At 34.8% G+C, this 57,671-nt stretch carries 56 protein-coding genes (2 of these 56 cut by a window edge); 30 read left to right on the top strand and 26 right to left on the bottom strand.

What is annotated here, in order from left to right:
- The 6 genes from radA to panC form a co-directional block, all read right to left on the bottom strand.
- Positions 1–571: the 5' end (the start) of a DNA repair protein RadA gene (gene radA, locus ACTB0X_RS04470; protein ID WP_463023793.1), read on the bottom strand. It extends 800 nt beyond the left edge of the window; 571 of the gene's 1,371 nt are visible here — the first part of the coding sequence; the start codon lies at positions 569–571; its stop codon lies beyond the left edge, outside the window.
- A 12-nt stretch (positions 572–583) separates the two neighbouring features.
- Positions 584–1,441: a tetratricopeptide repeat protein gene (locus tag ACTB0X_RS04465; RefSeq protein WP_463023792.1), complete on the bottom strand. Its 858-nt coding sequence runs from the start codon at positions 1,439–1,441 to the stop codon at positions 584–586.
- Between the two features lie 64 nt (positions 1,442–1,505).
- Entirely contained in the window at positions 1,506–2,009 is a 504-nt protein-coding gene (rfaE2, locus tag ACTB0X_RS04460; RefSeq protein ID WP_463023791.1) for a D-glycero-beta-D-manno-heptose 1-phosphate adenylyltransferase, read from the bottom strand.
- A complete protein-coding gene (locus ACTB0X_RS04455; protein ID WP_463023790.1) occupies positions 1,993–2,994 on the bottom strand; it encodes a lysylphosphatidylglycerol synthase transmembrane domain-containing protein in 1,002 nt (333 codons plus the stop codon). The genes rfaE2 and ACTB0X_RS04455 overlap by 17 nt, the downstream gene beginning before the upstream one ends.
- Positions 2,995–2,999: 5 nt before the next feature.
- Positions 3,000–3,350, bottom strand: a complete 351-nt coding sequence (panD, locus tag ACTB0X_RS04450; RefSeq protein WP_463023789.1) for an aspartate 1-decarboxylase — start codon at positions 3,348–3,350, stop codon at positions 3,000–3,002.
- Positions 3,351–3,362: 12 nt separating this feature from the next.
- Positions 3,363–4,211 (bottom strand): pantoate--beta-alanine ligase, encoded by an 849-nt coding sequence (gene panC / locus ACTB0X_RS04445; protein WP_463023788.1) that lies wholly within the window; start codon positions 4,209–4,211, stop codon positions 3,363–3,365.
- 136 nt (positions 4,212–4,347) lie between these two features.
- Here panC and ACTB0X_RS04440 point away from each other — a divergent pair, with 136 nt between their 5' ends.
- From ACTB0X_RS04440 to ACTB0X_RS04420, 5 genes are all read left to right on the top strand, one after another.
- The gene (locus ACTB0X_RS04440) at positions 4,348–5,175 is read left to right on the top strand and encodes a glycogen/starch synthase (protein ID WP_463023787.1); all 828 of its coding nucleotides are present in this window, start codon (positions 4,348–4,350) and stop codon (positions 5,173–5,175) included.
- A complete protein-coding gene (locus ACTB0X_RS04435; protein ID WP_463023786.1) occupies positions 5,175–6,509 on the top strand; it encodes a DUF4270 domain-containing protein in 1,335 nt (444 codons plus the stop codon). The genes ACTB0X_RS04440 and ACTB0X_RS04435 overlap by 1 nt, the downstream gene beginning before the upstream one ends.
- A gap of 10 nt (positions 6,510–6,519) precedes the next feature.
- Positions 6,520–8,358, top strand: a complete 1,839-nt coding sequence (gene glmS / locus ACTB0X_RS04430; protein WP_463023785.1) for a glutamine--fructose-6-phosphate transaminase (isomerizing) — start codon at positions 6,520–6,522, stop codon at positions 8,356–8,358.
- Positions 8,359–8,623: 265 nt separating this feature from the next.
- Entirely contained in the window at positions 8,624–9,103 is a 480-nt protein-coding gene (locus tag ACTB0X_RS04425) for a hypothetical protein (RefSeq protein ID WP_463023784.1), read from the top strand.
- Between the two features lie 434 nt (positions 9,104–9,537).
- A complete protein-coding gene (locus ACTB0X_RS04420) occupies positions 9,538–10,209 on the top strand; it encodes a hypothetical protein (RefSeq protein ID WP_463023783.1) in 672 nt (223 codons plus the stop codon).
- Between the two features lie 107 nt (positions 10,210–10,316).
- Here ACTB0X_RS04420 and ACTB0X_RS04415 read toward each other — a convergent pair whose 3' ends face one another.
- Entirely contained in the window at positions 10,317–10,748 is a 432-nt protein-coding gene (locus ACTB0X_RS04415; RefSeq protein ID WP_463023782.1) for a TM2 domain-containing protein, read from the bottom strand.
- Positions 10,749–11,354: a superoxide dismutase gene (locus ACTB0X_RS04410; RefSeq protein ID WP_463023781.1), complete on the bottom strand. Its 606-nt coding sequence runs from the start codon at positions 11,352–11,354 to the stop codon at positions 10,749–10,751. It abuts the gene before it with no gap.
- Positions 11,355–11,717: 363 nt separating this feature from the next.
- Between ACTB0X_RS04410 and ACTB0X_RS04405 the strand changes: the two genes are divergently transcribed.
- On the top strand, positions 11,718–11,951 hold the full coding sequence (locus ACTB0X_RS04405) for a hypothetical protein (RefSeq protein ID WP_463023780.1): 234 nt from the start codon (positions 11,718–11,720) through the stop codon (positions 11,949–11,951).
- Between the two features lie 106 nt (positions 11,952–12,057).
- Here the strand turns inward: ACTB0X_RS04405 and ACTB0X_RS04400 are convergent, their stop codons facing one another.
- The 3 genes from ACTB0X_RS04400 to purN all read right to left on the bottom strand — a co-directional run bounded on the left by ACTB0X_RS04400 (position 12,058) and on the right by purN (position 14,748).
- A complete protein-coding gene (locus tag ACTB0X_RS04400; RefSeq protein ID WP_463023779.1) occupies positions 12,058–13,668 on the bottom strand; it encodes a S41 family peptidase in 1,611 nt (536 codons plus the stop codon).
- A gap of 2 nt (positions 13,669–13,670) precedes the next feature.
- On the bottom strand, positions 13,671–14,114 hold the full coding sequence (locus ACTB0X_RS04395; RefSeq protein WP_463023778.1) for a deoxycytidylate deaminase: 444 nt from the start codon (positions 14,112–14,114) through the stop codon (positions 13,671–13,673).
- A 61-nt stretch (positions 14,115–14,175) separates the two neighbouring features.
- On the bottom strand, positions 14,176–14,748 hold the full coding sequence (gene purN / locus ACTB0X_RS04390; RefSeq protein ID WP_463023777.1) for a phosphoribosylglycinamide formyltransferase: 573 nt from the start codon (positions 14,746–14,748) through the stop codon (positions 14,176–14,178).
- 78 nt (positions 14,749–14,826) lie between these two features.
- Here purN and ACTB0X_RS04385 point away from each other — a divergent pair, with 78 nt between their 5' ends.
- The 8 genes from ACTB0X_RS04385 (at position 14,827) to ACTB0X_RS04350 (ending at position 22,994) form a co-directional block, all read left to right on the top strand.
- A complete protein-coding gene (locus ACTB0X_RS04385) occupies positions 14,827–15,495 on the top strand; it encodes a nitroreductase family protein (RefSeq protein WP_463023776.1) in 669 nt (222 codons plus the stop codon).
- 79 nt (positions 15,496–15,574) lie between these two features.
- A complete protein-coding gene (locus ACTB0X_RS04380) occupies positions 15,575–15,811 on the top strand; it encodes an acyl carrier protein (protein WP_463023775.1) in 237 nt (78 codons plus the stop codon).
- A 14-nt stretch (positions 15,812–15,825) separates the two neighbouring features.
- Positions 15,826–17,079 carry a beta-ketoacyl-ACP synthase II gene (gene fabF / locus ACTB0X_RS04375; RefSeq protein ID WP_463023774.1) on the top strand — a complete coding sequence of 418 codons (1,254 nt, stop codon included), beginning with the start codon at positions 15,826–15,828 and terminating at the stop codon, positions 17,077–17,079.
- Positions 17,080–17,796 carry a ribonuclease III gene (rnc, locus tag ACTB0X_RS04370; RefSeq protein WP_463023773.1) on the top strand — a complete coding sequence of 239 codons (717 nt, stop codon included), beginning with the start codon at positions 17,080–17,082 and terminating at the stop codon, positions 17,794–17,796. It begins immediately after the preceding gene.
- 72 nt (positions 17,797–17,868) lie between these two features.
- Entirely contained in the window at positions 17,869–18,276 is a 408-nt protein-coding gene (locus ACTB0X_RS04365) for an IPExxxVDY family protein (protein ID WP_463023772.1), read from the top strand.
- A gap of 15 nt (positions 18,277–18,291) precedes the next feature.
- Positions 18,292–19,722: a pyruvate kinase gene (gene pyk / locus ACTB0X_RS04360; protein ID WP_463023771.1), complete on the top strand. Its 1,431-nt coding sequence runs from the start codon at positions 18,292–18,294 to the stop codon at positions 19,720–19,722.
- 223 nt (positions 19,723–19,945) lie between these two features.
- The gene (locus ACTB0X_RS04355) at positions 19,946–21,901 is read left to right on the top strand and encodes a PP2C family protein-serine/threonine phosphatase (protein ID WP_463023770.1); all 1,956 of its coding nucleotides are present in this window, start codon (positions 19,946–19,948) and stop codon (positions 21,899–21,901) included.
- Between the two features lie 43 nt (positions 21,902–21,944).
- Entirely contained in the window at positions 21,945–22,994 is a 1,050-nt protein-coding gene (locus ACTB0X_RS04350; RefSeq protein ID WP_463023769.1) for a M42 family metallopeptidase, read from the top strand.
- A 71-nt stretch (positions 22,995–23,065) separates the two neighbouring features.
- On the opposite strand, the gene ACTB0X_RS04345 is transcribed toward ACTB0X_RS04350, so the two are convergent.
- From ACTB0X_RS04345 to ACTB0X_RS04330, 4 genes are read right to left on the bottom strand one after another with little or no spacing between them, the layout of a single operon-like run.
- The gene (locus ACTB0X_RS04345; RefSeq protein WP_463023768.1) at positions 23,066–23,902 is read right to left on the bottom strand and encodes an anti-sigma factor; all 837 of its coding nucleotides are present in this window, start codon (positions 23,900–23,902) and stop codon (positions 23,066–23,068) included.
- A 2-nt stretch (positions 23,903–23,904) separates the two neighbouring features.
- Complete coding sequence (locus tag ACTB0X_RS04340) at positions 23,905–24,456, bottom strand: RNA polymerase sigma factor (protein ID WP_463023767.1); 552 nt, start codon at positions 24,454–24,456, stop codon at positions 23,905–23,907.
- A 13-nt stretch (positions 24,457–24,469) separates the two neighbouring features.
- A complete protein-coding gene (pheS, locus tag ACTB0X_RS04335) occupies positions 24,470–25,483 on the bottom strand; it encodes a phenylalanine--tRNA ligase subunit alpha (RefSeq protein WP_463023766.1) in 1,014 nt (337 codons plus the stop codon).
- A 4-nt stretch (positions 25,484–25,487) separates the two neighbouring features.
- Positions 25,488–26,141, bottom strand: a complete 654-nt coding sequence (locus ACTB0X_RS04330) for a peptidylprolyl isomerase (protein WP_463023765.1) — start codon at positions 26,139–26,141, stop codon at positions 25,488–25,490.
- Between the two features lie 44 nt (positions 26,142–26,185).
- On the opposite strand from ACTB0X_RS04330, the gene ACTB0X_RS04325 reads away from it, so the two are divergent.
- Positions 26,186–26,569: a hypothetical protein gene (locus ACTB0X_RS04325; RefSeq protein WP_463023764.1), complete on the top strand. Its 384-nt coding sequence runs from the start codon at positions 26,186–26,188 to the stop codon at positions 26,567–26,569.
- Here the strand turns inward: ACTB0X_RS04325 and ACTB0X_RS04320 are convergent.
- Positions 26,558–26,896, bottom strand: a complete 339-nt coding sequence (locus ACTB0X_RS04320; protein WP_463023763.1) for a hypothetical protein — start codon at positions 26,894–26,896, stop codon at positions 26,558–26,560. The genes ACTB0X_RS04325 and ACTB0X_RS04320 overlap by 12 nt on opposite strands.
- 42 nt (positions 26,897–26,938) lie before the next feature.
- Between ACTB0X_RS04320 and ACTB0X_RS04315 the strand changes: the two genes are divergently transcribed.
- Positions 26,939–27,475, top strand: coding sequence for a CvpA family protein (locus ACTB0X_RS04315; RefSeq protein WP_463023762.1), 537 nt, complete (start codon positions 26,939–26,941; stop codon positions 27,473–27,475).
- Here the strand turns inward: ACTB0X_RS04315 and ACTB0X_RS04310 are convergent.
- Positions 27,456–28,646: a phosphoglycerate kinase gene (locus ACTB0X_RS04310; RefSeq protein WP_463023761.1), complete on the bottom strand. Its 1,191-nt coding sequence runs from the start codon at positions 28,644–28,646 to the stop codon at positions 27,456–27,458. The two genes, ACTB0X_RS04315 and ACTB0X_RS04310, sit on opposite strands and share 20 nt — an antisense overlap.
- A 135-nt stretch (positions 28,647–28,781) precedes the next feature.
- On the opposite strand from ACTB0X_RS04310, the gene ACTB0X_RS04305 reads away from it, so the two are divergent.
- From ACTB0X_RS04305 to ACTB0X_RS04270, 8 genes are all read left to right on the top strand, one after another.
- Positions 28,782–29,930, top strand: a complete 1,149-nt coding sequence (locus ACTB0X_RS04305; RefSeq protein ID WP_463023760.1) for a DNA polymerase III subunit — start codon at positions 28,782–28,784, stop codon at positions 29,928–29,930.
- Positions 29,931–29,988: 58 nt separating this feature from the next.
- Positions 29,989–31,335 carry a PSP1 domain-containing protein gene (locus ACTB0X_RS04300; protein ID WP_463023759.1) on the top strand — a complete coding sequence of 449 codons (1,347 nt, stop codon included), beginning with the start codon at positions 29,989–29,991 and terminating at the stop codon, positions 31,333–31,335.
- The gene (locus tag ACTB0X_RS04295) at positions 31,336–31,809 is read left to right on the top strand and encodes a gliding motility lipoprotein GldH (RefSeq protein WP_463023758.1); all 474 of its coding nucleotides are present in this window, start codon (positions 31,336–31,338) and stop codon (positions 31,807–31,809) included.
- 13 nt (positions 31,810–31,822) lie between these two features.
- Positions 31,823–34,270: a transglycosylase domain-containing protein gene (locus ACTB0X_RS04290; protein WP_463023757.1), complete on the top strand. Its 2,448-nt coding sequence runs from the start codon at positions 31,823–31,825 to the stop codon at positions 34,268–34,270.
- Positions 34,270–34,962, top strand: a complete 693-nt coding sequence (locus tag ACTB0X_RS04285) for a CoA transferase subunit A (protein ID WP_463023756.1) — start codon at positions 34,270–34,272, stop codon at positions 34,960–34,962. The genes ACTB0X_RS04290 and ACTB0X_RS04285 overlap by 1 nt, the downstream gene beginning before the upstream one ends.
- Before the next feature lie 120 nt (positions 34,963–35,082).
- On the top strand, positions 35,083–35,436 hold the full coding sequence (locus ACTB0X_RS04280; protein ID WP_463023755.1) for a four helix bundle protein: 354 nt from the start codon (positions 35,083–35,085) through the stop codon (positions 35,434–35,436).
- A 53-nt stretch (positions 35,437–35,489) separates the two neighbouring features.
- Positions 35,490–36,143, top strand: a complete 654-nt coding sequence (locus ACTB0X_RS04275; protein ID WP_463023754.1) for a 3-oxoacid CoA-transferase subunit B — start codon at positions 35,490–35,492, stop codon at positions 36,141–36,143.
- Between the two features lie 30 nt (positions 36,144–36,173).
- A complete protein-coding gene (locus ACTB0X_RS04270; RefSeq protein WP_463023753.1) occupies positions 36,174–38,048 on the top strand; it encodes a hypothetical protein in 1,875 nt (624 codons plus the stop codon).
- On the opposite strand, the gene ACTB0X_RS04265 is transcribed toward ACTB0X_RS04270, so the two are convergent.
- Entirely contained in the window at positions 38,049–39,560 is a 1,512-nt protein-coding gene (locus ACTB0X_RS04265; protein WP_463023752.1) for an ArnT family glycosyltransferase, read from the bottom strand.
- A gap of 273 nt (positions 39,561–39,833) precedes the next feature.
- On the opposite strand from ACTB0X_RS04265, the gene ACTB0X_RS04260 reads away from it, so the two are divergent.
- The 6 genes from ACTB0X_RS04260 to ACTB0X_RS04235 all read left to right on the top strand — a co-directional run bounded on the left by ACTB0X_RS04260 (position 39,834) and on the right by ACTB0X_RS04235 (position 47,748).
- Complete coding sequence (locus ACTB0X_RS04260) at positions 39,834–41,252, top strand: MBOAT family O-acyltransferase (RefSeq protein WP_463023751.1); 1,419 nt, start codon at positions 39,834–39,836, stop codon at positions 41,250–41,252.
- Positions 41,252–42,706 (top strand): alginate O-acetyltransferase AlgX-related protein, encoded by a 1,455-nt coding sequence (locus ACTB0X_RS04255; RefSeq protein ID WP_463023750.1) that lies wholly within the window; start codon positions 41,252–41,254, stop codon positions 42,704–42,706. The genes ACTB0X_RS04260 and ACTB0X_RS04255 overlap by 1 nt, the downstream gene beginning before the upstream one ends.
- A 54-nt stretch (positions 42,707–42,760) precedes the next feature.
- Positions 42,761–43,477, top strand: a complete 717-nt coding sequence (locus ACTB0X_RS04250) for a glycosyltransferase family 2 protein (RefSeq protein WP_463023749.1) — start codon at positions 42,761–42,763, stop codon at positions 43,475–43,477.
- Between the two features lie 74 nt (positions 43,478–43,551).
- Entirely contained in the window at positions 43,552–45,288 is a 1,737-nt protein-coding gene (locus ACTB0X_RS04245) for a hypothetical protein (protein ID WP_463023748.1), read from the top strand.
- A gap of 102 nt (positions 45,289–45,390) precedes the next feature.
- Positions 45,391–46,119, top strand: coding sequence for a dolichyl-phosphate beta-glucosyltransferase (locus ACTB0X_RS04240; RefSeq protein WP_463023747.1), 729 nt, complete (start codon positions 45,391–45,393; stop codon positions 46,117–46,119).
- Positions 46,120–46,128: 9 nt separating this feature from the next.
- Positions 46,129–47,748, top strand: coding sequence for a hypothetical protein (locus tag ACTB0X_RS04235; protein WP_463023746.1), 1,620 nt, complete (start codon positions 46,129–46,131; stop codon positions 47,746–47,748).
- 7 nt (positions 47,749–47,755) lie between these two features.
- Here the strand turns inward: ACTB0X_RS04235 and ACTB0X_RS04230 are convergent, their stop codons facing one another.
- From ACTB0X_RS04230 to ACTB0X_RS04195, 8 genes are all read right to left on the bottom strand, one after another.
- Positions 47,756–49,111: a hypothetical protein gene (locus ACTB0X_RS04230; RefSeq protein WP_463023745.1), complete on the bottom strand. Its 1,356-nt coding sequence runs from the start codon at positions 49,109–49,111 to the stop codon at positions 47,756–47,758.
- On the bottom strand, positions 49,111–49,872 hold the full coding sequence (locus ACTB0X_RS04225; RefSeq protein ID WP_463023744.1) for a hypothetical protein: 762 nt from the start codon (positions 49,870–49,872) through the stop codon (positions 49,111–49,113). The genes ACTB0X_RS04230 and ACTB0X_RS04225 overlap by 1 nt, the downstream gene beginning before the upstream one ends.
- 22 nt (positions 49,873–49,894) lie before the next feature.
- Positions 49,895–51,316 carry a hypothetical protein gene (locus tag ACTB0X_RS04220; RefSeq protein WP_463023743.1) on the bottom strand — a complete coding sequence of 474 codons (1,422 nt, stop codon included), beginning with the start codon at positions 51,314–51,316 and terminating at the stop codon, positions 49,895–49,897.
- Positions 51,317–51,491: 175 nt separating this feature from the next.
- Positions 51,492–53,258: an ABC transporter ATP-binding protein gene (locus ACTB0X_RS04215; RefSeq protein WP_463023742.1), complete on the bottom strand. Its 1,767-nt coding sequence runs from the start codon at positions 53,256–53,258 to the stop codon at positions 51,492–51,494.
- 14 nt (positions 53,259–53,272) lie between these two features.
- A complete protein-coding gene (locus ACTB0X_RS04210) occupies positions 53,273–54,913 on the bottom strand; it encodes a glycoside hydrolase 5 family protein (RefSeq protein WP_463023741.1) in 1,641 nt (546 codons plus the stop codon).
- A gap of 9 nt (positions 54,914–54,922) precedes the next feature.
- On the bottom strand, positions 54,923–55,639 hold the full coding sequence (locus ACTB0X_RS04205) for a 3'-5' exonuclease (protein ID WP_463023740.1): 717 nt from the start codon (positions 55,637–55,639) through the stop codon (positions 54,923–54,925).
- A 74-nt stretch (positions 55,640–55,713) separates the two neighbouring features.
- Complete coding sequence (locus ACTB0X_RS04200; RefSeq protein ID WP_463023739.1) at positions 55,714–56,118, bottom strand: hypothetical protein; 405 nt, start codon at positions 56,116–56,118, stop codon at positions 55,714–55,716.
- A 12-nt stretch (positions 56,119–56,130) separates the two neighbouring features.
- Positions 56,131–57,671, bottom strand: the 3' portion of a protein-coding gene (locus ACTB0X_RS04195) for a SpoIIE family protein phosphatase (RefSeq protein ID WP_463023738.1). It continues 247 nt past the right edge of the window; only the last 1,541 of its 1,788 coding nucleotides appear in the window; its start codon lies beyond the right edge, outside the window — the gene reads right to left on this strand; its stop codon occupies positions 56,131–56,133.

Here is a 57,671-nt window from a genome sequence, read left to right as displayed (position 1 = left end):
GTGAGATACTTCCAGCAGATGATTCAATTAATTGTGAATGTATAGTTTGGATGGAATCAACAATAACTATGTCTGCTTCCAACTCTGCTAAATGCATTAAAATGTTTTGCATCGAAGTTTCAGTAAACAGATAACACTCTTCATTCAATGACCCAATTCGCTCCGCGCGCATTTTTATCTGTTGATCACTTTCTTCACCAGAAATATACACGATTTTAATCCCCTTCATCTGCATTGCCAATTGCAACAGCAAAGTAGATTTACCGATTCCCGGTTCTCCGGCAAACAAAATCAAAGATCCTGGCACCAAACCACCACCTAAAACACGGCTCAATTCTCCATCGGTGAGCGGAAATCGCCTCTCTTCACTGAATTCTACATCAGTAATTCGTTTTGGTTTAATCGTTCTTTTGGATGTTATTAAGGAACCTACACTATTTGCAGGTGCCTCTTTCTGAATGATTTCTTCTACATAAGTATTCCATTCTCCACAAGAAGTACATTTCCCAACCCACTTAGGGGATTGCATCCCACAATTCTGACAAAAAAATGCCTTCTTTAACTTCGCCACTCAACTAATAGTTTAAAATGTAATATCAATATCTCTTCGTTTGCTTTTCTTATTCGATCCACATAGATTCTTTATGTTGATATCAGCAGTTGTATAACCCAAATTCAATGCTTTTTTGTAATCATTACAAGCCTCTTCTTTGTTTCCCAATTCATACTTTGCTTCTCCTCGATAAAAATAGGCTTTCCCTAAATTATTATCTCTAGATTTTATCACTTCGTCAAAACCTTTAATCGCAGTCTCGTATTCTTTCATTCCCAAGTGACTTAAGGCTAAATTAATTTGACCATCTACCAATTCTGGATCCTTGTCCAAGGCAGTCTTAAAGTCGGCCATCCCTTCTTCATAGCGATCTAACTCACCTTTTGCAGCACCTCTATTGTATATTGCAGCAGCATAATCTGGCTTTAAAGAAATTGCTTTACTATAGGCTTGTATGGCCGAATTATACCTAAACAATTCAGCCAAACAATAGCCTTTGTAATAATACATTTCTGCTGAATCAGGTTGCAATTTTATTGCAGTATTCAAATCAGAAAGAGCCTCCTTATACTCTGCAAGAAAAACCAGTGCTGCTCCTCTACTAAAAAACAATAAAGCATTCTCATCATCGTATTTTATGGCTTTGCCGTATAGTTTTACCGCTTCTGAAAATTTATCTTGTTTGTGTTTAGAGTCAGCCAATAACTTCAAGTAGGCTGCATCTTTTGAGTGGGATTCTAAATCCGCCATTAATATTGATTCAGCCTTATCAAACAAGCCAGCATCATACTGCTTTTGGGCAGATTCTAGTGTTGTCTGTGCAGTTGACTGATTGACTATTAAGAAAAATGAAACTGCTGTAATGGTAAGAATAATATTCCTTTTCATCGAATCGAGGAGTTGTGGTTATATCCTACGAATCTAAGAAAAAGCACCGTAAATCAATAATAGATTAGTCTTTGAATTGCTTTATTTTTTGTTCAATAGAAGTAGTCGAATGACCCTCTAAAAAGTCTATAATTTCTACTGTGCCCCCATTTTCCAGCACAATGTCATGACCAGCTATTTGTTCTACTTTATAATCACCCCCTTTTGCCAATACATCCGGAACAATGGCTTTTATTAACTCGTAAGGTGTTTCTTCATTAAAAATAACAACAGCATCTATCATCGATAATGCGGCTAAAAGAAATGCTCTATCTTGCTGATTTTGTATAGGTCGATTAGGTCCCTTGTTCAACATTTTGACAGATTCATCTGAGTTCAAACCTAAAATGAGTTTATTTCCCAAGTCCTTTGTTTTCGCCAAATAGGAAATGTGTCCAGGATGTAAAATGTCAAAAACACCATTAGTAAACACTACTTTTTGGTTTTTCAATCGCCACACCTTCACTAGTTTTAAAACTTGGTCGAGCGATTTAATTTTACTAGAAATAATTTCAGTTTGTTGCAACATCTTTTTTCTGATTAATGACACGAATTAATATAATTGAAATCACACCCAAAACTATTATCATTAAAGTTTGAGCGGTCCAAATAATCCAACCCAATGCCAACGCAGAAGTTTTTACGACTCCATATAAAGTCAATGTCTTCATCACTGCGATTGGATAAACACCAATACCGCCCTGAACAAAAACAATTGATAGTCCTCCTAAAACAAACGAAGCCAGGACACCTGCAATAGGGACATCAGCCGTGTCTGATAATGCGAAAAAACAAACATAGTGCATGGCTAAATACATGATCCAAATGAAGGCAGTATGTAATAAAAACAACCCTTTCTTTTTCATTGTTGCAATGGACTTCACTCCTTCCCAAATTCCTTTTACCAATTCCCGAATTTTTACAAGAATGGGATTTTTGGACTTTGACATCAATAAAAACAAGAAGACTACACCACCTGCAACCAAAACACCACCCACTAAGAATAGTTTCTCTAAAGAAAATTTATCTCCACCTTGAGCAATTGTTTCGCTCAACAATTCTCCAAGCATGTCTAGCTCCATTAAAATAACGGTTACTGTAATTAATCCTAAAATGATTAAATCGGCTACTCGCTCAGCTACAATTGTTCCAAGTAGTTTGTGAAAAGGAATATCTTCATATTTAGCTAGTAAACCGGGCCTGGTAATTTCTCCTAATCGCGGGAAAGCCAAGTTGGCAATATATCCAATCATAACCGTAAAAAAACTATTCCAAAATCCCGGAGTTTTACCCAACGGCTCAATGGTATATTTCCACCTGATAGCTCGTGAAACATGACTTAGAATGCCAAATAACACAGATAAAATAAGTACGAAATAATTGGCATGAGTGAATGAGTATGATAAATTATCTCGCTCATCCAGAGTTAGTCCATTGTATACATACCAAATAAGAAAAACTCCGAAAGCTAATGGGACAGCTAATTTAAGGGAAGTGATGATGTGCTTCTTCAAAAGAATTACTTTAATCGATTAGTGGATTCATCTGGAAAGATAACCGAAGGTCGAAAAGTTTTAGCCACTTCGAACTCCATAATTCCATAGGAAATAATGATAATAATATCGCCAACAGCAACTCTTCGCGCTGCAGGACCGTTCAGGCATATTTCACCTGAACCTCTCAAGCCTTTTATAATGTATGTTTCTAGCCGTTCTCCATTGTTAATGTTAACAATTTGAACCTTTTCGCCTTCTATCATATTGGCTGCATCCATCAAATCTTCATCAATGGTAATACTTCCGATATAATTCAAATCAGCTTGAGTAACCTTTACTCTATGGATCTTGGATTTTAAAACCTGTACTTGCATAAGGGCGCAAAATTAAACAATAATCGGTAAATTGTCGATTAACCGAATAGATCCTACTTTAACGGCAATAAAAAGATGCAACTCCTTATTATCGTCTTTATTTGAAGGATTTAACAAACTATTTCGATTGACTACTTCTAAGTATTCTACTTCGAACTGTGGATAAGAGTTAATGGTTTGAATGGCATCTTCTATCAATTGTGATGAATTTACAGCAGAATAATTTGCAGAAATTTCAGTCAATTGTTTGAAGATTATAGCGGCATCTTTAGCTTGAATTTCAGAGAGTAATTTGTTTCTAGAACTCATCGCCAAACCTGATGGTTCTCTGCTAATTGGACATCCAACGATATCAATGGATTTTTGTTCTATTTCAACTAGTTTTTTAACAATCAAAAGTTGTTGATAATCCTTTTCCCCGAAATAAGCTTTATCGGGAATTACAATATCAAACAATCGTTTCACTACAATGGCCATTCCGTTAAAATGACCTGGGCGATGTTCCCCTTCCAACACCTCACCCAATGAACCAAAATCATAGACTTTGTTCACTTCAGTGGGATAAATTTCATCAACTGATGGCGTAAAAACAACAGAACAACCTACGCTAGAAAGCAGCTCTAAATCGGACTCTATTGTTCGGGGATATTTTTTTAAATCATCCGGATTGTTAAATTGCTTTGGGTTTACAAAAATACTACAAACTACCAAATCGTTTTCCGACATAGCACGTGTAATCAAACTAATATGACCACTATGCAATGCCCCCATCGTTGGTACAAAGCCAATACGGATTCCCTTACTTTTCTGATCCAATAAGTAAGAATGGAGCATTTCTGCGGATGTGAACTGTTGAATCATTGAATATTTATTATAAAAATCCTTTAAAATTAACCTTTTAGAGCCATCGAAAAAGTGGGGCAAGGTAATCCCAATGTTGAAAAATCGCAATAAAATTCGTACTTTTGTATCGATTTCGTTAATTAATCTATCTTTTATGACTAAGAAAAGAATACTTTTTATCTCTCAAGAAATTACCCCTTACACTGAAGAAACTGAAATATCAAAAATAGGAAGATACCTTCCACAAGGAATACAAGAAAAAGGAAAAGAGATAAGAACATTCATGCCTCGATTCGGATCTATTAACGAAAGAAGAAATCAACTTCATGAGGTAATTCGTCTTTCCGGAATGAATTTAATCATCAATGATAATGATCATCCATTGATTATTAAAGTGGCTTCTATCCAACCAGCAAGAATGCAAGTTTATTTTATTGACAATGAAGACTTTTTTCATAGAAAAGCAGGCGTTGTAGATAAAAAAGGTAAGTTTTTTGAAGACAATGATGAAAGAGCAATCTTCTTTTGTAGAGGTGTTCTAGAAACAGTAAAAAAATTAGGTTGGGCTCCAGATATCGTTCATTGCCATGGTTGGATGACTAGTTTAATTCCAATGTTTTTGAAAACGTCATACAAAGACGAACCATTGTTCGAGAATACAAAAGTGGTTTATTCAGCATATGACGACGACTTTAATGAAACGTTAGACAATTCTTTTGCGAAAAAGTCGTTAATGGAAGGAATTGAAGAAAAAGATGTAGCTCTATACGCAGATCCTACACATGAGAACATCACTAAAGCAGCTATCACATGGGCTGATGCTTCTATTATTGGTTCGGAAGAAACGTCTGAAGAAATTGCAAAATTTGCGGAAGAATCAGGTAAACCCTTTCTAACCTACCATTCAGAAGACCGATATGTGGAAGCTTTCTCTGCTTTTTATGATGAAATTTTAACAGAAGAAGAAGTTTTAGCAGAATAATGAAACAGCACATATTTTCAAAAAGCACCATGCGGAAAGTACAGTTACTTTCCGCTCTCTTTTTTTTAGGCCTTTTTATCCAATCTTGCAAAAAAGATGGTAAACTAACACCTGATTTCGAAGAAAATAACTCCAATATTTACTTTAATGACTCTTCAACAATTAGGTCATATACTGTAAAAGATGACTCTATTCTATCAAGTAAGACTAGCGTGGCCTTAGTTGGGATTTACCACGATTCAGTTTTTGGAGAAGTTAAATCCTCTTTCTTTTCTAGAATGTCCATGGTGGGAACAAATTTAGACTTTGGTGTTCCAAGTAATCTAACAGTAGACTCTGTGGTTTTTGCATTCAAATATGCGAAGATTTATGGAAACAAAGAGCCTCAAACTGTTGAAATATTTGAACTTACGGAGGATATGAATGATGACATTGGGTACTACTCTAATGACTCTATCGCATTTAATTCTACCCCATTAGGAACAAAAGTTTTTACTCCTTCCCTTGATAGTATCTATGTTGGAGGAAATGCATTTGCCCCACAACTTCGAATTAAACTTGACAATGCTTTAGGACAGCGATTTTTAAATGAATCAGGAAAATCAACTTTCGGTACTCAAGATAACTTTAAAGCATTTTTTAAAGGGATTCACATCAAAACAACTTCATTAAGTAACAATACTACTACTCGTGGCACCATCACCTATTTCGATCCAACTTCTATAATTACAGGCCTTTACATATATTATACAGACATTAGCAGTGGAAGTGCAGTACCTAAATTAGTACGATTTTCTATTACAACTGACGACCAACGATTTTGTAATTTTAAACAAGATTATTCCGGAAGTTTAATGGAGCAAGTTTTAAATGGAACAGCTCAAGATACTAATGTGTCATATTCGCAAACAATGGCTGGTGTAAAGACTTTAATAAAATTCCCATTTATCAAGAATATTACTGAACAAATTCAAAAACCCATTATTAATCAAGCTGAAATTATTATTCCTGTTGTACAAGGTTCAATTAATCAGTTTGGCTATCCCAATAAAGTAATTTTGATTGCAGCAGACTCTTCTGGAGCAGGAACATTTTTACCTGACTTTTTTGTTGGTGAAGATTATTATGGTGGTGTTTATAATGATGAAACAAAGGACTATCGATTTAATATTTCAAGACACATTCACAATGTTGTAAATAAAAATAAAACGGACTACGGACTTTATCTAATTATCTCTGGAACATCTGTTTCGGCAGAAAGGGTCATAATTCAAAAGCAAGTAAGTAATTTAGAAGGAATAAAGTTAAATTTGACTTATTCAACAACCGAATAAAACGAATTATATGTGCGGAATAGTTGCCTACGTTGGAGAGCGAGAAGCTTATCCAATATTAATAAAAGGACTCAAGAGATTAGAATATAGAGGTTATGATAGTGCAGGAGTAGCACTTTTAGGATCCTCAATTAATCTTTATAAAAAACAAGGAAAGGTTTCTGAATTAGAGAAACATACCGAAGGAAAAGATGTATCATCAAAAATAGGAATTGGACACACTCGTTGGGCCACACACGGTGCTCCTAATGATGTGAATGCTCATCCTCATATGTCGGGTGATAGTGAATTGGCTTTAATCCACAATGGAATTATTGAAAATTACGATTCATTAAAAAAGGAATTAATCAATAGAGGACATCAATTTTCAAGTGAAACAGACACTGAAGTTTTAATTCACTTAATAGAAGAAGTTAAGAAAATTGAGAAATGCTCATTATTGACTGCCGTTCAGTTAGCTCTAAAGGAAGTAATTGGTGCTTATGCGATCGTGATTTTATCTAAAGATGATCCTGATACTTTAATCGTAGCAAAGAAAAGTAGCCCGTTGGTTATCGGAGTTGGTGAGGGTGAGTTTTATGTTGCTTCTGATGCGACTCCTATCATTGAATACACAAAAAATGTACTTTATCTGGAAGATGAAGACATTGCAGTTTTGACAAAAGGCCAAAAAATTCAATTGACCAATATCAAGAACCAACAAAAGACAGCAAATACAATAGAGTTGGAAATGAAAATTGAAGCCATTGAAAAAGGTGGATACGAACATTTCATGTTAAAAGAAATTTACGAGCAACCAACATCGATTAGAAATAGTATGTTGGGAAGATTAAATACAATCAATGGCGAAGTCGTAATGGGCGGTATTGAAGAGTATGAGCACAAATTTATGAATGCAAAGCGCATCATATTTGTAGCTTGTGGTACTTCTTGGCATGCTGGCTTGGTTGGTGAATACATGATTGAGTCTTTAGCAAGAATTCCTGTTGAAGTGGAATATGCTTCAGAGTTTAGATATAGAAACCCGATCATCAATTCTGATGACATCGTTATCGCGATATCACAATCTGGTGAAACGGCTGATACTTTAGCAGCTTTAGAAATTGCGAAAGAAAAGGGTGCATTGATTTATGGAATTTGCAATGTAGTTGGTTCATCAATAGCACGCGCAACAGATGCAGGATCATATACTCATGCAGGACCAGAAATTGGGGTGGCATCGACTAAAGCATTTACCGCTCAAGTGACTATTTTGGCACTAATGGCATTGACATTGGCCAAGAAAAAAGGGTCTATTAGCGAAAGTAGATATCGAGAGTTGTCATTAGAGTTGAACAACATTCCGAATGTTGTGGAGAAAGTATTGAAAACAAACGCAGTCGTTGAATACATCTCTGACATCTATAAAGAAGCTAAGAATTTCCTTTATCTAGGTAGAGGAATTAACTTCCCTGTCGCACTAGAAGGGGCATTAAAGTTGAAAGAAATCTCCTATATCCATGCAGAAGGATATCCTGCAGCAGAGATGAAACACGGACCAATTGCATTGATTGATGCAGATATGCCAGTGGTAGCCATTGCGACTAGGAAAAACTCTTACGAGAAAGTAGTGAGCAATATCCAAGAAGTAAAAGCTAGAAATGGAAAAATTATTGCGGTAGTTACTGAAGGTGATACCGCTGTGAGAGAAATCGCTGACCATGTGATAGAAATTCCTGATGTTGACGACTTCTTTGATCCGTTGATTACAGTGATTCCTTTACAACTGTTATCTTATCACATAGCTGTGATGCGAGGATGCAACGTAGATCAACCTCGTAATTTAGCCAAGAGTGTAACGGTAGAATAAAAAACAAACAATATAGAATGTAAAAGGAGCTGAATTATCAGCTCCTTTTTTTGTGAATAGAAATGAAGTCGATCCTAATTTTCATATCTTTAAGTGTTATATAATAAGTAACTAATTGGACGGAGGAATTTTATTGTAGTATACCGCAGGGTTGCAAACCCAGCGGAGCTGATCGCCACCACCCCAATCACTTAAATTTATTCGGTAGAACATGGTAAATATGATATTCAAATTGTTTATTTTTCTCCTTTCCTTTATAAGTAAAATGGAATTAATTAGCCAACACAATGTTACTATTTCAATTTCAGGAAAGGTGATTTCCAGAGGTGGAGCATCTTATGGGATGGAAATTGGACTAGTAAACCTAGAATCAGGAGATATTTATTTTTCTAAAATGCTTTCAATATTTAAGCAAAGACATTCTGTTATTGAGAATATACCTGAAGGAAAATATCGTTTATTCTATTTTCAAGGTATTCCAGCTTTTAACACAACAGATAACGTTTATCAAGATTATTTTGGTGTATTAGAATTTAAATCTAACAACTGCTATTACATAGGAAATTTAATTGGTAGAAAGGATTTTGAGCTGAATTCACCAATTATTTATACTATCGAAGATCAAGAAATTCCCAAAGGATTAACTAAAATTTTGAAAAGGAGAAAGCTATTATCAAAGGATGAAGAAATTCTTAGAACTTATCCATATAAATCAGACAGTTTAATAATTACAAATAAGCAATAGGAATAAAATTGTATTAACAGAAATCACCATTATAAACGATTTTTCATCTCAACTATACCTTAACCTTGCTTCGCGGGATACTCCGAAGGCATTTGCAATCCTTCGGGATTCGAAGTAGGATTTTATTAGTTATCTTATAACAATCAAGTAAGTTGTAAAACACACAATTAAAGAAAATTAGTCAAATCGATCTACCACGGATAAATGTTTAGTTGGAAGACATATTTATCAAAAAAAAGAATCATTTGGAATTAAACGAAATAGATAAGTTAGTACTTTTAACTTAAATAGTAAAGATCTTTAAGATGAATAGTATTCTAAAAACCAATTCATTCCGCAGGGTTATAAACACCTGCGGAACATTCTGCTTACAAGAACATTCTGCCAAGTAGAGGTCTATATATGAAATCAGGCTATAATAATAAACATTCTTTATGGTAATAAAATTCTTACGAATAACTGTATTGATTCTGTTAATCTCATGTGGTGTACAAAAGGATATTCCTGATTATATATCTGAAAGATTTACTTATTGCTATGATGGTAACGACACAAGAATTGACTCTTTGTTGAAAATAGATGGATATTATGTTATTGCAGAGTCATTTGAAAATATTGGATATTCCTCTATGAATGAAGATACCTCATACTTTAATATCCTATTCTATGAAAATGGGCTATGTGTTTTTAATTTTTTCCCTCTTGACAATAATGGTCAAGTCATGGATAATAATTCCATGCCCCTTTTTTTTAAAACAATAATTGAGGAAAATGAAAGTATAGAAGCTTCTTATTTCTACAACAGTCGAAAATGGGGTAGGTATATTATTGAAGGAGATACTATAAAAGCACAATGTATTTTTCGACCAAAAGCTGGAGAAACGTCAAGAGTATGGGGAATTAATGAAGTATGGTATAAAATTATTAACCGTACTGCTATAATTAGAATACCGGCAAAATCACAGATCAACAAAACAACTCCAACTAATTCTAAAAATGATAAACTGCAATATCTGCCTGCTCGATTTGTATCAGTAAAGGAAAGACCACAACCTAAAAGTTGGCTTCTGGAAGAAGCTTGGTTCTGGTGTAAAGAAGCAAAGTAATATTTTCCTAAAGCACATTCAAAAAATTAAACAGAATAGCACTGTTAAATATATAATGTTAATAGAAAAGGAGATTGCTTGTAATTTTTTCAACGTAGCTATCCGTCCTACTTCATCCACATTATAAACTGATCGTTATTCTCGTACTGACTGATGTCTTTGGTAGCGATAAGCGCTATAACGTCCACTAATGGAATTAACCCAAACCCACCACCAAGTGTGAGGGAATAGGCAATGGGAACATTTGGCTTGGTTCCTAAATAAATGCGATGTACGCCAAAGTGCCCTAAAGCTACACCTAGTAGAATAGCCTTTAGTTTTTTGTATTTCACTTCTTCCTCTAGGTTTGGAATCAACGGAGAAGCATCGCTAGCCAATCGGGTGAATTGACTCAATTCAGCATCCAATTGTGTTTCCAACTCTGATTGAATCAACTGAAACTGTTTGTACGAAATAGAAACAGCAGGAGAAGCGATTGCTTTTCCTGCTGTAAAATAGCCAATTATGATTGGCAATATAATTCTAAAAATAGGCTTCAATTAAGAAGCTTTATTTAAGTTTTCTTCCACTTTTGACCAGTTCACTACATTAAAAAATGCATTGATGTAATCAGGTCTTCTGTTTTGGTAGTTTAAGTAATAAGCGTGCTCCCAAACATCAATTCCTAAAATTGGTGTTCCATTGCATTCTACTACATCCATTAAAGGATTGTCTTGGTTTGGAGTAGAACATACTTTTAACTTTCCACTTTCTACACATAACCAAGCCCATCCTGAACCAAACTGAGTAGCAGCTGCTTTAGAGAATTCATCTTTAAATGCCTCAAAAGAACCGAAACTAGAATTGATTAGGTCACCGATTTTTCCTGTTGGAGTTCCACCTGCATTTGGACCCATAATGTTCCAAAATAGTGAATGATTGTAAAATCCACCACCATTGTTTCTAATTGCAGCTGAATGCTTTGAAATGTTTGCTAAAATCGACTCAATCGATTTCCCTTCCAATTCTGTTCCTGCAATTGCGTTGTTTAAATTGGTAGTGTATCCGTTATGATGCTTACTGTGGTGAATTTCCATAGTTCTTGCATCGATATGTGGTTCTAACGCATCGTATGCGTAAGGTAGTTTTGGTAACTCAAATGACATAATATAACTGTTTTAAATTATTAATTGTTGATTGAACTCAAAGGTAAGACTAAGAGCAGATAATTAAAAATTAGGAAACACATATTTGAACGCTATTAACGAACATTAATATTTACTTAAAGTAACACTTCTAAACGCATTCTAATTAAAAACTTATTGCTTGTGCAACTTCTAAGTGCAGTAATTCTGCAAATTTTAATACTCAAGGTTGAATACTTCAAATAATACAAGATGTAATAATTTGATTATAATATATTTATAGATAATATTGGATAAAAATAATAAATTATACAATTTTTTGTTGCTATGTTAATTTATCTATATTTGCAAAAATTTTTTAACCGTTTTTTAACACACAACAAAATGAAAAAATTATTCGCAGCAATGATGTTAGTTTCAGCTATGGGTTTATACTCTTGTGGTAACGCTAACCAAGAAAATGACGTTCAAGAAGAAGCATCAGAAATGATCAACGAAATGGACGAGTCTATGGAAGATGCAGCTGATGAAGCTGGTGAAGTTATGGAAGATGCAGCTGAGTCAGCAGATTCTACAATGCAAGAAGCTGGTGATGCAGTTCAAGATGCTACCAACTAATATCGAAAGATCTTAAGTAAAAAGCCGATTCAATTGATTTGAATCGGCTTTTTTGTGTTTTAACGTTATTTGAAATTAAATTTCAAATACATAGAATAGTAGAATACTATTTTAAAGCCTCTACTGCTTTAGTAATGGTAATGTCTGTGGAGTTCACAATCGGATAAAAAACTTCATCGCCATATAAATTTCGTCCTATTGTCGCTTTCAGTCTATTCTTTATTAAGTCAACTGATTCTTTTAAGCCTGCTTCATCTTTATCAATTCCTTTTTCGGCAGCATAAGCAATAAACTCATTCATCAATTGACTAGAAATTGAGAATTTCTTTAAGAAGTTCTCCCCATTACTGTATTGATTTAAAATCTCTTTTCGGTGTTTGTCGGTATACTCAAATCCAAATTGATAAAATAATCCACGGTAATTCAACTGACCAAAATATTCACTTGCCCCAATTGTATCTATTGGAACAAACAAATCAGGCATAATTCCACCACCACCATATACAACTTTACCGCCGGGGGTAGTGTACTTCAAAGAATCTACAAAGTGAATGGAATCTTTAGACTGTAATTCTCCTGAGGTAAACCGTTCATAAGCCTCACTATTATAAGCATCAATTCCTTTTTCATACGATTTTTGGATGCTTCTACCCGTTGGGGTATAATATCGAGCTACAGTCAAACGAATTCCAGAACCGTCGGGCCATTGTATCCCTTCTTGCACCAACCCTTTCCCAAAAGATCGTCTTCCTACAACCAGCCCTCTGTCGTTATCTTGAATAGCTCCTGCTAATATTTCACTCGCAGATGCCGAGTTTTCATTCACTAAAACGGCCACTTTAATGTCTTCTAAACTTCCTCTTGAGGTAGCATAAAATTCTTCTTTAGATCTAGCTTTACCTTTCGTATACACGATCATTTTCCCTTTCGGTAGAAATTCATCTGCCATTTCAGTAGCTGAAGTTAAAAATCCACCTCCATTATTTCTCAAATCGATCACCACACTTTTCATCCCTTTTTTCTTGAGCGTATTGGCAGCTTCCAAAAATTCTTCATGTGTGTTTTTGGCAAAACGAGTCACTTTTATATAACCCACTTCATTGTTCAACATATAAGCTGACTCCACACTGTGCAAGGGAATTTCATCTCGAGTTATCGTAAAATCAATTAATTTAACTGTTCCAGGTCGATGAATAGACACATTTACCTTTGTTCCTTTAGGTCCTTTCAGCAACTTCATCACCCGTTGATTATCCACACCAACTCCTGCTACTAAAGAAGTATCCACTTTCACGATTCTATCGCCAGCCATAATTCCTAATTTCTCAGAAGGTCCTCCACCAATTGGATTCACAATCATAATAGTATCATCCGTAATTCTAAACTCCACCCCAATGCCATCAAAATTCCCCTCTAACGGGTCATTCATCGCTTTATAATCCTCTACAGGAATGTAATAAGAATGTGGATCTAAAGATTGTAATAATTCACTAATCGTAGTTTCTAACAATTCATCTTGATCAATGGTGTCCACATAGTCGTTTTCAATGTAAGACATTACTTGATCCAACTTGCTAGAGTTACTAAGGTCTGGCTGAAATGGCAATCCCATTTTACTACCGGAAGCCATTTGTTTTCCCATGAAAATACCGCCAACTAGCACCAAAGCCAATAAAAGCGGTAAAAAGAGAACTATTCGTTTGTATTTATTATCCATTTTTAATCTAAGTCTGAAAGTTGAACAGTTTCTACTCCGGCTTGTTCTAAAAATTTTAAACCGCTATCGTCTTTGTATGAATTTATATAGACCACTCGAGTGATTCCTGCTTGCAATACTAATTTACTGCACTCTTTACATGGCGAAAGTGTAATGTATAACGTAGCTCCTCGAGAATCATTGGCCGACTTTGAAACTTTTAATATGGCGTTTGCTTCTGCATGCAATACATACCATTGAGTATCTCCATTTTCATCTTCGCAGCAATTGTCAAACCCTGTCGGCGTGCCATTGAATCCATCGGAAATAATCATGCTGTCTTTTACGATTAAAGCACCCACTTGCTTTCGCTTACAATACGACAAACTTCCCCACTCCTTCGCCATTTTCAAATATGCTTTATCATATCGCATTTGTTTGGAGTGGCTGTTGTATTGTATTTTCATAATTGACAAAAATAAGGATGCTAATAATTATACCAGCATAAATATGATGAATGGAAATGTATTAATTGTTAAAAGATGAAATATAATCCATGATAACTTTTGGAAAGTTTTCATGTTCCAAATTCTGAATTTTCAACGCTAGCGACTCTGTAGTTTCGTTTTTAGCGACTTCAATTGAAACTTGCTTTAAAATCTTCCCTTCGTCGTAATTCTCATTCACTAAATGAATGGTAATGCCACTCTCTTTTTCATTATTGGAAAGTACAGCTTCGTGCACATGTATTCCGTACATCCCTTTTCCCCCATATTTAGGCAATAAAGCAGGGTGAAGGTTTATGATTCGATCAGGAAATGCGGCAATTAATTCAGGTGATACTTTTAGTAAAAACCCAGCTAAAACAATAAAATCAATCTGCCGATCCTTTAAATACTGAATAATATCTTTTGGTTGAGTAAATTGAGTTTTAGTAAAAACAATGCTTGGAATCCCCAAAGCTTCTGCTCGAGCAAGCGCACCACATTGTTCTTTGTTCGACACAAACAACACTACTTTAATTTCTAAATTATCAAAGAATTGAACGATTTGTTGGGCATTTGTCCCACTACCAGAAGCAAAAACTGCGATCTTCGTCATTACTTTTTAGTGCAAAAATACTTCAAATTAGTAGTTTTAATGTGACAATTTAATTGAATAATTAATTCAACAAAAGCAATGTCCAAATCAAGTAATTATATTCCATTTGAATACGAAAAAATTCAATCCAATGAAATGCTGGAAAAGAGTGATTCATTTTTTAAAATGATGAACAAAAGAAGGTCCATTCGACACTTCTCAGATGAAGAAATTCCAATAGAAGTGATTGAAAACATCGTAAAAACAGCTTCTACGGCACCTTCAGGAGCACACAAACAACCATGGACTTATTGCATTGTCTCAAATTCAGAATTGAAATCTAAAATAAGAAAAGCGGCAGAAAAAGAAGAATTTGACAATTACAATGGCAGAATGAGTGAAGAATGGCTGAATGATCTTGCCGTTTTTGAAACCAACTGGGAAAAGCCCTTTCTTGAAATTGCTCCCTATTTAGTTGTCATTTTTAAACAGACTTACGGTATGAATGACGATCAAAAAAATAAGCATTACTATGTAAACGAATCAGTTGGAATATCTGCCGGACTATTTATAGCTGCTGCGCATCAAGCCGGACTAGCCACATTAACCCATACTCCAAGTCCTTTGAATTTTTTAACACAATTGTTAAATCGTCCAATAAATGAAAAACCTTTTTTGCTCATACCAATTGGCTATCCTGCGGTGGGTGCAAGCGTTCCAAGAATCGAGCGCAAACAATTAGAGGATTTTGTCGTATCTTACAAATGAAATTTCGAAAATAAATTTTGATATTGCACGAATTACTTTTTTCTTTGCAGCTTGTAAAAACAATAAAAAACTTAAAACAATGGCAGATACATCATCAAGAGTAAAAGCAATTATAGTAGACAAATTAGGTGTAGATGAGAACGAGGTTACACTAGAAGCAAGTTTTACCAACGACCTTGGCGCTGACTCTTTGGATACTGTAGAATTAATTATGGAATTCGAAAAAGAATTCAACATTGCTATTCCAGACGACCAAGCTGAAAAAATTGGTACAGTAGGAGAAGCAATTAAATACATTGACGAGAACGCAAAGTAATTTTTTCTTTTAGAATGAAATTAAAGCGAGTAGTAGTTACCGGCCTAGGAGCCCTTACCCCTATTGGAAACAACATCCAAGATTATTGGACTAGTTTGATCAATGGAGTGAGTGGAGCAGCTCCAATTACACAGTTTGATGCTTCCAAGTTTAAAACACAGTTTGCTTGTGAGCTAAAAAACTATGATCCTAATAATTATTTTGACAAAAAAGATCACCGAAAGTTGGATCTATTTGCTCAATACGCATTGATTGCTGCTGATGAAGCAGTTTTAGATAGTGGTATTGACGTAGAGAAAATTAATTCTGATCGAGTTGGAGTAATCTGGGGTGCAGGTATTGGTGGACTTAAAACTTTCCAAGATGAGTGTATTAATTTCGCTCTTGGAGATGGAACTCCTCGCTTCAATCCGTTTTTCATTCCAAAAATGATAGCAGATATAGCCCCTGGACATATTTCGATGAAATATAATTTCCGGGGGCCTAATTTCACAACTGTATCTGCTTGTGCTTCCTCTACCAATGCAATTATTGATGCATACAATTACATTCGATTAGGAATGGCAGACGCTTTCATAACTGGAGGATCTGAAGCAGCAGTAAATGAAGCAGGTATTGGAGGTTTTAATGCATTGCATGCCCTTTCAACCAGAAACGATGATCCTAAAACGGCATCTCGTCCGTTTGATTTAGGCCGAGAAGGTTTTGTATTAGGAGAAGGTAGTGGTGCATTGATATTAGAAGAATATGAGCATGCAATTGCTCGTGGTGCTAAAATTTATGCAGAAGTTATCGGAAGCGGTATGTCTGCTGATGCACACCACATTACAGCACCTCACCCAGAAGGTCTTGGTGCGCTTAATGTAATGAAGAATGCCTTGGCTGATGCTGAGTTAACCATTGCTGATATTGATTATATTAATGTGCATGGTACTTCCACTCCGCTTGGAGACATTGCAGAAACAAAAGCTATTCGACAAGTATTTGGTGAAAATGCTTACAACTTGAACATTAGTTCTACAAAATCTATGACCGGCCACCTACTAGGTGCAGCAGGAGCGATTGAAGCTATTGCATCTATCTTGGCGGTTAAAAATGACATTATTCCTCCAACTATTAACCACTTTACTGACGATCCTGAATTTGACCCTAGGTTGAATTTCACCTTCAATAAAGCACAAAAAAGAACTGTAAATGCTGCATTAAGCAATACATTTGGTTTTGGTGGGCATAATGCTTCTGCAATTTTCAAAAAATACAATGGCTAATTGAGCTTATTTCGGGGTATAAAATATTTTTTTCTTCCTGAGAAAAATAAGTACCGAACCCTCAAACTTATTCTAGGATTTCTACCTGGAAACATTGAGTTGTATGAACAAGCGTTTAGACATAAGTCAGCTGCAGAGGAAAGCGGCAATGGAATAAAAAATTCCAATGAACGACTAGAGTTTCTTGGTGATGCTATTTTAGATGCAATTATTGCAGACTATTTCTTTCTCAAATTTCCCTATAAAGGTGAAGGCTTTCTAACAAAAATGCGATCGAGAATGGTAAGCCGAACCTTTCTTAATGATTTGGCTATAAAGCTAGACTTAGATACATTTTTAGAAATATCAGATGGAGTAGTCAATGCAAAGTCCGTTTATGGGAATGCCCTAGAAGCATTGATTGGTGCCATCTATTTAGACAAAGGTTATGAACTGACTCGTAAATTTGTAGTAGAACGAATCATTTCAGATCATGTAGACATGGATGCTCTATTGACGTTAGAAAGTGATTTCAAAAGCAAACTTATCATTGCAGCCCAAAAAGAAAAAAAGGTGTTGGTTTTCGATGTAAAGTTGATGGAAAACGACACATTCAATTACTACGTCGCCACAATTTATATCAATGAACGACCCATTTGTGAAGGTAAAGGAAACACAAAGAAACAAGCTGAACAACAAGCTTCTCAAGTGTTTTTTGAGCGTGGTTTTAAAATTTAACACCAATTTAAAACCGCCTACTTCTTATCCATTATACATTGATTAACTTTGTCATCGAAATGCATTGTGGTCATGGGTAAAATTACATTAGAGTTAGAAGAAGATTTCGATTTTGAACTATTCGGAATTAGTTGCCACTCTAAAGATTATCGACTATCATTTGAGCTAGATAGAACCTTAGGATTCGACTTTATAAAAGAAGAAAATCTGGAGATTAAATTAAAAGAAGGCTTTGCGGAATTTTCATTCTATTCATTTATTGATGATGAAAATTACACTGAATACTATTTATTGTCCAATCGAGGCTCGATGGGTTATTTGGTGCCGGAAGAAAAGCTTTCAGATTATTTCTTACTCATCAAAGGACTACAGCACGATGAAAAAGAAATACTTAAAAAAATAAATGAAATAAAGCTTGTTTTAAAAGCTTATACTATTAAAGTAGAAGAACTTAAATCTAAAAGAAATTTAATCTTTTAGTCAATTATTAAAATTATGAAATCAGATAAAAAAACAAAAATCGTTGCGACCATCGGACCTGTAACTTCTTCAAAATCAATGTTGAAGCAAATTATAGAGGCTGGTGTAAACGTTTGTCGAATTAACTTTTCTCATGGAAGCCATGAAGATCACTTGAAAGTGATTCAACGAGTAGCAGAAATAAACAAAGAAAACGGTTACCACACCGCAATATTAGCTGATCTACAAGGACCTAAAATTCGAATTGGTGAAATAGAAGATGGTTCTGTAAACATCACAAAAGGCGATCAAATTACATTCTCGACAAACAAAATTGTTGGTAATGCATCTAAAGTATACATCAACTACGATCAATTTCCTAAAGACGTTGCAGTTGGTGAGAGAATCTTGATAGATGATGGGAAATTGGCAATGAAAATTATCTCAACGAATCAAAAAGATGAAGCGGTTGCTGAGATTTTAAATAGTGGTGTTTTGTCTTCCAAAAAAGGAGTGAACCTCCCAAATACGAAAGTTTCATTGCCTTCTTTAACCGAAAAAGATAGAATTGACTTGGAGTTTGCAATTGAGCACAATGTTGAATGGATTGGACTTTCCTTTGTGAGAAGCGCAAGAGACATCATCGAGTTGAAACACATTATTAAGTCGAAAGGAAAAACTTCAAGAGTTATTGCAAAAATTGAAAAACCTGAAGCGGTGGCCGACATCGATGACATCATCGCTAAAACGGATGGAATCATGGTAGCTAGAGGTGACCTCGGAGTAGAAATTCCTATGGAAGAAGTTCCTTTAGTACAAAAAGACATTGTGAAAAAATGTTTAGTTGCTGCTAAGCCAGTAATTATCGCCACTCAAATGATGGAAAGCATGATTACTAACATTAGCCCGACTAGAGCTGAAGTAAATGATGTAGCTAACGCCGTTTTAGATGGTGCCGATGCAGTGATGTTATCAGGCGAAACATCTGTTGGTGCTTATCCGCTGCAAGTAATTGAATCCATGGTGAAAATTATTGAGCAAATGGAAACTTCAGAAAGTATTTACCACCAAGAAACGTTACCCACTTCAATTGAAGATGAGCGCTTTATCTCTGACTCTATCTGCTTTAATGCAGGTAGATTAGCAGCACGAGTGAATGCAAAAGCCATAGTAACCATGACTCACTCTGGATACACGGCGATCAAAATATCTAGTTTCCGTCCAAAAGCAGGAACTTATGCCTTTACAGGGAATCATTCTCTGTTGAATACGTTAAGTTTAGTTTGGGGAGTTAGGGGTTTCTATTACGATAAGTTCGTAAGTACTGACCACACCATTGCAGACATTAAATTCATTCTAAAGAAAAATGGATTTGTAAAAGAAAAAGACCTCATCATCAACTTGGCTAGTATGCCAATTTCAGATAAGGGCCAATCGAATATGCTGAAGTTAAGTTTTGTTGACTAAAGTGTATTAAAAGGTTAATTTAATATTAAGCCCATTGTTAGAAACAACTAGCAATGGGCTTTTACTTTATCCAAACTTTAATCTTTCATCGGTTAAAAGCACTGATTCCCCTGCAAATAAAAGGCTTCAGTAGAATTTGATATTGTGTTAAAATTGATTCGTGCCAATTAGCTAGTTGCTGTTCATAGTTTTGCAGTACTACTACACTAATGAAACAACTCAAATGTTTAACTCTCTTCGGACACAGCTTTTCGTAATTTTTATCCTGTTTTCAATGCTGTCGGCGTTGGCCAGTATCCTCACCTACTCCTACTTCGACAAAAAAGCACAAATTATAGAAGTAAGCAATCACTTCAATCAATTAAAATCTAGTTTTCAATCCATCCGATTAGCTCAAGAGAATTTTTACAGACAAGACTTAATAGATACTATTTATTATTTTACTGGGAACAGTCATTACTTAAACGAGTCGGTAGAGTACACTTCCTATTTTAAGCAAGAGATGAATTCCTTGGTTGATCAATCATCTATCACTGATCTCGAACTATCTCCCCATTTTGAAAAGATTACTAATGAGTTTGAATCATATATATTTTACTTCAATCACTTGAAAGGTCTTCTACAGACTAGAGGTTTCAAAAATTATGGGATTGAAGGCAAGATGAGAAACTATGCGCATGAGATGGAAGACAATAAAGCGATACCGCTTAAACAAGTACTTCAACTTCGACGTCATGAGAAAGACTTCATCATTAGACAGGACATTAAATATGTATCCACTTTTAATGCCTTAGTTAAAGAAATCAGCCAATCAAACAAAGAAAATGAATTGCTCTTTCAGTATGCCTCTTCATTCAACAAATTTGCCGAATTGGAGCAATCTATCGGTTTAAAAACAAATACAGGATTAACCAAACAAATAAACGAACAAGCAGAAACAGTCAATTTTTACCTCAAAAAGACAGAAAGTGAATTGGAAAGCAAATCGAAATCAATTCTCTATCAACTAGGAATTATCTATTCAATAGTTATACTCATATTTGTTTTAATAAGCGTCTTCGGTTCCTTCCTACTTTCAAAAAGGGTGAGTAAACGAATTTCAGCGTTGAGTAATGGGATTGCCTATTTCGTCGATTCAAATTTCACCATGCGAAGTCCAATTCTAGTAACCAACAAAAAAGATGAAATTAGCAAATTGGTTCAAAACGTTAAAAAGTTAGAAGAAGAAATTGTCAACTACATTAACTTATTCAAAGAAAAAGTCGATGAAAAAACTGCAGAAATTTTAATTAAAAATTCCAAGATTGAAGAACAAAAGAATAAGATTGTACAACAGCATGCAGTTTTGGAAGCCAAAAACAAGGACATCACTGATAGTTTAAGGTATGCCCGAAGAATTCAACAAGCATTAATGCCATCTAGAGAAAACTTTGATGAACTTTTTAAGGAATATGCCTATATTTTTCAACCCAAAGACATTGTGAGTGGAGATTCTATTTGGGTCAATAAATTAGGTAATCAATTGCTATTTGCTAGTGTGGATTGCACAGGACATGGTGTTCCTGGCGCATTTATAAGTATACTAGCAATCAATTCATTAAACGAGGCAATTAAGTCAAACTTAAACGATCCAGCAAGTATTCTAGCCATTGCCAATGACCTGATGTACTATTCTTTAAAACATTACAGAATAGACAAAAGTGGAGAAGGAATAAAAGACGGAATGGACATTTCATTGTGCGTATTTAATCCGAAAACACGTGTGTTGAATTATGCAGGAGCAAACAATTCTGTTTTCATCATCAGTAAAGAAGAGCGAGTAAAAGAGGCTGAAGGATTAAATAAAGTTGAACAGATGAACAATGTCTTCATCACTGAATTAAAACCAAGCAAACTCTCAATCGGTACAGAATCAAACATTGAACTTGGTGCGATTATCAATCAATCTATTCAATTGCAAAAAGGCGATTGTGTGTTTCAACTTTCTGATGGATATGTGGATCAATTTGGAGGAATAAGGGGTAAAAAGTTTAAAAAGAAACAGCTAAAAGAACTACTGACCTCATCTTATGAATTGAATCTTTCTAAACAACAGGTAGAACTAGAAAATACCATGCATAAATGGATGGAAGGCTACGAGCAAGTAGACGATATCTCCCTGTTTGCTATTCGAGTTTAACTCAATTTTGAGTACTTTCATTTTTTAAATTAAAAATTCAAGTATGTCAATAAATACCGCATTATTAAAGCAAATCTGTGAAATATCAGGCGCTCCGGGTTTCGAGCAGCGCATTAGAGAACTAGTGATAAAAGAAATTACACCTTTAGTTGATGAAGTTAAAGTCAACAATATGGGAAATGTATATGCCATCAAGAAAGGAAAATCAGGCAAAAAAGTAATGATAGGCGCACATATGGATGAGATTGGATTCATTGTAAACTATATAGATGACAAAGGATTTGTCCGTTTTCATCCGCTGGGTGGATTTGACCCCAAAACATTGACTTCTCAGCGCGTGATTATACATGGAAAAGAAGACGTGATGGGCGTAATGGGAAGTAAACCCATTCATGTGATGTCGCCTGAAGAGCGGACGAAAGGCGCAAAAATAACCGACTATTTCATCGATTTAGGAATGTCCAAAGAGGAAGTAGAAAAGATTGTTACTATTGGTGATCCTATCACTCGATACAGTGAATTAAAGGAGTTGGGAAACTGTGTAAACTGCAAATCCATTGACAATCGGGTTTCTGTATTTATTTTGATTGAAGCATTGAGGGAACTAAAAGACAAAGAAGTTCCTTTTGACGTCTACGGCGTTTTTACGGTACAAGAAGAAGTTGGGATTCGCGGAGCCAATGTTTCAGCACTCGACATTCAACCTGATTTTGGGTTTGGATTGGATACAACTATTGCATACGATGTGCCCGGTGCAAAACCTGAAGAAATGGTGACAAAGCTAGGTGAAGGAACTGCAATAAAAATTATGGATTCGTCTACTATTTGTGATTACAGAATGGTGAAGTTTATGAAAGAAGCTGCCGACAAACACAATATTAAATGGCAACCAGAGATTTTGCCTGCAGGAGGAACAGACACTTCAGGAATTCAGCGCATGAATGCAGGAGGAGCCATTTCAGGCGCTATCTCTATTCCGACGAGGCATATTCATCAAGTGATAGAAATGGCCGATAAAAACGACATTAGAGCAAGTATCGATTTACTTAAGGTTTGCTTGATTGAGCTGGACAGTTACGACTGGAAATTTTAATCTCAATTGATATAAATAAAAAGGGCGATTATTTTAATAATCGCCCTTTTCTTACTCTATAAATTTCTTTTTTATACCGCTCCTAGCACATACATGTTCTCCATTGTAGGTGTTGGGCTTCCACCCGACTTTTCTAACGTCACTGCAAAGGCTTGAGGATTTCCGACAGTTTTCATTTTTTGCATAGCTGCTGTGCTATTCAGCACATCAAATACGCCTAAATCAACCGGTGCGCCGTCTACAATTGCCCACAATTGGTATTGCATATTAGTTGGGGCTTCTGGCAAACTAGCAATGTCGATAAATGTTTCGTTGGTATACTTGTTCCAATGAATCAATGCCAATGAGCTTGGTGAAATATCCAATCCTTTCATCGGAATAGTCACATTCGCTGTATCTCTCAAGACTGCAATTTTATTCTCTGCAGACTCAATCGAAGTTTTGAAGGTGCTTAAATCATTTGCCAATACTTCCTTCTCTTGATTTAAGGAAGCAATGGTTTGTCTCGCAGATTGAAGGTCGTTGTATTGCAAATAGTTAAAAAATGCACTTACAATCAGCAAAGCAAATGATGCTGCGACCATCAATAACATTGTCATCGATGATTTTTCTTTTTCAGGTGAAGGCATTGAAATTACTTTTGGCTCAACATCAACCTCTTTCACCTTATTATCTGACTCTTCTAATGCATCAATCGCATCGAAGATACTGGTCTTCAATTGGGCATATGGCTTTGGAGCTTGATTTTCAGCCAAACGAATTAAATCATTTTCTATGCGCACTACCTCAGTTTGCAGTTCTGGGAATTGCGTCAACATATCATTTACCAACGAAAGCTCTTCGTTTGATAACGACCCAAGAACATAGAGTTCTAGTAGACCTGATGATATGAATTCTTCTTTTTTCACTTTTAATTACTTAAAACGGTTCTTAATTTCTCAAGCGCAGTCTTAACTCTCGTTTTGACAGTTCCCAAGGGGATTTCTAATTCTTCCGAAACTTCTTTTTGTGTATACCCTTTAAAATAAATCAAATTAATGATTCGCTGATATTCAGGTTTCAGTTCTGAAACAATTGCTGACAATCCTATAGTATCCACATTAATTGAATCTACAGAACCCGCTGCCCCATATACGTCTTTATCTATACTTTGGACTTTTTGTCCTTTTTTAAATGCTTTTGATCGCGTTACATCTATTGCTAAATTCCTAGCAATGTTCAACATCCAAGTATACAATCTTCCTTTGGAAGAATCATAACTGTCTATCTTGCTCCATACTTTTATGAAACATTCTTGCAAAACATCTTCAGCTATTTCTTGGTTGTCTACTACTTGATGGATGATTGCAAATAAGGCGTGAGAGTAATTATCATAAAGGGTACTAATACCGGCCTTGTCCTTCTTTTTCAAGAGGGCGACAAGTTGACTTTCGTCATGCAACTGGTTAGTATCTTTATTCATTTATGCTAAACTACTATTTAAACTGACTTAAAAATCGTGCATCATTCTCAGAATACAAACGTAAGTCATTTACATTAAATTTCAACTGTGCTATTCGTTCTACTCCCATTCCAAAAGCAAATCCAGAATATACTTTACTGTCTATTCCGCAATTTTCCAACACATTAGGATCCACCATTCCACAGCCTAATATTTCTAAAAATCCAGTGTACTTGCACACATTACACCCTTTTGATTTACAAATACTGCATGAAACATCCATTTCTGCACTTGGTTCTGTAAATGGGAAATAAGAAGGTCGCAATCGAATTTGCGTTTCCTCTCCAAACATCTCTTTTGCAAAATACAGCAAGGTTTGCTTTAGGTCGGCGAAAGATACATTTTTATCAATATATAATCCTTCCACTTGATGAAAAAAGCAATGTGCTCGAGCAGAAATAGCTTCGTTTCTGTAAACTCTACCCGGACTAATTGTTCGAATTGGAGGTTTAGAATTTTCCATTACCCTTACTTGTACTGAAGAAGTATGTGTTCTTAATGCAATATCTGGATTCTTTTCAACAAAGAAAGTATCCTGCATATCTCTAGCAGGATGCTCTTCAGGAAAATTTAATGCAGAGAAATTGTGCCAATCGTCTTCAATTTCTGGCCCTTCACTTACATTAAATCCAATTCTCTTGAAAATCTCAATTATTTCACTTCTTATTAAAGAAAGCGGATGTCTAGCTCCTAAATCTTTCTCTAAAGCAGGAGCAGTCATATCAACAGATACATCCGCCGATTTAGTTTCGTTTGTTTGATTGCTTTTTAACTCTTCCAGTTTGTTTTGTGCAAACTGCTTCAATTCGTTTAAAGCCTTCCCAAACTCTTTTTTCTGATCGTTAGGTACATTTTTAAAATCATCAAACAATGCTTTTACCTGTCCCTTACTCCCAAGAACCTTTATCCTAAACTCTTCTACCTCTTTGGCAACATTGCTATTGAACGCCTCCACTTCTGCAAGGAGTTCTTTCACTTTATTCAGCATTCTCTTATTTTAAAATGGTCATTCGAATTATTCTTACATCTTGCTTTGGTCGATCTTTTCTATTGGTCTCCATTGCTGCGATTTTATCCACCACATCTAAGCCAGCAATTACTTCCCCAAAGATAGTATAAGCGCCGTCTAAATGTGGTGCTCCACCAATGGTTTCGTATACTTTTTTTTGTTCTTCTGTATATGGGACTTTTTTATTTTTATTGGCTTTCTCTAAATAGATTCTAGGATATTTACTTCCTTGAACGATAAAAAATTGAGATCCACTGCTTCGTCTACTTGAATTGAAATTATCTGGTTGTCTTGCAGCGGCTAATGCCCCTTTTTTGTGGATAAACTTTTCGTTGATCTCTGCAGGTTGTGTATAACCAGGGCCACCATCTGAAAACACTTTATTGGGTGAGGCAGATCGAGATTCAGGATCACCGCCCTGAATCATAAAATTCTTTATCACTCTGTGAAATATAGTGCTGTCATAATATGAACGCGCCACAAGACTCAAAAAATTTTGCTTGTGCCCTGGAGTTTCGTTGTATAACTTCACAGTAATATTGCCTGCGGTAGTCTCTATAAGCACCTTATTCTGTGCAGAAACCGTCAGGATTGTAAAACAACAAACGACGAAAAGTAGAAATATCCGTTTAAACAATTGTGATATCTTTATATTTGTGAATAATATTACAGAAAAAAACAATGAACAAAGTTATAAAAAATATATTCGGAGCCCTTCTTCTATCACTAGTAATTGTAGGTTGTAAAAAGGACGTGGAACCAGAGTTAATATTGACTGTAGAAGATGAGTTCGGTGGTCCATTGAAAGGAATTAACGTAGCCATTTTTGCCAATGAATTAGATCCAATGTCTGTCACTTATGGAATTTTAGATTCCGGTGTTACCGATGCAGCAGGGAAATACAGAAAAAAATTTCCTAACACTGTGGTGTTAGATGTAGCTGCATTTGTAAGGAATAAAAATGGTGACACCCTTCGATTTGCAAAAGAAACTTTCAAAATAGAAGAAAAACGTCAAAAAGGTAAGGACAACTTTGTACGCAGAACAATCTATTTACCGCGCTAGTTTATTTTCTTCAAAATATTCCACAATCGCTTGCTTCATCAATTGAGTCTGTTGACTAGATTTTAAAAATGGCAATTTATTAGTGGCTTTCCAATGTGGCCACTCATCTTTGTCTATTCCTTCGTATTCATAATAGTCGAATCTGCTCAATAAAGTGCATACTGCCACGTGAATCACATCTAACTTTTGATCTTTTGTGAACCTTTTGGGGCCATGACCTAATTCTTGTACACCAATCAAAAACAACAGACTTTGCATGTCAACTCCTTCCCCAAAACGATTTTCAACCGTTTTTACTACTTCTTTCCACTTTTTTTCAAACTCCATCTCCATAGTTTGCGAAATTAATTAATAGTTTAGCATTTCGTTATGAATTATCTGGATATTGTTATTTGCATTCCGTTAGCTTGGGCTTTGTATAAAGGTTTTCGAAAAGGATTGATACTAGAAATTGCCGCATTGGTCTCTCTCGTAATAGGCATTATGGTGGCCTATAAGTTTTCTGATTACACCAGCGACTTATTGATTCAATACTTTGAAATCCAAACTAAAGCGCTTCCATTAATCTCATTTATATTGACGTTTTTGGCAGTAGTTATTGGCATCCATTTTTTAGCAAAAACACTAGAACGCATCGTCAAATTAGCCGCTCTTGGATTAGTAAACAGACTAGCAGGAGCTTTATTTTCTTTTCTAAAAGTTGGATTAATTATCAGCACATTGCTTTATGTAGGAAGTTTATTTGATCAATCATTTCAATTTATCCCACAAGACATAAAAAAAGAATCTTTGGTTTATGAACCGATTATATCAGCTCCACCAAAGATTCTTCCTATGCTTAAAAACCTTGAAATAGATCAAGCTTTTCCTGAATTTTTATCTGACTCTAGTCTTGTATTGCCTTAATTCCTGGCAACGTTTTTCCTTCTAAATATTCCAATAAAGCTCCACCACCTGTTGAGATGTAACTCACTTCATTGTTGTATCCAAATTTATTAACGGCTGCTGCAGAATCTCCTCCGCCAATTAATGAAAAAGCGCCATTTTTTGTGGCTTCCGCTACTGCATCTGCAATTCCTTTGGTTCCTTTTTCAAAGTTTGACATTTCGAAAACTCCCATTGGTCCATTCCAAATAATAACTTTAGATCGCTTTATGATCGAACTGAAATCTTCTATCGCTTTTGGCCCAATATCCAACCCCATAAAACCGTCACGAATTTCCATATTATCTGCAATGGCTCTCTCGGCTGTATTTGAAAATGCTTTTGAAATAATTGAATCAATTGGCAATTGAACATTCACTTTCTTTTCTGCCGCTAAATTTAAAATCGTTTGAGCCAAGTTTAATTTATCCAATTCCACTAATGAATCGCCTACTTGTCCACCTAAAGCCTTGAAAAAAGTATAAGCCATTCCGCCTCCGATGATTAAATTATCCACTCGATCCAACAGCTTTTCAATCAACATAATTTTATCAGAAACTTTCGCTCCACCCATAATGGCAGTGATCGGATGATTGTTGGAAGAAAATACTTTATTCACCGCATCTAATTCTTGCTCGATTACAAAACCAAACATTTTATCATTCGGAAAAAATTGAGCCACAATGGCTGTAGAAGCATGTGCTCTATGAGCTGTACCAAAAGCATCATTGACATAAACTTCACCTAGTTTGGCCAATTCTCGAGAAAAGTCAATGTCACCGTTTGTCTCTTCTTTGTGAAATCTTAAATTCTCTAATAACACTACATCCCCTTTATTTGCGGTGTCTACCACTTTTTGTGCTTCTATTCCGATACAATCAGTTGCAAAAGTAACTGGTAACCCTAATTTATCAGACAACCCTTTTACAATGTGTTTTAAACTGTATTTATCTTCAAACTCACCTTTTGGTCTTCCTAAATGAGACATCAAAATTGGCGTACCACCTGCTTCAACAATGTGCTTGATAGTTGGCACTGCTGCATCTATTCGAGTATAATCAGTAATGTTAAAATCTCCATCCAATGGAACATTAAAATCAACTCTTACCAATACTTTTTTTCCGTCAAAATTGTAATTCTTAAATGTGTTCATTCTGTTATAAAAATTAGAGTTCAGTCAATTGAATCGCAAAAGTAACTTTTCAAAAATAAATGTGACTAGTTTTTATTTTTTCAATTTAGATTTGCCCGTTTCTATCAGTATTTTTGAAGAAGATTAAAACAAATTATGCGATTTAAGAAGATTATCGGTCAAGAAGACATTAAGGCTAGACTTATCCAAACTGTAAAGGATGGCAGAATAAGTCATGCTCAATTATTTACAGGTGGGGATGGATCTGGAAATTTTGCGATGGCGATAGCTTATGGACAATTTATTAATTGCATTGACCCTACTGAAAATGATAGTTGTGGCGTCTGTAGTTCGTGTGCTAAATATGAAAAATTGGTGCATCCAGACTTAACTTTTGCTTATCCGGTGGCTACTTCCACCAAAGTAACAGCAAAGCCGGTAAGCAAACATTACATCACGGAATGGCGTGAAGCAGTATTGCAAAACCCCTATTTAGAGTACGATGAATGGATTTCTAAAATAGAAATAGAAAATAAGGTGGCTATGATTTCAGTGAACGAAAGTTCAGAAATTCTAAAATCTGTTGTTTACAAACGTTTTGAGGCCAAATATAAAGTAGTGATTGTGTGGCATGCCGAAAAAATGAACACTGAAGCCTCCAATCGATTGTTGAAATTTATTGAAGAGCCACAAGACAACACCTTAATCATTCTGGTTTCGGATGATGCTGAAAAAATTATTAGAACGATATTATCCAGAACACAACACCTCAAATTCAATCAAATTGAGTTGGATCCTTTGGCCAATTACCTCAAAGAAAATTGTGAAGTAAGCCAAGAAAAAGCCATGCAGGTTGCCGCATTTAGTGATGGTGATTACAATTCCGCACTTCGATTGATTGAAATGGAAGGAAAAGAAACATTCTTTTTTGAAACATTTAAAAATTGGATGCGCATGTGTTTTGCAGGTAAATTGCCGCCCTTAATAGATTGGGTTGAAGAAATCTCGGCAAGATCTGTAGGAAGAGAGCAGCAAAAAAACTTTTTATCTTATGCATTAAGGCTGCTAAGGGAGAGTATTATTAGCAATTATGCCGATGATGATTTGTTGAGATTAAGTAGTGGAGAAAAGGCATTTTTAAACAAATTTGCACCGTTCGTTCACACAGGCAATATTTTAGAATTGAATGAGTTATTCAATGAAGCTCACTATCATATTGGACGTAACGCCAATCCAAAATTGGTCTTTTTCAACCTTTCTACAAGAGTGACCAAACTATTAAGAACCAAAAATGTAAATTTGTAAGATTGTAATAATTATTCGACCCTAGAATTAGGGCACTAGATATAAATATAGAAGAGATATGGGATGTGGAAGTTGTTCTACTGGTGGAGATGGAACTCCTAGAGGATGTAAAAATAACGGAACGTGTAGTTCTGGCGGATGTAATAAATTAAACGTTTTTAACTGGTTGGGAAATATGGAATTGCCCAACAACCAACAACCATTTGACATGGTTGAGGTTCGATTTAAAAACGGAAGAAAAGAATTTTTTAAAAACCACGAAAATTTAACTTTATATGTTGGTGACGTAGTAGCTGTGGAAGCTTCGCCGGGCCACGATATAGGAATGGTGTCTTTAGCTGGAGAATTGGTTAGAGTTCAAATGCAAAAGAAGAAGAACTTTGGAAAAGCAGATGAAGTCAAAAAGATCTATCGCAAAGCCAAAGAGACAGATATTGAAAAGTGGAAAGAAGGCCAAGAACGAGAAGAAGCTGCAAAACCAATTTCTAGAAGAATCGCTATTGAGCTCGGGTTGTCTATGAAAATAAGCGACATTGAATACCAAGGAGATTTATCTAAAGCCGTATTTTACTATACTGCTGAAGAGCGAGTTGACTTTAGAGAATTAATCAAGCGATTGGCTGAAACATTCAAGATTCGAATTGAAATGCGTCAAATTGGAATGCGTCAAGAAGCAGGAAGATTGGGTGGAATTGGATCATGTGGAAGAGAATTGTGTTGCTCAACGTGGTTGACCGATTTTAGATCGGTTTCTACTTCAGCAGCTCGATACCAGCAACTTTCGCTAAATCCAATGAAGTTAGCCGGACAATGTGGAAAATTGAAATGTTGTTTAAACTTTGAGCTGGATGCCTACATGGATGAACTGAAAGGTTTTCCAGACCCGAAGAAGAAACTAAAAACCACAAAAGGCGATGCGTTCTATCAGAAAATGGACATTTTCGGCAATAAAATGTGGTATTCTTATTTCGAAGAGCCAGGAAAATTCATTGAATTGTCATTGGAAAGAGTTCAAGAAATATTGGCAATGAATGAAAAAGGAACTTCTCCTAAAGAATTAATAGACCTTGAGAGTATTGTAGTTGAAATAGCTGAACCTGATTATGCAAACGTGGTAGGTCAAGATGACTTAACCCGATTTGATAGACAGAAAAAGGCCAAGAAGAAGAAAAAGAAGAAGCCGAGACCAGCCGGAGAAGCCAACGCTTCTGCTCCAGGTACGCCACAGAAAAATAGACCAAACCGTCCAAAAAGTAATAAGCCAAAAGGGAATACAAATCCACAAGGCAATGCGCAACCAAACAGTAAACCAGCAGCAAATCTTACTAATGCCGCACAAAATACCGAAGGTCAGCCGAAGAAAAAGAAGCCTTTTCGACGTAAACCGAGACCAAACAACGAGTAAATGAAACATTTTTTAATTTTCTTGATCGTTCCATTGGCATTGCTCTCATTGACGTCTTGTGATGAAAATAGAGTATTTGAGAAAAATTTAGCTTTGGAAGATGCGAATTGGGATAGAACCCAAGTGGCGCGCTTTGAAGTGGAGATAACAGATACATCATCGTACTACAACTTATACGTTAACGTCCGAAATTCAGGACAGTATCCGTACAGAAATTTGTATCTTTTTACTCAAATAAAAAACCCGTCAGGACAGTTTGCGAGAGATACTGCAGAGTTTATTTTGGCGGATCCAAAAGGGAATTGGTACGGGAAAGGCATTGGAGATTTATGGGAACATCAATTCCCCTACAAACAATCTGTTATATTTCCAAAATCAGGAAAGTATTTCTTTGAACTTGAGCAAGCCATGAGAGATAGAGAATTAAAATACATTACGGACATCGGAATTCGAGTAGAAAAAGTAGCCCAATAAATTTCAAACGAAAGTGAAGGAAAAAGAAAATAAAAAGAACAAAGGAATCCTGTTTTGGATCATCCTATTTTGGTGTGCCGTATTGATTCCTATGGGTTTATTTACCTTACTTATATATGGTACAGCTCATGAGTGGTTTGGTGAATTACCAAGTTTTGAAGAGCTTGAAAATCCTAAAAGTAATCTAGCGTCAGAAGTATTTACGTCTGATGGTAAAGTATTGGGTAAGTATTTCTATCAGAACAGAACCAATGTGCATTATGAAGAGTTATCAGAATACCTTCCTGCGGCATTAATCGCAACTGAAGATGAGAGATATAGAGATCATTCAGGAATTGATTTTCGCTCATTAGGTCGAGTATTTATCGGATTGGTTACCGGTCAAACTGGTAGCACTGGAGGAGGAAGTACAGTATCCCAGCAATTGGCGAAAAACTTATTTCCTAGAAAAGACCTGACCAAGTTTCAATTGGTAATGCGGAAATTCAAGGAATGGGTGATTGCGGTTAGATTGGAAAGACAATACACTAAAGAAGAAATTATTGCCATGTACTTCAATACATTCGACTTTGTGAACAATGCAGTTGGGATCAAATCGGCTGCAACCGTATATTTCAATAAAACACCTCAAGAATTAAATATCAATGAATCTGCCACATTGGTAGGAATGTTAAAAAATCCGGCGTTATTTAATCCTTTACGGTTTTATGATACAACGCTACATCGAAGAAATGTAGTATTAACTCAGATGATTAGAAACGGAGCTATCGATAAAGTTGCCTTTGATACATTAAAACTGAAACCGATAGAAATTAACTTTCAACGAGTTGATCACAAAGAAGGTATTGCTCCATACTTTAGAGAAATTCTACGCGCTGATTTGAAAAATATTTTCTCAGAAATCGATTCTACTACTGGTGAATTGAAATATCGAAAAGCAAATGGCAAAGGATATGACATCTATAAAGATGGTTTAAAAATTTACACTACCATTAATTATGAGATGCAGTCATACGCTGAATGGGCGATGACCAAATATTTGGGAGAGAAATTACAAGCTGACTTCTTTAAAGATTTGCAGCGCAAGAAGAAAAATCCATTCGATTGGAGAGTTTCGGATGAAGAAGTGGATCAAATCATGCATTCGGCTATGCGACGAACAGATCGCTACAATGTGATGGTTGGGGTGCAATGTGCAAACTGCGGTAGACGTGGAAAGTACGTAGAAGAAATCAAAGAAAATGGAGTTCATTATTTTGAATGTCAAGCCGATGATTGCCATCATAAAAGACGGGTAACTCCTAAAGATTCAATTGATATTATTTTCAATACCCCTGTTCCAATGACTGTTTTTTCATGGAAAGGAGAAATTGACACGACATTATCACCAATGGATAGTATTCGTTATTACAAAAGCTTCTTGCAAAGTGGTTTGATGTCAATGGACCCGAATACAGGATACATTAAAGCTTGGGTGGGTGGAATCAATAGCAAGTACTTTGCTTACGATCACGTTGCTCAGAGTAAACGACAAGTGGGCTCTACCTTTAAGCCATTTATGTTTGCTGTAGCAATTGATGAGGGGTATTCTCCATGTTATGAAGTGCCCAATGTGCCGGTGGTATTTAAGAAGGGTGAATTTGGATTATTAAAAGACTGGTCACCAAGCAATAGTGACCCGAAAGATGTGGGTTATAATGTAACCTTGAAATACGGTTTGGCTAACTCAATGAATACCGTTTCTTCTTTTTTAATGAAGAAATTTGGCCCTGATCGAGTAGTAAAAATGGCTAGAAATTTAGGTATTAAAAGTGATCTACCTGTAGCACCTTCTTTGGTATTGGGAGTTGCTGATCTTTCGGTATATGAAATGGTTGGTGCATTTGGAACATTTGTGAACAAAGGAATCTATACCGAACCAATCTATATTACTCGAATTGAAGATAAAGATGGCAATGTGATCAAAGAGTTTATCCCTGAAACAAAAGAAGTCATTAGTGAAGAAACCGCATATACAATGGTGAATTTGATGGAAGGCGTTACTTCATATAACTACAATAAGGCAAAAGGCAAGAAAACGGCAGGAACTGGAATTCGATTGCGATTCCAAAGTCATGAATATGGTGGCTTTACAGGTCCAATTGCGGGTAAAACCGGTACGACACAAAATAACTCTGACGGTTGGTTTATTGGAATGATGCCTAATCTAGTAACTGGAGTTTGGGTAGGTGCAGATGATAGAAGTGTTAGATTTTCGAGAACTGGAGATGGCCAAGGGGCAAATTCTGCCTTACCTATTTGGGGATATTACATGAAAAAAGTAATTTCAGACTCTACATTGAAAGTTAAAAATGTGGCTTTTGAGAAACCTGACCGACCACTAAAAATAGAGCTGGATTGTAACAAAGCAGAAGACGGAAATAATTTTAACGACAACGAAGAACCTAATTTTGGAGGATAATGAAAAAAGTAGTTGCAAATGCTGAAGAAGCAATAAAAGGAATTGAAAGCGGAATGACTCTTATGTTGGGTGGTTTCGGACTTTGTGGAATTCCTGAGAAATGTATTGAAGCTTTATCTAAAAGTAAAATCACTGATTTAACTTGTATTTCAAATAATGCAGGGGTAGATGATTTTGGCTTGGGATTCTTATTGAAGAATAAACAAATCAAGAAAATGATTTCTTCTTACGTGGGTGAAAACGATGAGTTTGAACGTCAAATGTTAAGTGGAGAGTTGGAAGTGGAATTAACACCTCAAGGAACGTTGGCTGAAAAATGTAGAGCCGGTGGCGCAGGCATTCCTGCATTTTTTACTCCTGCTGGTTACGGTACAGAAGTAGCCGAAGGAAAAGAAACGAGAGAGTATGACGGTAAAATGTATATTCTAGAAGAAAGCCTAGTAGCCGACTTTGCCATTGTTAAAGCTTGGAAAGGGGATACTAAAGGAAATTTAGTTTTTAAAGGAACTGCAAGAAACTTCAATCCAGTGATGGCAACTGCAGGTAAAATTACAATTGCTGAAGTAGAACATTTAGTGGAACCTGGAGAATTACACCCGAATGAAATTCATACACCTGGAATTTTTGTACATCGTATTTTCGAAGGAAAGAATTACGAGAAAAGAATTGAACAACGAACTATTAGTCAATAAACAGAATTGATTATTGGCTAGTAGTTCAATGTAATAATTGGACAATGAAACAATATAACAATGAAGAATTACTTTGATTTACCTTTAATAAATTAATGGAGTAATCAGTAGAGGAATAATATGCAAAAAAAGAATATTATAGTCACAAAAACGATAAGTTTTGCTTTAGCCATTATCTCTTATGCTGAATTACTTGAAGAAAAGAAAAAATATATTATCGCAAGGCAAATTTTAAAGTCTGGTACCTCAATAGGTGCAAATATGCATGAAGCACAGAATAGTGAAAGTAAGGCGGACTTTATACACAAAGTAAAACTTGCGGCAAAAGAAGTAGAAGAAACTAAGTATTGGCTGACTCTCTGTAAAAAATCAGAAAGTTATCCTTTTGAAGAAAATTTAGAAATCCAAATAAATGAGATTGGTTTAATAATTTATAAAATATTATCGAGCTCAAAAAAAGCAACTAAGATATAGTAACATTTGAGAATTGTTACATTGGTAAATTAGTCAATTGATAAATTAAAAATATGTTAGATAAAAACGGAATAGCAAAACGAATTGCACAAGAATTACAAGATGGTTTTTACGTAAATCTTGGAATTGGTATACCAACATTGGTTGCAAATTATATACCTGAAGGAATTGATGTGACGCTCCAATCAGAAAATGGATTATTGGGAATGGGACCGTTTCCAACCGAAGAAAATGTAGATGCTGATTTTATCAATGCAGGAAAGCAAACGATTACTACACTTCCAGGGTCTGTGTTTTTTGACTCTGCGATGAGTTTTGCTATGATTCGTGGTGGAAAGGTTCAATTGACTGTTTTGGGTGCGATGGAAGTGTCAGAAACAGGTGATATCGCCAACTGGAAAATACCGGGCAAGATGGTAAAAGGAATGGGTGGAGCCATGGATTTAGTAGCTTCTGCTGATAACATTATAGTTGCCATGATGCACGCTAATAAAGCAGGAGAATCCAAACTATTGAAAAAATGTAGCTTGCCATTAACTGGTGTTGGTTGCGTTAAAAAAATAGTAAGTAACCTAGCGGTTATCGATGTGACAGAAAGAGGTTTTGAACTAAAAGAAAGAGCTCCGGGAGTTACTGTTGAAGAAATTATTTCATTAACAGAAGGAACATTAATTGTTGAAGGAGAGATCCCTGAGATGAATATTTAATCAAGAGGAAATCCGCTACTCCCGATCAACATGAAAAGCAAAATCAACTTTACCAGTTCAAAATCAATTGCAATATTTATCTCAATAATTATTGTAATTGTACATTATATCTTTCGAAAATATAATTACCAGAACTTTCATAATGTATTGGGATGGGATGTGTTGGCTTATTATCTATACCTCCCTTTTACATTTATTCACGGTGACCCGGGAATGACAGATCAATCCATTGTCAAATATATTTTTGATACTTATCAGCCATCGGGAACTTTTTATCAAGCTTATCCAATAGGCAATGGAAATTGGTCGCCGATGTACACTCTTGGATACGCTATTTTATACTTTCCTTTCTTTTTAATTGGACACATTTGGGCATTGTTTTCCTCTTATCCAGCAGATGGTTTTTCATATCCATACCAATTTTCAATTGCGAATGGAGTACTCGTTTACATCATAGGTGGAGTTTTTGCCATTCGAAAATCTTTGATTCATTTTTTCTCTGATAATATTACAAGTGTGGTATTGGTTTGCATGCTTCTAGGAACTACATTCTTTCACGAAGCTGTGATTGATGAAGTCGGCCCACATGCTATGATGTTTGCTGGGTTTGCTGCTGCATTATTATTGACAATCAAATGGCACAACAATCCTCAACCTAAAACCGCATTCTTATTGGGATTGGTTGCTGGTTTATGTATCCTCGCAAGAGGTAGTGGAATATTCGTAGTTTTTGTCCCATTGTTATGGAATATTTATGACAAAGAGTCTTTGATTAAAAAACTAGAATTGGTTTGGGAGAACCGGAAGCACCTCCTTTTCCTTTTGGTTGGTCTATTTATTTTTCCAATGGTTCAAATCATTTATTGGAAGCTAATTACAGGTGATTTTATTTTCAATACTTACAAGGTAACTCCTGGTTTTGATTGGCTGCAACCTCATTTCCAAAAAGTATTTTTCAGCTACAAAAAAGGCTGGTTGCTTTATACTCCAATAATTGCATTTGCACTTTTAGGAATGTATTCTATGGTGAAGCAAAACAAGAAAATTAGTCTTGCTGTAATCACTTTTGCCCTAATTAACATTTATGTGATTTCAAGCTGGGGAACTTGGTGGCAAGGAGGAAGTTTTGGTTCTCGATACTTTGTGGAGTCATACGCGATCCTAGCAATTCCTTTTGGATACTTTACACAAGCAATTTTACAAAAACGATTTCTGAAGTATATTTTCATTGCGATCGCTTCCTTCTTTATTTTCCTAAATCTATTCCAAACATGGCAGTTCAATAACTTCCTTTTTGATGGTTATTCCATGACTAAAGAATATTACTGGAAAATCTTTTTAAAGACAGAAACAAACAAAGAAGATCTAAAATATCGTGAGATTATCAGAGATTTTGCACCGGTTGATGTTTTCGACAATAAAGGAGACTACAATAAACGGACTGCAGCCTTTCTAAATTTTGACGATGTAAATTTCATTGATTTTAATCGAGAGTTTATTGATACCTCTATTTCAGTAAGTGGAGAGAATAGCTTTAAAATTACTCCTGAAGCGATTTATGGTCCAACTTACAAAATACCTTACTATCATTTAACAGAAAAAGAGCACGCCTACATGACGGTCAGTTTTGATTATTTTATAGCTCATGATATCGCAGAAAGTTCTGCTTTTTTAATTGTAGAAATGGACCACAACGATGGCCAATATGTGGAGAAAAGACGTGCATGGAACCTTCGCGACTTTGAACACAAAACTGGTGAATGGAACACCGTTTCCGTGGACTATTTAACTCCTTACCCATTGTCAATGACAAACGATGTATTCAAAATATACGTTTATCTTGATGGTGATAAGGCAATCAACATCGACAACTTCAAAGTGGATGTATATGAGCGAAAGTGGTAGCTATTTTGGCTCTAAACCATAGATCCTAATTCCTTTATAATCTACTACTAGATTATTTCTATATGGATCAATTAATGGATTTTGATAGAAATTAGTGTCTGTGATTACCATGTATTTTGCGCCTTGCAAAATTTTAGCTTCTAAAACTTCTTTCTGAAAAGCAAAATTATTGGCAGACCACCCTTTTCTTTTTAACGCATCTAACACCACATTAGGACTTGCATCATCTGGAGCTACTATAAAGTCATTCTCGGCTATGCCATATTCCTCCAAATGACCTTTCAACTCATGTAAATTATCTAACCACTTTGTGTCTGGATTAAATCGAGAGTTGACATTCCTTGAGGTATGAATCACACTCAGCAATAAAAAAACTAGAAAAGTACCAGAGATTAGAATTGTAGCTACTTTACTTTTTTCAATCAGCCAACTGTACTTTTTGATAAACATCAATATAGTCAATGGGATGATAATCATTAATGCAATTGCATAATAATCATGATACATGAACTGTGAAAAGAATAAAAGAAAGAAGCTCAAAAATCCAACTAATGAAATCATATAAAAACCAATGTAGAATGATGAAAGTCGTTTATTAAAAGCAGGTATTAAGACCAACACCATCAGTACAATTATAAAATGGCGACCTGACTGAAACAAGTAGGTATTTTTCCACACCATTATCGCTTGTTTTACTTCTTCTATTAGTTCGGCTGAGGCGTTCCAAATTGGTGCTGTTCTTAAAAAGAAATATTTGGTTTCGTTCACTTGGTTATACCAATCAGCATATTTATACCAAGACAATATAATAACGAACAAAACAAGGAATCCCACTATGCCTTTTACGTGCAATAGATAATGTTTCTCTTTTCGAATATAGGAGACTAAATCTGATAATCCTATAGTACCCAAAACTGCTAAGGTTGGAATAATGTTAGTTATTTTAAGCAGAGCACCTAAGGCCACAAAAAGTATCGATAACCCTAAATTTAGTGTAGACTTCTGTTGAGAATATTGATAAATATAGTAAAGGCCAATTAATGAAATGGAGAGTGCAATGGAATCAGGAATAAAACTAATCCCATAAACAACATACACCGGAGAAGTAAAAAGAAATGCAGCGACATATGCACCGTAATAACTATTCTTCAATAGCTTAGAAGAAAGTTTATATAGAAAAAACAACCCGATATAAGTCGTTAGCAACCAAATGATACGGTAAACTGAATAATCGAACCCAAAAATATGATAGCCACCAGCAACCAAATAGTACATGACAGGAAATTCTCCAGCTGCTTTTCCAAGATTTCCTTGTTGATTGCTCATCTGAGGCTCCAACAATGAATTTCCATCCACGTAATAATTATAAGCCATAGATGCACCATCAGCTTGTCTCCAAACATGAATTCCTTTCGGCGGTTGGTCGATAACAGTAAAATACCCGTAAAAAAAAGAGGCGACAAGTAGAAATAATACAAATAGTAAATCCGGTAACCTTTTCCTAAAATGCATTCATTTTAATTTAATTCATTCAGATACTGATGATTTCTTGAAAACATCACTATAACATTACTAACTTTTTAATCACCCAAATATATCGAAATGATCGCGCTTTACACGTTGTTATTCTTATCAAAACATACTTCTTCCGATAATTTATTTCAAACAGAATGTTTGATTATCTTAGCCAACCGAATTAATGAAAATCTTTGTTCATAATACTTTGAAATCATTTTCAACAGATAGAACCAAAAGACTTAAAAAGTAAATAATAAGCAACCTTACATGGTTTTTAGTAGCATCTTTTTTCTTACTTATTTCTTGCCTGGCTTTCTACTCGTTTACCATTTTACTCCGAAAGCATCTAAAAATCTTGTTGCTTTAATAACCAGTATTCTCTTTTATGCTTGGGGTGCACCCGAATTTTTAGGCATTGCCTTGGGCTCAATTCTAATTGATTTTTATATTGTAAAAGCAATCTACAACGGGTCTTCTGAAAATAAAAAACGACTGCTTTGGGCCTCTATAGTACTAAACGTTGGGTTATTACTTTATTACAAATACTTCAATTTCTTTATAGAAAACACCAATCAAGTTCTGACCAATTTCGGGATAGAAAGTATTGAATGGACTTCCATTATTTTGCCAATAGGAATCAGCTTTTACACTTTTCAGAAATTGAGCTATACCATTGATGTGTATAGACAAGTGAGGGCTCCTCTGAAAAAACTAAGCGATTACGCTCTCTATATACTTCTATTTCCACAGTTGATTGCCGGACCAATTGTTCGGTTTAAAGAAATTGCAGATCAATTTACTGACAGAGACACCAACAATTACAATGATAAATTATACGGGTTTTATCGATTTTCCATTGGATTAGGAAAGAAGGTCTTAATTGCAAATGTGCTAGGTGAGCATGCCGATCTAATTTTTAATCTAGATCCTGAATCGTTAAATTCATCAATCGCGTGGATTGGGGTTTTATGCTATACTTTTCAAATCTATTTCGATTTTTCGGGCTATTCAGACATGGCAATTGGATTAGGAAAACTGATGGGTTTCCAATTTCCAGAAAACTTCAATAGCCCTTATATTTCTCAGAGCATAAGTGAATTTTGGAGAAGGTGGCACATTACCTTGGGCACCTGGATGCGCGATTATTTATACATCCCGTTAGGTGGAAATCAGGTTAAATCAAAGTACAGATTGTACCTCAATTTGTGGCTGGTTTTTGTAATCTCTGGATTTTGGCATGGTGCGGCTTGGAACTTTGTGATTTGGGGAGTGTTTCATGGCGTCTTCTTAATTGCAGATCGCTTATTTTTGAACCGATTAACTTCGTATATCGGTAATTTGGGACGTGTTCTTTTGACTTTTATTATCGTAATGACTGGTTGGGTTCTCTTTAGATCTGACACACTTTCTCAAGCAAGTGATTTTACCAAAGTGATGTACAGCTTCAATTTTCAATCAATCACTGAATTTGTAAATTTAGAGCTGATGATTACGCTTATTATTGGGATAGCTTTAAGTTTTTTAATGATTATTCCTGCCTTAGCCGAATGCTACTCTAGATTCAGCAATGGCATTTCAACCACCAATGGTCTTTCGAAATTTATCATCAGTAGTGTTCTTTTAGTCATTAGTATCGCTGCTATATCAGGTTCTAGTTTTAATCCATTTATTTATTTTCGATTCTAATGTGGATTAAAAAGAACATACAAAAACTACTCTTCTTCCTGCTGTTGGGGCTACTTTTTACACCCCTCATCCAAGAACGACTTAAGCTAATACCAGTAACCCCATTAAGTGGCTATTTTGTCAAAACAGAAAAAATAGAACCTTCTTTACCGAATTTTATGGATGGCACTTTTCAGGAAAATTTTGAAGTTCGAAGAAAAGAGAATGTTGGGTTTCATGACTTCTTAATTCGATTGAATAATCAACGGAAGTATTCTCTCTTTAATGAAGTAAATACAACCGATATCATAGAAGGAAAAGAGGGCATGTGGTTTGGATTTAGTTATATAGTGGCTTATTTTGGTAACGATCAGATTGGTTATCCAAAACTAAAAGAATACAGCGATAAAATTAAATTCATCCAAGATTCTTTGGCTAAAAGAGGCAAGTTGTTCTTTCCTATGATCATTCCAGGTAAAGCTGCCATTTACCCAGAATTAATTCCAGATCGATTCTATGCTGAAAACAATAGAAAAATTACCAATTATCAAACACTGATTCAGTTATTAGACAGTGCTGAAACGACTTATTTGGATTTGAAAAAGTTTATTCTAGAAAATAAGTCGCTTTTTAAGTATCCAATTTTTCCAAAAAATGGGGTGCACTGGACCGGAAACACCGTTGCAATTGTGACCGACTCTCTATTGGATTTTATCGCTACCGAAACGGGGAGAAAACTGATTGACATGAAACTATCTGATGGAGAAGTGACTTCTGAAAACTATAGATTTACCGATTATGACATTGGAGAATCCATGAATATATTTACTCATATTTCCGGCGACTCACTACATTACCCTATAGTAGAATATGTTTGCAATAATTGCGAAAAGCCAAGAGTGTTAGGTGTTGGAGATAGTTTCCTACAAAGTTTTAGAGGATTTTACCATACTTATGATTCTGCTTTTCATCCCAAATCATATTTATGGTACTACAACAAAACAGTTGATTGGCCGGAAAAATTTAATGGTAAAAAAGTGCTTATTGAATACTTGGACTTAGAGGAAGAAATTGAGAAATCTGACATCATAATCCTTGAATCAACAGATGAAAATATAAGACAAATGGGCTTTGGGTTTGTAGATCAATTATATGATTTATTAAAAAATGGCAGAAAAGTCTATCCTGTTGAAAAGCTGAAACCATTTGAAACGGATAGCACAATTAAACATGCCAAATCAATTATTCCATTGACAGAATACACCTTAAAAAAACAAATAAAACTGATTGCGATTTCGAAATACAATCATTCAAAAGTTTTTAATTTTGAGGAGGAAATAGAAAAAATGATGGAAGACATCAGAAACAATACTGAATGGCTTGAATTAGTGAAACAACAAGCTATTGAGAGAAATATAACTCTTGAAGAAAATATTTATTTGAATGCAAAATGGATGGTTGAAAATGAAAACTAAACACATTTCCTCAACACCTCTAATTAATTACACTTTTGTCTTTAACTTTGTCCCATGACCAAGACCCTTTCAATCTTAATTCCTGCATACAACGAGGAGAGAACGATTCATTTAATTCTTGACAGAGTAAAATCAGTTGAACTTGCTGGAGGATTTTCAAAAGAAATTATAATCGTGAACGACTGTTCTTCTGACAATACCGTTCAGGTTTTAGAAAAATATATCGCCAAAAATTCAGAAATGGGAATTACGCTATACAGCCAACCTAAAAATATGGGAAAAGGTGCAGCTATTCATGAAGCGATAAAAAAAGCAACTGGTGATTACCTTATCGTTCAAGATGCAGATTTAGAATACGATCCAAGAGAATATAATGACTTACTTAAACCTATTGTTGAGGGAAATGCCGATGTGGTATATGGCTCGCGATTTATGGGAGGAAACCCTCACCGCATCCTTTTCTTCTGGCATTCAATAGGAAATAAATTTCTAACACAACTTTCCAATGTTTTTACCAATCTGAATTTGACAGATATGGAAACATGCTACAAATTAATAGATACAAAAATTGCTCAATCGCTTCAGCTTAAAGAAAACCGTTTTGGATTTGAGCCAGAATTAACCGCCAAATTAGCCCGAGTTCCAAAAATTAGAATCTATGAAGTAGGGATTTCCTATTATGGAAGAACATACGAAGAAGGGAAAAAAATTGGTTGGAAAGATGGTTTCAGAGCTATTTACTGCATTTTAAAATATCGATTCTCTAAATAATAGTAACCTATTTAGGAAAAGCATTTTAAAAAGTTAGATTATCTTAGTCAAGATAATGTGCTTAATCTATTATTTTGAAGAATCTAATTACTAGTCTAAAGTTTATCATCATTGAGGTCCTAATTATTTTTGGACTTATACTTTCAATTAATAATTATATTGGAAATGTTGAACAAACTATAAATGCTGATGGGGTTGGTTATTATGACTATTTGCCATCCATTGTGATTCACCATGATTTAGTTCGAAAAAATAATCCATTTCAAGAGACTCCAGATATATACTATAGAATCGACTCAACTGGAGTTTATGTAGATTACAATAACTTTAAAGTCAACAAGTATCCTTGTGGAACAGCACTCTTACAACTTCCATTTTTCACTTTTGCATACCTAACATCGGATTTAGAATCGACTATTCACGACGGGTATCAGAAACCCTTTCAGAAAGCAATATTTTATGCCGCTATTTTCTATTTGTTTCTGAGTTTACTTTTTCTTAAAAAAATTCTAACTCATTATGATATCAAACTGTATATCATCGCTTTCTGTCAGTTAATCCTTGTTTTGGCCACATCTGTCACTCACTATGTAAATGTAGAAGCCGGCTTTAGTCACATTTATTCACTATTTGCTGTTACCGCTTTTATCTATTCCGCTAAATCCTATTTTAATCAGAATAAGACCATTCATTCCGTTTTAGCATTTGCCTGCTTAGGATTAGTCTTTATACTCCGTCAGCCAAATATTCTTATTGTTCTATTTATCCCATTTCTGGCAGGGTCTAAAGAAAATTTAATTGCATCATTTAAAACGCTCTTTATTAATATCAAAAGTCTCATTTTAGGGATACTATTATTCCTTGGAATAACTTCTATTCAGCTAGTTCTTTGGCATTTGCAAACAGGAGATTTCTTTGTTTACTCTTATCAAGGAGAGGGGTTTGATTTTCTGGATCCTTACTTCTTTAGTATTTTATTTAGTTATAAAAAGGGCCTTTTTATCTATACGCCTGTTTTACTGATAGCCATGTTGAGTATCATATGGCTAATTTATAAAAGATTCTATTATTTATTTTTCACTTGGATAGCTTTTTTTACCATACTAACTTTTGTGCTTTCATCTTGGTGGTCATGGTATTATGGCTGTAGTTATGGATTAAGAGCATACATTGATTACTATGTAATTTTTCTGATTCCATTTGCAATCATGTTAGATCGCATCCATAAAATTCCTCGATTAGTAATTATTATTTTGTCGCTTTTTACAATTCCTTTAAATATCATTCAATGTTATCAGTACAAAGAATATATCCTTCATTGGATTGATATGGATCAAGAAAAATATTGGAAAGTTTTTCTGAAAACCGACGATCGTTTTGGCGGACTATTATGGAAGAACCAACTCGATTCAAGCCTTTACTCTGTAGTAAAAGATATAAATGTTGGCGACATTTCTTCTCTTGAAAATTCAACTGCCCAGATATTTAATGGTAAAAGTTCTGAAATCGAATCTTTTGATAAAGTAAGCATGATTCAAGTATTATTCGAAAATGACTTTGATGAAAATAACTCATCGTATTTAAACTTGGTAGTAACAAGAGTAAACGATAATTTCATTTATTTTGAACAAAATAGAAGCTTAATTCATTTTCATCAAGACAACTTAAATGAATGGCATGAAGGCTACTATATTTTTGAATTCGACCCAACTCCTGATAATCAAGAGGTAGCAATATCTCTCAAAGTCATTTCTGCTGATAAAAAAGATAATTTAAAAAATGTGAGATTAAAATTTTACAGCAAACCATAAACGGCTGCCTGTAAACAATTACCAAACTAAATGTTAGACAAAACGAATTTAGGCGCATTTTTTAATTTAATTTAGCTTGACTAAGTTGAGAATATCCTTCTAATGAAAACGCTACTTATTATTCCTTGCTACAACGAAGAGAATCGGCTACCAGTCAATGAATTGGTTCAATTTATTGAGAAAGAAAATGCAGGATTGACGTTCCTTTTTGTGAACGATGGTAGCACAGACAACACCATAACTGTGCTAACTGATTTAGCAGATAAGTATTCTGTCGTTAAGGTGTTAGACCTTCAACAAAATGTTGGAAAAGCAGAAGCAATAAGAACTGCAATGCTAAAATACGCTTCCGATGAATATGATTACATCGGTTATTTTGATGCTGATTTGGCTACACCACTAGCCGAAGTCAATCAGTTTATCGCCAAGGCTGAAAAATTTGATCCTATCATTTTAATGGGCTCTCGAGTAAAACTTTTGGGCATCACTGATATTAAGCGCAAGTGGTATCGTCATTATTTTGGTCGAGTGTTTGCCACGATAGCTAGTAACATGCTTAAAATTCCAGTCTACGACACTCAATGTGGTGCTAAAATGATCAAGTCATCTGTAGTCAAAGAGTTGTTTGCTGTCCCATTTATCAGTTCATGGTTATTTGATGTAGAAATCTTGTTTCGATTGAAAAAGTTGCCAGATTACCGCATCAATAAAACTCCAATTATAGAACTTCCATTGTCTAAATGGGAAGAGAAAGGAGAATCCAAAATTCCTTTTACTTATTTGTTCAAAATTCCTATTGAGCTGATTCGTATTTATTTAAAGTATTCTTAATCATTGGAAATGAATTTTTACAAAGACAATTCTATCCAAACCGAAACCAATTATCGAGATTTAATTATTCCAATACTATTGTTCATTGTGGGAATGTATATCCTACCATTACGAATCGTGGGATTAAACTTTGAGTTTATTCCTGGAGATTTAGGTGATGCCCGTTTTAACAATATTGTATTGGAACATGGTTACCTTTTTATAATGAATAAGGTAGACTGGTTTTGGAATGCGCATTATATGTATCCATCTAAGCTAGTTATTGCTCGATCGGACAATTTATTGGGAACACTTCCCATTTATGCGGCCTCTCGATTTGTTGGTTTTGATCGGTACACCGCCTTTCAACTTTGGTTCATTATACTTCACGCATTAAACTATATTTTTTGTTATTGGGCAGTCAACATACTATTTAAAAATAGTACAATAGCAGCTATCGGAGCTTACATTTTTGCCTTTGGAATATTCAACATCGGTCAAATTTACCACGCCCAGATTTATCCTCGATTTATGTTGCCTTTAATTTTTTACTGGACCATAAAGTTTCTTCAAGAAAATAAATCAAAACACTTTAGTTTTCTACTGTTTTCTTTGGTGTATCAGTTTTATTGCGGTATTTATTTAGGTTTCTTTAGTCTGTATTCCATCCTTTTCATAGCGATTGGTTATTTTTTGGTATACCGCGATTTTAGTCTGTTCAAAAAGCTTCCAACCAAAAAGGATTCTGTAATCTACTTTGGTGCCATTGCGTCTTCCTTAGCGTTGCTATACGCCTTATTCAAGCCTTACCTCATTATCTCAAAAGAAACAGGAATGAGGCCATTTAATGACGTAATAGATAGCATTCCTCACTTGGGTTCATACTTATTTAGTTCCCCTGCTTCTTTTATTTGGAGCGATTATCTTTTTCATCCATTTACAGAATCGATCAACATCTGGTGGACGCACATGCTGTTTCCTGGACTACTTCCAATTGTATCTGTTTTAGTAGCGGCGATTCTTCTATTCTTTGTAAAAAAGGAATCCGCTCAGTTTAAATTTTTGGCGTTTCTAGTATTAAGTACTTTTCTTTCAGTGATTTTTTGCTTGAATTTAGATGGGAAAACACTTTATAAATTCATTTATGAAATACCCGGATTTTCTTCAATGCGAGCACTTAATCGTATTATAAATTCACAAGTGGTTTTCTTTATATTAACTCTTTCCTTCGTACTTCAATATATTTATCGTCAATGTAAATGGGGTAAATATGTTGTTCTGGCAATAGTACCGCTCATCGTACTCGATAACTATTTTGTGGTGAATGATGATGTAATCCGCTATAAAAAGGCGGATAGCATTTCAGAAGTTGACGCGATAAAGGTTGTCATTCAAAAGTCTGATATTGCCAATTTTAAAGCGATTGCTTATAATTTCAAAGATAAATCATCACATCGTACTATTATTTCAAAACACTTAAGTGTGATCACAGCGTGTCAAGATTTGGACATTCAATGTGTGAATGGATATTCTGGTTCTTACCCCAATAATTACATGTCCTTTTTTGATTTAACAGATCAAGAATCGTTGAATAGTTGGTTGGATCAAACAAACACGCCACATTCAGATATCATTCTGATAAATGAGTAAGCCAGTATTACCGATCCCCTTTAACGGCTTTATCGTAATCCGGATGTTCTAAATCATTTATATATTCTTTTGAAATAGATCTACTTAAAAAAATATGTCTATAAGCCTGATAGGTCATTGAATCATAATGTAAAATCGTATTCCTATATTGATTGAATTGAAAAAAATTTAACCCAACAAACGAAACAATTACGACTAAAATTGCTATTCTATACATTTGTTTCCACTTACTTGCATAGCTTATAAATACAGCCAAAGGAATAGACATTACAGGGTATATGTCAATAAGGCTTCGCATTCCATATGAACCACCATACCACCAACACCACCAAGAAAAGGTTATGTAAAAATGAGTTAATACAAATGCTAATAAAGATAAACGGTATTTGTTAATAATCCCATTTTTGATAAAGAGTCCTAATAAAGCCAACGTCATTAGAGGTGTATAAATCAACCAACCATTTCTAAAACTAAACATTCCCTGTAGTATTTTGGGATCATTAAAAAAGAACCCCTCTTCAGAATATGAATAATAAAACCAGTCACCAGTACTGTATTTCCAATACAATAGCTGTGGAATCACAACGATTAATCCACCCAATATGGCGAAAATTACTTGTTTGTAATTCGTCACAAACAAAGCTATCTGATTCTTAAAATCTGAAAAAGAACGCACTCCGAATAGTAGAAAAATTAGAAGAACGGTAATGTTTGTCGGTCGAATTAGAATAATTAAACCTGTGAGCAAACCCAATACAAAGAGGTTCTTTGATGTATTGTTCTTATGCCATTTGATAGAATAATGAAGAAACGCAGCGATAGAAAAGAAACTAAATACATGACTCATCCCCGGTTCATATATCACATAATTAATAATATTGGTTCCTATTGCAATCACTGCTATCGTAATTGCTGTGATCAATTCACTAAAATAGTTGAGCAAAATTTTCCTTAAGAAAACCAAACCTATCAGATAAAAGAGTAGAGAAGTTAACACTATTGATAACCGATAAGGTAGAGTATAACCATTACTTTCATACCCTAATGGCCCTGCAAGTTGATGTGCAACTATAAATAAAGGACAATAGAAGTAAGCCACTCCCATTGACATTTTGAATGTTCGCTCTTGTTCTTCATTAGTTTTAAACCACAATTTTAATTGCAATTCAAAATCCAAATCATCCCAATACATTAATGAAGCATCTTGATAAATGAATATAGCAGGTAAATAACCATAGTAGTTAACTACATCACTATCTATAACTTTGTTTTCATTTCTCCAATACTTTTCAGAAAATACTAAACTAGAGATTACCACAAAACAGATAGCAATACTCAACTGACTGAGTGATATCTTAACCATTAATTTTTGCTTGATTCGATGTCATAATTTAGAAACTCTAAAAGTAATTGAAAAACCAAAATAACCGGCAACGCAGAAAGCATAATTGTTCCTGCTGAAGCTTCGATACCTGAATTTATCCATTTTATTACGCCAAAGATAACCCCAAATATGAATAACAGTAAACCCATGAATAATTGAAGACTTCCGGCATTAAAATCATGAAGAAAGCAGTTATAACCAATTCTTTTTAAGGAACTTATAACATATTGAAGTGGAAATCGGAACATAATTCTACTAATTTTGGAGCTCCTTTCCTCATGTACATACAAGGCATGCAAGGGGTAACCCATCACTCTCGCTTTCAATAGACTTAACCGAAACAACATGTTACTTTCAAAATAATACTGATTATCGATTTTGCCCAACTCTAGTTTATTCAACACATCGATAGGATCCATTAAAGTAGATCCCATTAATCCCTGATTCAATTCAGAATCGATTTGTCCATCACCATCTAGTTTTGCGATAATATCTGCAGAATCATCTCTAATAAATTGCTCGTATCCTTGTTTAAAAGCACTACTTAACCCTGAGTTTTTTTCACTAAAAATAACATATAAACGATTCCAAAAATATGACTGACTGAGGAATTTCCCACTATAATCAAGGCATATGTCGACCAACATATAAATTTGAGAAACCACCTTTTGGATAGAGTTGATTAAATCTAAAATTTGATTTCTGCCTTTATATGCTGGTATAGCTACTACTACTTTCATTTTGAATTATGCTTCAATAAGACTAGAAATTTAATGTAATCTTTTTATCCTTAAGAAATTGAAACAACAATACCAACATAAAAAGTGGGACTAAAAAAACAATTCTCCCTTGGTAACGAGGAATTACATTGGATAGTGTAGCACAAAAGGCTGCATTAAACAACAATGTAAAACCAATCGCAATCAAAAAAAGTAAAGTATCGTGAGTTAATTTTTTATTTCGAATGAACAATACAATTAAAAAGATGGAAATATATAAAAATAGTACTTCTAAAATTGTTTTAAAATGAAAGGTAACAGATCCATAACGAGCCTGCTTTGAATGATCATAGGCGTATAAATCATCAGGAAAATACTTTTCTACTATGCCTCTTAAATCCACATAATTTAATGGTGATTGCTCAATGGTAATTAATTGCTTCAATGTACCTGTAATTGCTAATGCAATAAAATCAGTTCGCAACTCATCATCGGATAAAATATCGGAGATTAAATCTCCATATTCTGCATCTTTTTCTTTCCAACAATTTGCCCAACTCCCTCTCTTCAAACATTCCTCATCATAAATTGGACTACTTGAGTCATATAAATAAGTGCCTGCATCAGGCCAAGTATCAAAAACATCTTTATACTCACACAATGAATTATAAGAAGGAGAGAAATCGCTATTACCACAATTCTTCTGTAAAAATTTACTTGCCAATCCACTCTCAATATACCGTGTGGCGAGTATTATATTATTCGTTCTTGAAATTATAAATCCTGCACCAAACGAGTTATTGATTAAACAGATAGTAAGCAAACTACCACCAAATAGAGACACAATAAACACAAACCGTTTTAAGTGTGCTTTAAATTGTTTTTTGATTAAAAAGTAAATCCCCAAAATAAACAATTGTGCTAAAACCAACGGGATATGAGACAAATGAGTAATTATTGAAACCAGTAGAATGATTGAAATAAAACCGATATGAACTTTTTCATTCTTATCCAAAACAACCAAAAGAAACAGGGACAGAATAGAAATGACTGTAAAAATATCAGCGATAGCCAAACTAGTGTAATAACCAACACCTGTAAATATACTCATCATTAGTCCGATGATAAACAATACAACAAAAGGCTTTTTTGGTTGAACCAATTTATTCACAACCATAAATACCAAATAGTTATATATAATAGATTGAGAAAGAATAACCAACCATACGCTGTATGAAAGGCTAAGGTGACGAACTAACAATCCATAAATAATTGGACGGTCTATTGGAACCTCGCCAGAATGTCCAGAAGCCAAATAAGTGCCTGAGTCAGGAAAAAGCAACGGATAACCATTGCTAAATGCGGGAGCAATAGTAACTAAAACTGTTAGTATAAATAAAACAGTATTTAGTATCGTCCATTTGTTTACATTAATACTCCCGTTCTCAATTTTTTGCTTCTTCATTATCTATTTCAATATAAACCATCATTATAGGTAATCTAACACTTTGTAAAATAAATATTCTTAATAAACATCATTAGATATTATCTCCCGATCATTCCTCCAGTACTTTGTAGAAAATACAATAGAAAAAACTACAGATAAACTCAATACAATACTGATATGGCTCCATGAAACTTTAATCATGAAAAGCTTCTCCTTTTGGAATTGCGGCAATCAACTTTTTGGTATACTCATGCTGTGGAGTGTTATATACTTCATCAGAGAGTCCTATTTCTTCTACTTTCCCTTGATTCATAACTACAATTCTATCCGACATGTATTTCACCACAGACAAATCATGGGAAATAAAAATATAAGTAAACCCTAGATCTCGTTTCAAATCATTTAATAGATTCAATACCTGAGCTTGAACGGAAACATCTAATGCAGAAACAGATTCATCGCAAATGATAAATCTTGGATTTACTGCTAAAGCCCTAGCAATACAGATTCGTTGTCGTTGTCCTCCGCTGAACTCATGTGGATAACGATCGTATATTTCTAGGGTTAGGCCTACTTTAACTAGAAGTTCCTGAACCTTTTCTTTTCGTTCCTTATTGCTTAATCCAATTCCGTGAACTTCCATTGGTTCTTTAATGGCATCGCCGATAGTCATCCTAGGATTCAAGGAAGAATAAGGATCTTGAAATACGATTTGCAATTCCTTTCTGTAAAACCTCATTTTAGTTTCGGTGCATTGAACTAAGTCAATTCCTTTGTACCAAACTTCGCCTGACTTTGGTTTAATTAATTGCAAAATAGTCCTTCCTAAAGTTGTTTTTCCACAGCCAGATTCGCCAACAAGGCCTAGAGTTTCTCCTGGAAAAATGTCAAAACTTACTTGATTTACCGCTTTTAAGACCTCTTTAGTTTTCCCAAAAAAGGTCTTTGAAATAGGAAACTCAACTTGAATATTTTTTAGGCTCAAAATGGGTTCTTGCGCATAAAGAAGCTGTCTCTCTTGGTTTTTTGAAATTTGAGTCACTGTAAGGGCCTCAAATACACTCGAAATCGATTGATCTTTTGATGTTAACTCGCCATTTTCATTGACAAACATAAAATCACTCACGGTTGGTAGTGCTTTTAACACTTTATCAACTGGTGGTCTACAAGCTAACAAACCTTTTGTATATGCATGTTTTGGCGCTACTAATACCTCTTTAACAGACCCTTGTTCTACAATTTTTCCTTTGTACATTACCAATACCCGATCTGCGATTTCTGCAACTACTCCAAGGTCGTGGGTAATAAATATAATCCCCATATTGTGTTTTCGCTGAAGATTTCTAAGTAATTCTAAGATCGACTTCTGAACTGTAACGTCCAATGCAGTAGTAGGCTCATCTGCTATCAAAATTTCAGGATTGCAAGCGATGGCCATTGCTATCATTACACGTTGCTTCTGTCCCCCTGAAATTTGGTGTGGATAAGATTCGTAAATAGCTTCTGGTCGAGGCAACAATACTTCTTTAAATAATTCAATTACCTTCTCTTTGGCTAAAGTATTAGTTAACCCTAAATGAAGTTTTAGGGATTCAGCCACTTGCTCTCCACATTTAAAAACAGGATTCAATGAAGTCATTGGTTCCTGAAAAATCATGGCAATTTTATTTCCACGAAATTTCCTCATTTCACTGTCAGGGAGCTTCAGAAAGTCTATTTCTTGCTGATTTTTTCCATTGAAAATTATTTGTCCTGACTTTATAGTACCCGCTTTTCCAATCAAACCCATAGCTGATAAGGAAGTGACAGATTTACCAGATCCTGACTCTCCAACTATGGCTAAAATTTCACCTTTATTTACTGAAAACGACACATCTAAAACAGCAGTATTCTCCAGTTCTCCTTTGCCAAAAGCAACGGTTAAATTTTTAAAATTTAATAGAGTGTGTTCTAGATTCAAAATTATTTGAGAATTTATTTAACTGTTTCTAAATTCAGTTTGTTAATTTTTACCACATTTAATTTACCATAGTAAATATACTGCCCAAAATCATCGCTATTAAATGTAAAAATACCATTACTGATTGACGAATCATTCTTTAAATAGTTTTTGTAATGTATATTCTGATATTCTAATAGAATGTCACTGATATCCTCTTCAAAATTCACTCGTTCATATTCTGTGTCGTTATAATAATAGATCATTTCATATCCAGGTGCAGTAATATGCAAATTGATCATTTTATCATTCGAATACAATGAAAAATGCCCTTTCTTATCAGTAAAGGTGTTGCTTGCGATCGACCAGTTCTCGACATATCCTCTAATTATTGCGCCTTCAATTGGTTCATGAGTTATACTATCTCTAATATATCCATCTACCCGATAATTTTTATAGCCTACTATATTTTCATAATTATTGTAACATTTACAGTTTCCTTTTGATTTATAATCTAGTAACCCGTTTAACTTTATTGCTGCAGGTTTTACACCACCATAAATCACTTTCGAACTATCTTCTAGATAAGTAGTCCCATTATGATCTAGTAATGCAGTATAGTTGTGTTCGTAATTGTCTCCCCAGTATACATCTTGAAACTGCCACCAACCAAAACCACTAATTCCACAATCAACTGCTCGTTTGTAAGCAGCCTCAATAAAATCGCTTTGTGAACTATACAAAATCGAATCATTATCTGACGGCAATGACGTCTCTGAAATAATTAAGGGTTTGTCTATGTATTTACTCCACCAATAGATCTCATTAGGCACCCGAAGTGGATTGTAAGTATGAAAAGAAACGAAGTCAATAGGCAAAATGGAGGCATCCCACTCAAACACTTCCAAAGGCTCTCCAAAGCCAATGGTTGAAAGCTGGTTTGGAACCAATGAATCAAATAACTTTTTCCAAGTTGTTACCAATTGGAATGCTGATAATTTCGTTCGGGATTGATCCACACCAGGCAATGCATCTGCTTTATCAAAGTAGAGTGGTTCGTTACATAAGTCGTATGCGAAAACGGTATTATTCTCCTTGAATAAAGCATAGGTACTTTTTATAAAATCTATCCTAGAAATCTCTTCTATTGCATTTTGGCGGTGATTTGGTAAAAGCAACATCACTTTCAATTGATGTTTTTTGGCCAATTCTATTGTCTTTTTAACTGCATTCTCAAATTTATAATGATTCGATTCAAACCTGACGCGTTCATAATTTCCTATTCGATCATACAAGTTAATCAACAACTCCCCCGATTCATTGTATTTGTCAGAATTATAACCCACCAATCGAATAGTATTAAATCCCAGTTCACTTAACAATTCAAAATGATTTTCCAGCTGTCCCACCCACTCTTCTTTTGTTGTTCCTACATGAATGTTCAGTGAATCATATTGAACATTTGGAACAGGAATAATTTCCCCATCGACTTCCATAAAATCCAACATATAGTTCATTAAAACTGGAAAAAAAACACTATCATTCATCATGAACTGCTTTCCATCCATGTATACAAAACCTTTATCTTTTGCTTCTTGATTTATACTCGAAGAATCAATTCCGCAACTAACAAGCATGAATAAAAAAGAAAAAAGAAATCCGTTTAAACGTAGCATAAATAGAACTTAACTGTATACAACGGCTTTAGGATTCAACAGATCTTCCCCTTTAAATTTTAGGATTAACTGGGCTATTGCGATCACATCTCTTTGACAATAATCTTTAATTTTTTCTAAATCTTTATCCACCCAATATACATTTGCGACATCACTACCGTCCATTTCTTGTTTGGGTGTAGGAATTCCAAACAATGTAGTGAGAACATCTAGTGAAGTATAATGCTTATAGTCTCCAAATTTCCAAAGTTGTAAAGTATCCAGATGTTGTATTTCCCATGGTTTTCGGCCAGCCGTATCAAGTAAGTATGGAAGCCTAATGCCATTCACCAACATTCTTCTGGCAATATATGGAAAATCAAACTCTTTGCCATTGTGTGCACACAACAAATAGTCTGGGGATTTAAAATGAGTTTTTAATAATTCTGAAAAAGTGGTTAGTAAAGTTTTCTCATCATTATTAACAAAAGATTTAACTCGGAAAGTCTTTTTTCCTTCAACTTCTCTAATTATACCAATTGAAATACAAACAATCTTTCCAAATTCTGCATAAATCCCTGCTCGCTCATAAACCTCATCAGGAGTCTGATCGTCTTTTGAAATAAAACCAGACTTTTTATCCCATAATGACTTCCACTTCTCAGACAATAAGTTATAAGTTGGGAACAAGGGAACAGTTTCAATATCGATAAAAATAATCTTCTCTAACTTAATTTGATCAAGCATATCAATAGTTTAGGAGTAGTTAGTAGTTCTGTAAAGGTAATTGATTTATATAGAATCTAAATCATGAACAATACTTATTTAATCATTACTCCTTGAGTATCTATAACCGGAATATCAGAAAAGTTTTTTTCAGAAACTGTATCAGCATGAAAAATATATTTCTTATCATACATCTTACCATTCATCTGGTAACTAACCCAGAATTGATTGTTTAAGTGAAATACATCCTCCATGATGGATTCTACTTTTGCAAAGCTTGATGGCGGTATATCAGCAATCATATGTCTAAGAATTGATGTTTTAATCTCCTCTCCATCCAAATTTATAAGGTAACCACTAGAACTCACCATGACACTTGTCAAAGGAGATTTATTTTCATTTATTAGATTTACATACCACGATTTCACACCCTCTATTGTTTCGGGAACAATAGCAACGTATACTCCTTCTACCTTAGGAATATCAATATCTTTCTTCATCTAATAGAATTTTTAAACGCGAACGCCGATAACAATTATATCATCAACCTGCTCCTCCTCACCCATCCATGATTTTAGAAATCCATCTAACTTTTCAGATTGCTCACTCATTGGCAAGTCGCTAACCTCTATAAGGAGCTCTCTAAATCGCTTATACATCATTTTTTTACCTTTGGGTCCACCGAATTGATCAGCGTATCCATCTGAGAAAACGTATAATAAATCTCCAGATTTTAACTTGATTTTATTATTGGTAAATGACTCTTCCTTTCCTGGTAAAAATGAACCAATTGGAAATTTGTTGGCCTTTATTTGTTCAATTTCTCCGTCTCTTAGTAAATAGAGCGGATTAAATGCTCCTGCATATTCAAGTTCAAGTGTATTATAATTTAAGGCACAACAAGCTATATCCATTCCATCTTTACTTGATGAACCTTCTTCTTTTTGGTGCAATGTTTCAGAGACTCCTTTATTTAATTCGTCAAGTACAAGAGCAGGACTTTCTCCGTTGGTGCGTTGAAGCGCACTTTTCAAGTTATTGTGTCCTACAATACTCATAAATGCTCCGGGAACACCATGACCTGTACAATCTACAGCAGCAAAAAACACTTTATCTTTAGAGCGTTCCATCCAATAAAAGTCACCACTTACAATATCTTTCGGCTTAAACAGTATGAAAGAATCGGGTAAAAGTTCATTGGTTAAACGCTCAGGTGGTAAGATGGCATCTTGAATCCGTTTCGCATAATTAATACTATCGGTCACCTGAGTATAATACTCCTCTATTTTATGTTTCTGTTCTTCAATTTCTTCCTTTTGTTGGACTACCTCAGCAGTTCTTAATCTTACTTTTTCCTCCAGCATTCGCTCATTTTCAGCCAAATCCTCGCGCATCTTTAACAAGGCATGTCCAAGCTGATCACTATTACTAAGCGGTGTATATACTGAACCGAAATTTCCTGTTCCAATTTCGTTAGCAAAATCTTTGGTTCGTTTTAATCCATCCACCACATTATTCATGGCACGAATCATATCTCCAATTTCATCATTTCCTTCGTTAATTTTTTTCCTTGGAAACACTCCTTTACCCAATCTAACCAAAACTTCTCTAAGGTTTTGAATAGGTTTTACAATACTTCTTGTGGTGTAAATGGCAATCAAAATCCCACCGAGTATTAGAGATAATCCTAAATATTTTACGAGATTCTGCAAATCTTCAAATGACTCTGTCATAAAGTCGATTTGCGACTTTAATTGTTTTCTCTGCAACAATATAAGGTGATCTAACTCATTGAGTAATTTTTTAGATTGAAAATCAATATCTCCACCTTCAGCGAGCATATATCCTGCTAGAAAATCATTCTGTAAATCTCCATAACTCTCAAATGAGTAGAATATATCCTTAAGCTCCTGATATGAGTTAAATAACAATTGGATATCTTCAAAAATTACTTTAATGCTGTCTTTTTCTGAACCAAACTGTTCCCCAAACATCCCATCCAGTCTTACCTTTAACTCAGGGTAAGCGGTGTCCATAATTTGATTTAAACGTA

It is taken from the genome of Acidiluteibacter sp., from assembly GCF_055129545.1.
This window is presented reverse-complemented; position numbering and strand designations above follow the sequence as displayed.

What these genes read in the sequence shown, in the direction of transcription:
- ACTB0X_RS04465 (WP_463023792.1), bottom strand. Translation starts at nt 1,441, where the DNA reads ATGAAAAGGAATATTATTCTTACCATTACAGCAGTTTCATTTTTCTTA.
- rfaE2 (WP_463023791.1), bottom strand. Translation starts at nt 2,009, where the DNA reads ATGTTGCAACAAACTGAAATTATTTCTAGTAAAATTAAATCGCTCGAC.
- panD (WP_463023789.1), bottom strand. Translation starts at nt 3,350, where the DNA reads ATGCAAGTACAGGTTTTAAAATCCAAGATCCATAGAGTAAAGGTTACT.
- panC (WP_463023788.1), bottom strand. Translation starts at nt 4,211, where the DNA reads ATGATTCAACAGTTCACATCCGCAGAAATGCTCCATTCTTACTTATTG.
- ACTB0X_RS04440 (WP_463023787.1), top strand. Translation starts at nt 4,348, where the DNA reads ATGACTAAGAAAAGAATACTTTTTATCTCTCAAGAAATTACCCCTTAC.
- ACTB0X_RS04435 (WP_463023786.1), top strand. Translation starts at nt 5,175, where the DNA reads ATGAAACAGCACATATTTTCAAAAAGCACCATGCGGAAAGTACAGTTA.
- glmS (WP_463023785.1), top strand. Translation starts at nt 6,520, where the DNA reads ATGTGCGGAATAGTTGCCTACGTTGGAGAGCGAGAAGCTTATCCAATA.
- ACTB0X_RS04425 (WP_463023784.1), top strand. Translation starts at nt 8,624, where the DNA reads ATGGAATTAATTAGCCAACACAATGTTACTATTTCAATTTCAGGAAAG.
- ACTB0X_RS04420 (WP_463023783.1), top strand. Translation starts at nt 9,538, where the DNA reads ATGGTAATAAAATTCTTACGAATAACTGTATTGATTCTGTTAATCTCA.
- ACTB0X_RS04410 (WP_463023781.1), bottom strand. Translation starts at nt 11,354, where the DNA reads ATGTCATTTGAGTTACCAAAACTACCTTACGCATACGATGCGTTAGAA.
- ACTB0X_RS04405 (WP_463023780.1), top strand. Translation starts at nt 11,718, where the DNA reads ATGAAAAAATTATTCGCAGCAATGATGTTAGTTTCAGCTATGGGTTTA.
- ACTB0X_RS04400 (WP_463023779.1), bottom strand. Translation starts at nt 13,668, where the DNA reads ATGGATAATAAATACAAACGAATAGTTCTCTTTTTACCGCTTTTATTG.
- ACTB0X_RS04395 (WP_463023778.1), bottom strand. Translation starts at nt 14,114, where the DNA reads ATGAAAATACAATACAACAGCCACTCCAAACAAATGCGATATGATAAA.
- purN (WP_463023777.1), bottom strand. Translation starts at nt 14,748, where the DNA reads ATGACGAAGATCGCAGTTTTTGCTTCTGGTAGTGGGACAAATGCCCAA.
- ACTB0X_RS04385 (WP_463023776.1), top strand. Translation starts at nt 14,827, where the DNA reads ATGTCCAAATCAAGTAATTATATTCCATTTGAATACGAAAAAATTCAA.
- ACTB0X_RS04380 (WP_463023775.1), top strand. Translation starts at nt 15,575, where the DNA reads ATGGCAGATACATCATCAAGAGTAAAAGCAATTATAGTAGACAAATTA.
- fabF (WP_463023774.1), top strand. Translation starts at nt 15,826, where the DNA reads ATGAAATTAAAGCGAGTAGTAGTTACCGGCCTAGGAGCCCTTACCCCT.
- ACTB0X_RS04365 (WP_463023772.1), top strand. Translation starts at nt 17,869, where the DNA reads ATGGGTAAAATTACATTAGAGTTAGAAGAAGATTTCGATTTTGAACTA.
- pyk (WP_463023771.1), top strand. Translation starts at nt 18,292, where the DNA reads ATGAAATCAGATAAAAAAACAAAAATCGTTGCGACCATCGGACCTGTA.
- ACTB0X_RS04355 (WP_463023770.1), top strand. Translation starts at nt 19,946, where the DNA reads ATGTTTAACTCTCTTCGGACACAGCTTTTCGTAATTTTTATCCTGTTT.
- ACTB0X_RS04350 (WP_463023769.1), top strand. Translation starts at nt 21,945, where the DNA reads ATGTCAATAAATACCGCATTATTAAAGCAAATCTGTGAAATATCAGGC.
- ACTB0X_RS04340 (WP_463023767.1), bottom strand. Translation starts at nt 24,456, where the DNA reads ATGAATAAAGATACTAACCAGTTGCATGACGAAAGTCAACTTGTCGCC.
- pheS (WP_463023766.1), bottom strand. Translation starts at nt 25,483, where the DNA reads ATGCTGAATAAAGTGAAAGAACTCCTTGCAGAAGTGGAGGCGTTCAAT.
- ACTB0X_RS04325 (WP_463023764.1), top strand. Translation starts at nt 26,186, where the DNA reads ATGAACAAAGTTATAAAAAATATATTCGGAGCCCTTCTTCTATCACTA.
- ACTB0X_RS04320 (WP_463023763.1), bottom strand. Translation starts at nt 26,896, where the DNA reads ATGGAGTTTGAAAAAAAGTGGAAAGAAGTAGTAAAAACGGTTGAAAAT.
- ACTB0X_RS04315 (WP_463023762.1), top strand. Translation starts at nt 26,939, where the DNA reads ATGAATTATCTGGATATTGTTATTTGCATTCCGTTAGCTTGGGCTTTG.
- ACTB0X_RS04310 (WP_463023761.1), bottom strand. Translation starts at nt 28,646, where the DNA reads ATGAACACATTTAAGAATTACAATTTTGACGGAAAAAAAGTATTGGTA.
- ACTB0X_RS04305 (WP_463023760.1), top strand. Translation starts at nt 28,782, where the DNA reads ATGCGATTTAAGAAGATTATCGGTCAAGAAGACATTAAGGCTAGACTT.
- ACTB0X_RS04300 (WP_463023759.1), top strand. Translation starts at nt 29,989, where the DNA reads ATGGGATGTGGAAGTTGTTCTACTGGTGGAGATGGAACTCCTAGAGGA.
- ACTB0X_RS04295 (WP_463023758.1), top strand. Translation starts at nt 31,336, where the DNA reads ATGAAACATTTTTTAATTTTCTTGATCGTTCCATTGGCATTGCTCTCA.
- ACTB0X_RS04285 (WP_463023756.1), top strand. Translation starts at nt 34,270, where the DNA reads ATGAAAAAAGTAGTTGCAAATGCTGAAGAAGCAATAAAAGGAATTGAA.
- ACTB0X_RS04280 (WP_463023755.1), top strand. Translation starts at nt 35,083, where the DNA reads ATGCAAAAAAAGAATATTATAGTCACAAAAACGATAAGTTTTGCTTTA.
- ACTB0X_RS04275 (WP_463023754.1), top strand. Translation starts at nt 35,490, where the DNA reads ATGTTAGATAAAAACGGAATAGCAAAACGAATTGCACAAGAATTACAA.
- ACTB0X_RS04270 (WP_463023753.1), top strand. Translation starts at nt 36,174, where the DNA reads ATGAAAAGCAAAATCAACTTTACCAGTTCAAAATCAATTGCAATATTT.
- ACTB0X_RS04265 (WP_463023752.1), bottom strand. Translation starts at nt 39,560, where the DNA reads ATGCATTTTAGGAAAAGGTTACCGGATTTACTATTTGTATTATTTCTA.
- ACTB0X_RS04260 (WP_463023751.1), top strand. Translation starts at nt 39,834, where the DNA reads ATGGTTTTTAGTAGCATCTTTTTTCTTACTTATTTCTTGCCTGGCTTT.
- ACTB0X_RS04255 (WP_463023750.1), top strand. Translation starts at nt 41,252, where the DNA reads ATGTGGATTAAAAAGAACATACAAAAACTACTCTTCTTCCTGCTGTTG.
- ACTB0X_RS04250 (WP_463023749.1), top strand. Translation starts at nt 42,761, where the DNA reads ATGACCAAGACCCTTTCAATCTTAATTCCTGCATACAACGAGGAGAGA.
- ACTB0X_RS04240 (WP_463023747.1), top strand. Translation starts at nt 45,391, where the DNA reads ATGAAAACGCTACTTATTATTCCTTGCTACAACGAAGAGAATCGGCTA.
- ACTB0X_RS04235 (WP_463023746.1), top strand. Translation starts at nt 46,129, where the DNA reads ATGAATTTTTACAAAGACAATTCTATCCAAACCGAAACCAATTATCGA.
- ACTB0X_RS04230 (WP_463023745.1), bottom strand. Translation starts at nt 49,111, where the DNA reads ATGGTTAAGATATCACTCAGTCAGTTGAGTATTGCTATCTGTTTTGTG.
- ACTB0X_RS04225 (WP_463023744.1), bottom strand. Translation starts at nt 49,872, where the DNA reads ATGAAAGTAGTAGTAGCTATACCAGCATATAAAGGCAGAAATCAAATT.
- ACTB0X_RS04220 (WP_463023743.1), bottom strand. Translation starts at nt 51,316, where the DNA reads ATGAAGAAGCAAAAAATTGAGAACGGGAGTATTAATGTAAACAAATGG.
- ACTB0X_RS04210 (WP_463023741.1), bottom strand. Translation starts at nt 54,913, where the DNA reads ATGCTACGTTTAAACGGATTTCTTTTTTCTTTTTTATTCATGCTTGTT.
- ACTB0X_RS04205 (WP_463023740.1), bottom strand. Translation starts at nt 55,639, where the DNA reads ATGCTTGATCAAATTAAGTTAGAGAAGATTATTTTTATCGATATTGAA.
- ACTB0X_RS04200 (WP_463023739.1), bottom strand. Translation starts at nt 56,118, where the DNA reads ATGAAGAAAGATATTGATATTCCTAAGGTAGAAGGAGTATACGTTGCT.